We start from the raw sequence: 57,671 nt of genomic DNA, 5'->3' as shown, positions 1-57,671 counted from the left end.
GAAACCGGTAATGGCCAGGCCGTTATGGATGGTGATTTAGATCCGTTTATCAATGCTTATTTACAGTATCAGTTAGAGCAAGCGAACCCTGATTGATGACAAAAAATGTCTGACATATTCTTTAAAAGATGAGTTAGACTTTTTTTAATCATTCAAATTAGTTAATGCCATATATCGTATATTCAATACCGATTTTGGTCGCCCGAAACGGGATTAATTAGTTTATGCTATACTGCTTTTAGATAAAGATAATGAAAATGCAGGTGTTGATGATGACAATTGGCTTATTGATATTAAGTTTGGTAGCGCAGCCCGTTTGGTGGTTTGGATTCATTCGTGAATGGGTGACGGCAGATCGGCGAATTAGACAGGAACGGCTGACGTTTGGCAGTGCCGTTTATTCGGATAAATACGAAGTGCGCCATTTTGTACTGTTAAGTCTCTTATTTGGTTTAATTGGTTCCGTCATTTCTTTTGCCGTTGGTATGACGATTCCGCTGGGTTGGTGGCTCATTTATACCGCGTTGGCCGCATTAGCCATTATCCTTGGTTTAGGTGCACGGCTTCCAATCACCATTTTTGTGGGATCCGTGGTATTGTATGTTTGGTGCAATAGCATTGGCGTCACTCAGCAGTTAATAGCACCTATGCGCCAGTTTAGCTTTTCTGGTGAAACCGTTACTTTAGGCAATTTAATTATTCTTCTCGGTGTGGCACTGTTCACGTTTGGAATTTGGTTAAAAAAAATTGGCGGTCGGTTTGCCTCACCTAAAATTTTTGCTCAAAAACGTGGCAAGCTGATTGCGGGCTATCCGTTTAATGAATTGTTGGTGGTGCCAATGTTAGTCCTCGTTCCAGGGAACTTTTTGAGTGCTCATTTACCTTTTTGGCCGGTATTATCACTCGGTGGAACAACGGTTACACCGCTTTTCTTACCACTATTGATTGGTTTACATCTAACGATTTTTAAACAGAATCCCAAGACTGTCTTCAAAGGACTATCGAAGGCAGTTGTTATCCTGAGTTTATTCATTCTAGTTGGCGGGATTTTGTCACTATTCGTAACGAGCAGCACGTTAATCGTTTTGGGCTTGGCTTATCTTTGTTATCTGGGTTGTTTAATTAGCACACGGTGGCATGATCGTAAGCAGTCTTTTTGGTTTTCTAAAGTTGATCATGGCGTACGGGTACTGGGGATCAAACCGGAAACACCTGCAGCGAAGATGGATATTCAAGTCGGTGATATTATTACGACTTGTAACCAGCAACCCGTGAGTTCAGAAACGAACTTCTATGAAGCATTATTGTTAGACCCAACGTATTGTCACCTTAAAATTCAAACGCCTGAGGGCGACTTAAAAGTTACTGAAACAGCTATTTTTGACGGTGCACCGCACGAAATCGGTATTGTGATGTTTAAAGATTAGGAGGACCAAATGCAAAAAGTCTTAGTTGTTGATGATGAACCAGCAATTGTAACGCTGTTGACCTATAATCTGGAAAAAGCAAATTATGAAGTGGAATCGGCCATAAATGGGCCGGATGCAGTTCAGTTAGCGACTAGTAAACACTTTGATGCGATACTACTTGATTTGATGCTACCTGGACTGGATGGCGTGGAAGTTACAAAGAGACTACGGCAAGAAAAAATTGAGACACCCATCATTATGATTACAGCAAAGACTGATGAATTTGATAAAGTATTTGGACTTGAACTTGGCGCGGATGATTACATTACCAAGCCGTTTAGCCCAAGAGAAGTATTGGCACGTTTAAAGGCTGTTTTACGGCGCAGTCAGGGCAGTAGTGATAAAGAAGCAAGTTTTGATGACAATCAGCAGTTGCGGGTTGGCAACATTTTGATTGACCAATCGACGGTAACGGTTAAGGTTGATGGTCGGGTTGTAAAATTAACGCCCAAAGAATTTGAACTATTGGTTTACCTCGTTAAACGGCCTAATCAAGTCCTCAAGCGGGATCAAATGCTTGAAGGTGTTTGGGGTTTTGATTACGCCGGTCAGACCCGGATGGTGGATATTCATATTTCACATTTACGGGATAAAATCGAGGCGGATCCTAAACACCCTGTGTATTTAAAGACTGTTCGAGGTTTTGGTTATCGATTTGAGGCACCGCAGCATGATTAAACGAGTAAGCTTAGAATATTTGGTAACCGTCATAATTAATATGGTGGTGTTTGTGCTAGTGGGTCGAATGCTGGTCAGTCAGACCTTGGTATCACAAATGGTACTAAACCTGTTAGTGCTTAATCTAATTATTTCTGCAGGTGAGGTTGGCCTCTTTAACTGGACTTTTAGGCAGCGACAGCAGCCTATAACGGCGATGACGCACAAAGTTGAGGGAATGCTTAAAGATGAGGAACCCGCTCATATTCTGTTGCGTAAGAACAATGATTATTACCAGCTGGCGATGGCAATCAATCGCCTGCAGACGCACCAGCAGAAGGTGTTGCGCGATAAAACCCAGCAAGGTGAAGAACTAAGGTTATTACTGTCTTACCTGCCAATTGGTGTGATGGTTATCGACCGGTACCGTAAAGTTGAAATGGCTAATTCAGCCATGGCGGAATTTTTACAGACTGATATTCGTGAGCGACGCCATCCTTATACGCAGGATATTCATCAGTTTGAACTGGTTTCTCTAGTTGGTCAGGTTTTCAGCACTAAACAGTCAAAGCGGCAGGTCATTACACTTCCAGGAATGCCAACTGAAAAGCGCGTTGAAGCTTCAGTCATCTACACCTCGACGTCAGAAGATTTTTTTCAGATTTTGGTATTGCTGTACGATGTAACTGAAATTTATGCCGTTGAAAAAATGCAGATGGATTTCTTATCTAACGCTTCTCATGAGTTGAAAACGCCAGTGACTGCTATTTCGGGCTTTGCTGAAACGCTACAGGCGGGTGCCAAAGATGATCCTGAGACGTTGAATCAATTTTTAGATATCATCCAAAAAGAAAGTAAGCGGCTGACTGAGCTGATTCAGGATGTTTTATCCATTTCGCGGATTGAATCACAATCAGTGACAAAACAGCAGATGACGGAATTGGATATTGCTGAAGTGGTTGACGAGCAACTTAGAACGTTGCAGCAAATGGCTTCGGTAAAGCACATTGCACTGATCAATCAAATTCCGGCTGGTCAAATTCAGCGGACCGACGAAAAAAAGTTAGTTGAGATCATTAAAAATTTGGTGTCCAACGGTATCAAATATAATCGGCCAGAGGGTACGGTGATCGTTGATTATGAAGCAACACCCCATGAATGGACAATGAAGATAAAAGATACCGGTATCGGTATTGCTCAGAATGAACAGGCGAGAATCTTTGAACGTTTTTATCGAGTTGATAGCTCCCGTACCAAACAAGTTGTGAATGGTACAGGACTTGGCTTGGCCATTGTCATGGAATTGGTACAGTCACTTCAAGGCCAGATTTCCGTTGAAAGTCAGCGCGGTGTTGGCAGTACGTTCACAGTTACGTTTCCAATTAAACAGGTAGAATAAGACGATTTTTGCTAGATTCCAGATATTCGGACCACTGAATATTTTGGGATCTTTTTTGTTCCAATCTAATATTGGTATATTTAGTAAAACCAGATATTTACATAATCTTTACAAAGAAGTGTACATTACATTTACATTGTTTCGATACACTAGCCTAGAAAGACAAAATCGGAGGTTTGAACATGCAAAAGAAGCGGTGGATTGAATGCCTGCTGTTAGTTGGCCTAATCATATTAGGGGGCTGGGCATACCAGACCAGACAGATTAATAAAGCAAATATGACCATTACAGCAGTGGGTTCAACAGCCCTTCAGCCACTTGTGGAAGCTGCTGGTGAAGATTACGCCACCCATCACCTAGGGACATTTATTAACGTTCAAGGTGGTGGATCAGGTACTGGTCTTAGTCAAGTTCAGGAAGGCGCGGTGGATATTGGCAATGCGGATGTCTTTGCTGAAGAACAAAAGGGGATTAAAGTTGGTCGGCTTCAAGACCATCGGGTGGCCGTTGTTGGAATTACCCCAATCGTAAACCGTTCAACCGGTGTCAATCACCTGACGACTAATCAGCTCATCAAAATCTTTACCGGGCAGGTGCATAACTGGGCACAAGTCGGTGGTCGAGATCAAAAAATCGTTATCTTAAACCGTGCACAGGGAAGCGGGACGCGAACGACATTTGAACGATTTGGGCTTAAAAATCACCGCAGTATTGCTGCACAGGAACAGGATTCTTCTGGAATGGTACGCCAAATTGTTGCAACTACTCCAGGATCCATCAGTTACGTTGGCTTTTCGTACGTTGATAAAACCGTTCAAGCGATTCGTTTAAATGGTGTTGAGCCGACGAATCAAAACGTTGCTGACAATTCGTGGCCAATTTGGTCCTATGAGCATATGTATACAGGGCTTAAGCCGCAACCACTTGCCCAGAAATTCATCAAGTATGTTCAGTCAAAAGAAATTCAAAATTCATTGGTTCGGCGTTTAGGGTATATCAGCATGGCAGACATGAAGGTGACCCGAGACGGACAGGGAAGGGTGCAGGAGGTTGAGGCCAGTCATGAATAATAAATTACAAAAGCAACTCCTCAAACGATCCAAAGCAGCTAAGCTTGAACGATTGGGGAAAACGGTTAGTTTTTTGGCCTTAATGCTGATTACGGTGACCGTTTTTGCCATTATCATTTTTGTTGCTTCTAAGGGGCTCTCTACCTTCTTCTCAAATCACGTGAACGTGATTGATTTCCTGACGGGTAAGGATTGGAATCCGAACGTGACTAATTCCAAGGGACAGCCAGAGGTTGGCGTTTTACCAATGATCAGCGGGTCGTTTGTTGTGACTGTTTTATCGGCGATATTGGCCACGCCTTTTGCCATTGGGACTGCGATTTTCATGACTGAAATTTCACCGCATCGCGGCGCCAAAATTTTACAGCCAGTGATTGAGTTGCTGGTTGGGATACCGTCAGTTGTCTATGGCTTTATTGGTTTGACGGTTGTTGTACCAGCCGTCAGAAGTATTTTTGGCGGTAGCGGGTTTGGTATTCTTGCCGGGACGTTTGTCTTATTTGTCATGATCCTGCCCACGGTTACTTCAATGAGTGTCGATGCGTTGAGATCAGTTCCCCGGTATTACCGGGAGGCTGCTTTGGCGTTAGGGGCGACTCAGTGGCAAACTATCTATAAAGTGGTTTTAAGGGCTGCAACACCAGGGATGCTGACGGCTATTGTGTTTGGAATGGCTCGGGCGTTCGGCGAGGCATTAGCGGTTCAAATGGTTATTGGGAATGCCGCATTACTGCCACACAGCTTGGTATCGCCTGCATCAACACTGACTTCAGTATTAACGACTGGCATCGGCAACACGGTGATGGGTTCTCTGCAAAACAACGCACTGTGGTCGTTGGCACTGGTTCTATTAGTAATGTCGTTAATCTTTAATCTAGTTATTCGGCTGATTGGCCGGAAGGGGGCAATGTCGAAATGAGTCCAAAAACGAGTAATCAAATTGCAATTTCAATGTTATACGTGATTGCTAGTACCATTGTCGTCATTTTGGCAGCGTTACTAGGCTACATCATCATTAGCGGTCTTCCAGCCATCAGTTGGCATTTTCTAACGTCACCTGCTAGAGCATTTACAAGTGGAGGTGGCGTTGGTATTCAGCTGTTTAACTCGTTTTACCTATTAATATTAACAATGTTGATTTCCTTCCCGATTGCTTTAGGTGCCGGTATTTATTTAAATGAATACGCAAAACAGAATTGGGTTACAGCATTAGTTAGAAGTGCAATTGAAATCTTAAGTTCATTACCATCAGTAGTCGTTGGCCTGTTTGGCTTTTTGATATTCGTAGTACAATTTGGTTTTGGCTTTTCAATCTTATCCGGTGCTTTTGCGCTGACGTTCTTTAATTTGCCGTTACTGACACGCAGTATTGAAGAAGCTTTGGCTGCAGTTCCGGACGCACAGCGTGAAGGCGGCTTAGCATTAGGTCTCTCTAAATGGGAAACGGTCCTTCACATTATCGTACCAGCAGCATTACCAGCCATTTTAACGGGGGTCATTCTTAGTGCAGGCCGAATTTTCGGTGAGGCAGCCGCCCTGATTTTTACAGCTGGTCAAAGTGCACCAGCGCTGAATTTTACCGACTGGAATCCATTTAATATGGCCAGTCCGTTAAATCCGATGCGTCCAGCGGAAACCTTAGCTGTGCACATTTGGAAGATTAATTCTGAAGGAATCATGCCGGATGCTAAAGCCATTTCGTCTGGTGCTTCAGCTGTGCTGGTCATCTCAGTTTTAGGATTTAACTTATTAGCACGGTTTGTCGGTCATCGTTTGTTCAAACGGCTGACAGCGGGATAACGCGTTTCTGAAAAGTCATTATCAGGAGGAAAATAAAATGCTGATCAATCCTTCAAGCCCACATTCAGATGATGGGTGGCTGGAGCGCCACATTGTGGATCCCAGCTTAAAAAGTCAACAGCCAATTGTGCTGGAAACAAAGCAGCTTCGCGTCTTTTACGGCGATAATGAAGCGATTCATGAGGGCGATTTAAAATTTCCCGAGCATCAAATTTCGGCACTTATTGGGCCTTCTGGGTCAGGCAAGTCAACTTATTTGAGGTCATTAAACCGAATGAACGATGGGGTTGCACGCGTGACCGGCGAAATCCTTTATCGTGGCGTAGATGTGAACCGTCCAGAAATTGATGTTTACGAAATGCGCCGGCGTATTGGCATGGTCTTTCAGCGGCCCAATCCGTTTTCTAAATCAATTTACGATAATATTACCTTTGCGTTGAAGCGACGTGGGATCACAGATAAGAAAGTTCTTGATGAAACCGTCGAAACGAGTTTACGGCAAGCAGCAATCTGGGATGAAGTGAAAGATAAACTCAATAAGAGTGCGTTAGCGTTATCCGGCGGTCAGCAGCAACGATTATGCATTGCTCGGGCAATTGCCGTTAAGCCAGACATCTTGCTTCTGGATGAACCGGCTAGTGCGCTGGACCCTGTTTCAACTGGGAAACTAGAAGAAACCCTGCTGAAGCTTAAAAAAGATTACACGATTATTATTGTGACGCATAATATGCAGCAAGCTGCTAGAATTAGCGACTTTACGGCGTTCTTTAATATGGGGCGGGCACTGGAATTTGATGAAACGTCACAAATTTTTACAAGCCCCAAAGTTCAGCTGACTAATAATTACGTTGCTGGGGACTTTGGTTAGGAGGGTACAATGACTAAAATATTAGAAACTCATGACTTGCACGTCTATTATGGCCAGCATGAAGCCCTCAAAGGAATTGACCTTTCATTTGAAGAAGGCGGTATTACAGCGCTGATTGGTCCCTCAGGGTCGAGTAAGTCAACTTATTTGAGAACTCTTAACCGGATGAACGACTTGATTCCAAACGTGACAGTTACAGGGACCATCAAGTTTCGGGATCAGAATATTTACGCGCCACAGACGGATTTGGTCACTTTAAGAAAAGAAATTGGCATGGTGTTTCAACAACCCAATCCGTTTCCCTTTTCGATTTATGATAACGTGGCTTTTGGCCTCAAACTGGCTGGGGAGAAAAATCACGAACGCCTGGATCAAGTTGTTGAGACTAGCTTGAAACAAGCAGCGGTCTGGGATGAGGTTAAGGATCATTTACACGAAAGTGCCTTGTCATTGTCAGGCGGTCAGCAGCAGCGAGTTTGCATTGCGCGGGTTTTAGCCGTTTCACCGCAGATCATTTTGTTAGATGAGCCTACTAGCGCTCTGGACCCAATTTCCAGTAGCCAAATTGAAACGACTTTGTTAAAATTAAGAACCGATTACACGATCATTACCGTGACACACAACTTGCAGCAGGCATCGCGAATTTCTGATCGAACCGCTTTTTTCATGAATGGTGAAGTGATCGAAATGGATGATACCAAAAAGATTTTTATGAATCCAGCTCGTAAAGAAACTGAAGATTACATTAGTGGCCGTTTTGGCTAAAACCTGAGGAGGGTACGAATGAGACGCTTATTTGATGAAGAATTAGATGAACTTGACAATGGTTTTACCGAAATGGGCATCTTGGTGAGTAACGTTGTTCAGCAGTCGGTAGACGCATTTATTGATCATGACCGGCAAGCGGCCCAAGCCATTATCGACCATGACCACGATATTAACGAACGTGAGATCCAACTCGAATCTAAATCCTTTGAAATTATTGCTCTGTATCAACCAGTGACTTCCGATTTACGAGAAGTTGTGACGATTTTAAAGGCGGTTTCTGATTTGGAACGGGCCGGTGATCACGCGCGGAATATTGCGCATGCAACAATCGATGTCAAAGGTAATACTCGAGTTAGCGAAATTGAGACGCAGTTAGCTGAGATGGGTCATTTAACGACTGACATGGTCAAACAGGCGATTCAAGCTTACGTTGATAAAGATGAAGAAGCAGCAAAAGCGTTAGTGACTATTAACGACCAATTGATTGAATATCGCGATCAGATTATGCGTGAAAGTTACAACAAAATTGCAACGGATGCAGATGTGCTAGTTGCGGCCATGAATTATAACAATGTGGCGAGCGATTTGGTACGAATCGCGGATTATTTGACCAACGTCGGTGAGTGGATCGTCTACTTAAAGACCGGTCAAATCGTTGAACTGAAGTTAATGAAATGAAAAAAGTAAGAGGTTGTGCCATAAGTCTATGTCGACAAGCATTTAATCTAATTTCTCGACTTATACACAGCCTAGAATTTACTTTAGTTCCATTAATTGAATATAAGCCTTAACCTGTTCCACAACTCAGATTCCGTCCATATAACCGCAAATAACGCCATCCCGATAAAACCCATCGGAATGACGTTATTTGCGGTTATATTCTGGAATCTACCGAGTTGTGTCGCAGCCTCTTTTGTGGAATTCTTCTGAAAGGCACGATTAAATTGTCTATCTTCAGCTGAGTGGGTATAATGATTCTAGTAGCATAAAATGAGTTGCTTTTTAGGGCAAAAACTGAAAGGGCAACGTTTTCAGTCGTTAATGCTTTTTCATTTGCCCCATTTACGATAAGCTGTACAGCAAGTGATCCTGTTAAAAGGGGTCGTGCAGGTGACGTATTTGTAATTGGTAACCAGAAATGAGGTGATTCTTTGATGAATAGCAAACACCGACTAACACGCTCGTCTAGGCGAATATTTACCGGAGTACTTGGAGGAATTGCTGAGTATTTTGGCATCAGTGTCGCGTTGGTTCGTATTATTTTTGTTATCCTGACGATTTATCCAGGTCACATTTTATTTGGATTACTCGTTTACTTATTACTTACTGTGCTGATACCGGAAGATTCTGGTACAACGCACCACTCCACGTTCTGGGGGCCAGGACAGCAATCACGTTCTCGAAAAGAGCTTCATGACGTTACAGAAGAAGATGCTGATAAAAAGTGAGTTGCTGGATATGAAATTTTGGGTTCGAATTCTAATTAATGCAGTGCTATTTATGGCACTTGCGGGTTTTTTAAAGGAAAATTTTTACGTGGCTAGTCCTTGGGTCGCATTTTTAGCCAGCGTGGTTTTGTCACTTTTAAACGCTTTGGTAAAACCAATCCTGTTTATTTTATCCTTACCAATTACAGTGGTGACGTTAGGATTGTTTAGCATTGTCATCAATGGTGTTATGCTTCAGCTAACATCGACATTGGTTGGCAGTGACTTTCACTTCAGTTCATTTGGGATGGCGATGCTAGTTGCACTATTAATGTCAATTTGCAATACAATCATTTCAAACTACGTTGGTTCCAATCATAGTAGCGATTAAACGTTAAATATTACCCCCGCAGTTCTTGTTAAAACCAGCTTTGGAAAGAAGGGCAAACCACTACTGGCTGGTGTTAGCTAAACAGGTTTTAGGCAAGAATGAGTTTTAAGCGGCGGATGAATCATTTCCGATGGCTAACCGGGAAGCTAAAGCGACAGTCTTTAGTATTTGTGGATATGGTGTACCAGTAGTGGTCAATAATTTGGCAGAGAGTGTAACGGTTGCTGATTTAGTTAAAAATATTCGGCTTGATGTGATCTATGGTGATGATTTACTGGCTGATCGGAAGATTTCTACCAGTGATATTTCACGGCCAGGACTTGAATTAACGGGTTATTTTAACTATTATCCAGCTAAACGAATTCAATTATTGGGGATTACAGAAACTTCCTTTGCGAAGGGGATGAGTCACGATGATTTGCTGACAGTGATGCGGCAAATGTGTCAGCCAGAAACGCCCGCCTTCGTGATATCAACTCAACTTGAACCGCCGGAAGAGTTACTTCAAGCTGCTAAGGAAGCCGGAATTCCGATTCTGGGCACTAAAATGACGACTTCCAGAGTTTTGAGTAATATGACCAACTATCTTGAAGGTAAATTAGCCGAACGCCAGTCATTGCACGGTGTTTTAGTTGATATCTACGGTGTCGGCGTACTGATCACTGGTGATTCCGGAGTTGGTAAGAGTGAAACTGCCCTTGAGCTGGTTAAGCGTGGTCATCGGTTGATTGCGGATGATCGAGTGGAGGTCTACCAGCAGGATGAACAGACCCTGGTGGGAGAAGCACCAGCGATCTTATCCCATCTGCTAGAAATTCGGGGAATCGGCATTATCGATGTCATGAATTTATTTGGGGCAGGTGCCGTTAGAAGTGACACCGATATCGAACTGATCGTTCACCTTGAACTCTGGACGCCTGATAAGAAATTTGACCGGCTCGGCGGTGAGGCTGAAACGCAGAAAATCTTTGACGTTGAAATTCCGAAGATTTCAATTCCAGTTAAAACTGGACGTAACCTAGCCATCATCATTGAAGCGGCAGCGATGAACTTCCGGGCACGCTCAATGGGATATGATGCAACAAAGGTATTCGATGACAATTTAAACCGACTGATTAAGAAAAATTCGAAACATGAATAAATTTTTGTGAAAGTTAAGAGGTGGCACCCTTGCGGGGAATTCTTGCAGCACTAAATCCCATTGCCTTTCATTTGGGAGCAATTCAGGTACATTGGTACGGCATCATAATTGCCAGTGCCGTGATCATTGCGGTGACACTGGCAGTTCGTGAAGGCAGTCGCCGAAACGTTGACGCTGATGATATTTACGATATGATTTTGTGGGCACTACCCGCTGCAATCATTGCAGCGCGAATTTATTACGTGGCTTTTGAATGGCCATACTATGCACAGCATCCAGCCGAAATTATCCGGATTTGGGATGGCGGTATTGCTATTTACGGGTCGTTGATTGGTGCGGGTATCGTGGTATTACTGTTTTGCCGTTCCCGGTTTATTCCGGTTTGGTTAATGCTCGACATTGCAGCACCAACGGTTATCATGGCTCAGGGAATTGGCCGGTGGGGTAATTTTATGAACCAGGAAGCTTTTGGTCAAGTGACCAGTTTGAGCTTTCTTCAAGGGTTACATTTGCCCCACTTCATTATTTCTCAAATGCTGATAAATGGGGCCTATCGACAGCCGACATTTCTGTATGAATCCACTTGGGATATTTTAGGATTCATCGTTTTGATGAGCTTGCGGCACCGACCTGGCCTGTTTAAGCAAGGTGAAGTGTTTCTAAGCTACGTGATTTGGTACTCGTTTGGTCGATTCTTTGTTGAAGGGATGCGAACAGATAGTTTAATGCTGTTGAACACGATACGGGTTTCACAGCTGCTATCTGTGGTATTGTTCGTTGGCGCAATTGGACTCATTATTTATCGTCGACGGCTTGGCAGTCAGGTTGCTTTGTACTTGGACGGTAATCCATTTTCAAAAAAAGCCCAGCAGGCTAAAAATTAAGGAGAAATCACTATGTCTGAAAAAATTGCAGTATTAGGTGCAGGTTCTTGGGGAAGCATATTGGCAAATCTATTGGATGAAAACGGCAATCAGGTATCGCTTTGGTCGTATAATCCAGATCAGGTCAAAGAGCTAAATGAAAAGCATACTAATACGCATTATATAAAGGATTTTACGTATTCTGAAACCCTTATAGCCTATTCAGATTTAAAGCAGGCACTAACTGGTGCGACAACGGTCCTTTTTGTTGTTCCGACTAAAGCTGTCCGCTCTGTGGCAAGTGACGCTAAGGCGGTGTTAGCCGATCTGGGGACTAAGCCTCAGCTGATTCATGCTAGCAAAGGGATCGAACAGGGCACTTACAAACGGGTTTCTGAGATTTTGGCTGAAGAGATTCCGGCTGATTTACGGCAATCAATCACGGTGCTGTCAGGACCAAGTCATGCTGAAGATGTCGCTAAACGGGATATTACCTTAGTAACAGCTGCCAGTGCGGATGCGGAAGCGGCCAAACATACTCAAAAGTTGTTTATGAACCGTTATTTCCGTGTCTATACCAACAGTGACGTCATTGGCGTCGAAATCGCGGCGGCTCTGAAAAATATCATTGCGTTAGGGACGGGTGCGTTAAATGGTCTTGGTTATGGTGATAATGCAAAAGCAGCTTTGATGACCCGGGGCCTGGCTGAGATTTCACGGCTAGGGGCTTCCTTCGGCGCTAATCCACAAACGTTTACTGGACTAGCAGGTGTCGGCGACATTATCGTGACTGGGACGAGTCAAAATTCTCGTAACTACCGTGCCGGTGATGAGCTGGGTAAAGGCCAGACGTTGGACAAAGTTGTCGATACCATGGGGATGGTCATTGAAGGCGTTGCAACAACAAAAGCTGCTTATGAATTATCAAAGCAACGGGGTGTGGAGATGCCAATCACCGAAGCGATTTACCAAGTGCTATATGAAGGTAAGGATATTCGAAAAGCTATTTCTGACTTAATGATGCGTGAGGGCCGTTCAGAATTTTAAAAAGCTGCTTGTGTGCAATTTAAATTCTCGACAAACTTACAAAAAGATAGTAGACTGGGCTTCGTCTATAATTAATAAAATGAATCAAATTAATCAGTGTCGCACTTTTTGCGCTTGAAAGGGGAAGTAGTATGGCTAAACAATATGATGTGATCGTAATTGGGGCGGGGCCTGGCGGAATGACCGCTGCACTCTATGCCTCCCGTGCCAACTTATCCGTACTCATGTTAGACCGCGGCATTTATGGCGGTCAGATGAACAACACTGCGGCAATTGAAAATTATCCGGGCTTTTCTTCAGTCTTAGGGCCAGATTTAGCTGAAAACATGTATAAGGGTGCCACTCAGTTTGGCGCTGAATACGCTTATGGCAGTGTGGAATCCGTTGAAGATCATGGTGCAACCAAAGTTGTCACGACGGATACGGATACGTTTGAAGCCAAGGCCGTAGTCATTGCCACCGGATCGGAATATCGTAAATTAGGGGTTCCTGGTGAAGAAACCTATGGTGGCCGTGGTGTATCATATTGCGCGGTATGTGATGGTGCCTTCTTTAAGGGCCGTGAAGTGATTGTTGTTGGCGGTGGCGACTCAGCTGTAGAAGAGGGGCTTTACCTCACCCAGTTAGCTTCTAAAGTGACGGTTATTCACCGTCGAGATCAGTTGCGCGCCCAGAAGATCATTCAAGACCGAGCTTTTGCTAACGACAAAATGAACTTTGTTTGGAACAGCAACGTCGAAGAAATTCTTGGCGATGATCAAAAAGTGACTGGTGTTAAAGTTCGTAATAATCAAACTGGCGAAGAAACCACAATTGATGCCAGTGGTGTTTTCATCTACGTCGGTATCTTGCCGAAGACTGAGCAATTCGCTGGCTTGGGTATCACTGATGAGATGGGCTGGATTGAAACAAACGGCCAAATGGAAACTAAGGTTCCAGGAATCTTTGCCATTGGCGATGTTCGGGTCAAAGATCTGCGCCAGATTACAACCGCTGTTGGTGATGGTGGTATTGCCGGCCAACAAGTGTTTAAATACATTGAATCTCTGGCAGATAATGGTGCAGCCGTTAAATAAAGCATTTAAAAAATAGAATGGTCGTTGGCCATTCTATTTTTTTGTCATGAGATTATTTCATTAAATTAACGCTGAGTTACTATATAATAAAGTAGTAGTGTAAAACGAAAAGGGGAAACAGGTATGCAGACATTAGCCCAACAATTAACGCGTCAACTCCATTATGATGTTCGGGAGCTGACTCATGACGATGAGGATCAGATTTATGACTTACAGAAGCAGTACCAGGCTTATTTTGATTTATTTTTAGATCATAAACTAACTAAACGTGAAGCCGTTTCGGATTTAGATGAGGTTGCCAGCGAGGCAGCAGCGGCCCAGAAACATTATTTAGGATTATTTAAAGGCGATAAGCTGGTTGCCACCATTGATCTCACTATCGACTATCCGCTGCCTCAACTGGTTTGGCTAGGTCAATTTTTTGTTGATAAAACCGTTATTTCAACTGCTGAGCAGTCTCAGATCCTTAACCAAGTTTTGACTGTTCTCAAAGAACTGACAGCTGTTCAGGTACAGTTGCTCGTGCTAAAAGCCGATCAAGCTGGCTTAGATTTTTACGATCAGGCTCAATTTGAACGGCTGAGTGAAACCAGAACGCAAGTTGGCAAGACGTTTATGGATGCCATCATTTATCAAAAAACACTTTAGAAACTAGACGGGAGAATAGTTGTTGTAACAGCTTTTATTGTGTATATTGATTAGCCAATTCTTTCGTTGGCGAAAATACGTTCGCTATGTTAGAATAGACGAACGCATGTAGGAAGGCGATTGCTTTCCTATTTTTAACGTGGATTGAGTTTAAGGGGGTAAGCCATTTATGATTGAACGGCAGGAAAATCGTCAGTTTGACCTCGTTTCAAAGTATCAGCCTACAGGTGATCAGCCTGAAGCAATCAAGGAATTGACTCAGGGGATTGAAGCGGGCAAGAAGGCCCAAGTCCTGTTGGGTGCGACTGGAACTGGGAAAACGTTTACCATTTCCAATGTGATTAAAAACGTGAACAAACCGACGTTGATTTTATCTCATAATAAAACGCTGGCCGGGCAGCTTTATGGCGAGTTTAAGGAATTTTTTCCCAATAATGCCGTTGAGTACTTCGTCAGCTACTATGATTATTATCAACCTGAAGCTTACGTCCCCTCTAGTGACACTTATATTGAAAAAGATTCATCGATTAATGATGAGATCGATAAATTACGGCATTCCGCTACTAGTTCGTTGCTTGAACGTAACGATGTGATTGTCGTGGCTTCGGTGTCTTCTATTTTTGGTTTAGGGGATCCAACCGAGTATAAAAACCACACCGTGTCACTTCGGGTGGGGCAGCAAGTTGAACGAAATGACTTAATGCGCAAATTAGTGGATATTCAATTTGAACGCAACGATATTGATTTTCAACGTGGCCGCTTTCGGGTTCATGGCGATGTGGTAGAAATTTTCCCAGCATCACGTGATGAACGGGCACTACGAGTCGAATTCTTTGGCGATGAAATTGACCGAATCCGTGAAGTGGATGCGCTAACGGGTGAGATTATTGGTGATCGTGATCACGTTGCAATCTTCCCGGCAACCCACTTTATGACTAACGATGATATTATGGAGCACGCGATTACGGGGATTGAAGCTGAGTTGAAGGACCGGTTGGCCTATTTTGAAAAGGAAGGCAAGCTGCTCGAAGCACAGAGGCTTCAGCAGCGGACCACATACGATATTGAAATGTTGCGGGAAATGGGCTACACCAACGGAATTGAAAACTATTCTCGCTTTATGGATGGCCGTAAACCGGGTGAACCACCGTATACCTTACTAGATTTCTTCCCCAAAGATTTTTTGCTAGTCGTAGATGAATCCCACGTCACGATGCCACAAGTTCGGGGTATGTATAATGGTGACCGTTCACGGAAACAACAGCTGATCGATTACGGCTTTCGACTGCCCAGTGCGCTTGACAACCGGCCACTCAAACTAGATGAATTTGAAAAGCACGTTAATCAGGTCGTTTATATGTCTGCAACACCTGGTGATTATGAAATGGATCAGACGGATACGGTTGTTCAGCAGATTATTCGGCCAACTGGGCTGCTTGATCCAACCGTCGAAGTCCGACCAATCATGGGACAGATGGACGATTTAGTGGGTGAAATCAATAAACGAATCGACGCAAATGAACGGGTCTTTGTCACGACTTTAACCAAGAAAATGGCGGAGGATTTAAGTGAATATCTGAAGGACTTAGGCATCAAAGTTGCATATCTGCACAGTGATATTAAGACCTTGGAACGAACGCAAATTATTCGTGATTTACGTCTTGGCAAATATGACGTGCTGGTTGGGATTAACCTGTTACGTGAAGGAATCGATGTTCCAGAAGTTTCTTTAGTTGCTATTTTGGACGCAGATAAGGAAGGTTTCCTACGTAACGAACGGTCATTGATTCAAACGATGGGCCGAGCTGCCCGTAATGAACACGGTGCCGTTATTATGTACGCTGATACGGTGACTGATTCCATGAAAAAAGCGATGGATGAAACGGCGCGTCGGCGTCAGATCCAAATTGCTTATAACAAAGAACACGGCATTACGCCAAAGACAATCAAGAAAGATATTCGTGATTTGATTAGCGTAACGAAGCCGGATGAAAATGCTGGTAAGAAAGATGACTTTGTCGAAACTGACTTTGAATCAATGACGCTTGAGGAACAACATGATATGATCAAGCGTCTAGAAGATGAAATGCGCAGTGCGGCCAAGAAACTCGATTTCGAACACGCTGCAACGTTGCGTGATACGATTCTGGAATTGAAGACAGAGTTAGATGAGTAATAAGGGGGACATTGCTTTTGGCAAGCGATTATATTGATATTCATGGGGCAAGAGCCCATAACTTAAAGAACATAAACGTTAAGATTCCGAAAAATAAACTGGTTGTTGTGACTGGTTTATCGGGATCTGGCAAGAGTTCCCTGGCTTTTGATACATTGTATGCTGAAGGGCAGCGACGTTACGTCCAAAGCCTATCAGCTTATGCCCGTCAATTTTTAGGCCAAATGGATAAGCCGGATGTGGATTCAATTGATGGCCTTTCACCAGCAATTTCAATTGACCAAAAAACGACGTCGAAGAACCCCCGTTCAACGGTTGGAACTGTGACTGAGATTAACGACTATTTGCGGTTACTTTGGGCGCGAGTAGGGACACCCATTTGCCCAAACGATGGCACTGAAATCACCAGCCAATCCGTTGAGCAAATGGTAGATAAGGTACTTTCTTTGCCTGAACGGACAAAGTTACAAATTTTGTCACCAATTGTCCGTGAGAAAAAAGGGCAACATAAAAAAGTATTCGATAAAATCAAACGTGAGGGCTTTGTGCGGGTTCGTATCGACGGTGAGGTTCATGATGTTGATGAAGAACTCGATTTAAATAAAAATCAGATGCACTCAATTGATATTGTAGTTGACCGAATTGTGGTTAAAGATGGCATCCGCTCACGGCTTTTTGATTCATTTGAAGCAGCCTTGCGTTTGAGTGGTGGCTACGCTGTTGCCGATTTGATCGATGGCGAACCCATCATGTTTTCTGAACATTATGCCTGTCCAGTTTGTGGGTTTACAGTTGGAGAATTAGAACCGCGGCTGTTTTCTTTTAACGCCCCATTTGGTGCTTGTCCTGACTGTGACGGATTAGGTATGAAACTTGAAGTGGATCCGGATTTAATCGTGCCGGATGATACTAAAACATTACGTGAAGGTGCGCTGGCACCGTGGAATTCAAGTTCCAAATACTATCCAGAAATGTTACGTCAAGCCTGCGAACAAGCTGGTGTTGATATGGACACGCCATGGCAAAAATTGTCTGAAAAAGATCAGCAGTTTGTGCTCTATGGTTCCAAAGGCAAGTCATACCACTTTGTCTTAGACAGTGATTTCGGTGGTGTTCGTGAAACTGACGCGCCTTTTGAAGGGGTAATCAATAACGTTGAACGACGTTACCACAATGGTTCTGATTTTACTCAGGGGCAAATGCAGCAGTACTTTCGTGAATTGACCTGCCAGACTTGCCATGGCTACCGGTTAAATCGAAAAGCGCTAGCCGTAAAAATTGGTGGTCATCATATCGGGGAAATTTCTGATTTAGCAATTAGTAAGGAAATCCCGTTTTTTGAAAAATTACATTTCAGTGAACAAAATGAAACGATTGCTAAGCCAATCTTGAAGGAAATCAACGACCGGCTGACGTTCTTAGAGAACGTTGGCTTGGATTACTTGACGTTGAGTCGTTCTGCTCGGACCCTATCCGGCGGGGAAGCACAGCGAATCCGGTTAGCAACACAAATTGGCTCGAATTTATCCGGCGTGCTTTACATTTTAGATGAGCCGTCCATTGGGCTGCATCAGCGGGATAATGATCGTTTAATTGCATCCTTAAAAAAGATGCGTGATTTGGGTAACACCTTGATTGTCGTTGAACACGATGAAGATACCATGCTGGCTGCTGACTACTTAATTGATATTGGCCCGGGTGCTGGTGAGCATGGCGGCCATGTCATGGCTGCGGGAACGCCAAAACAGGTGACGAAGGTCAAAAAGTCGTTAACTGGTCAATACTTGTCAGGTAAGAAATTCGTGCCCGTACCAACTGAACGCAGCAAAGGTAATGGTAAAAAAATTCGGATTACCGGTGCCGCTGAGAATAACCTAAAAGATATTACTGTTGATTTTCCCCTGGGAGAATTTGTAGTGGTGACTGGGGTTTCGGGTTCAGGTAAATCAACGCTGGTAAACACGATTTTGAAGCGGGTTCTAGCGCAAAAAATCAATCATAATTCTGAAAAGCCTGGGAAGTACAAGTCCGTTAGTGGTATTAAGAATATTGAGAAGATCATCAACATTGACCAAAGCCCGATCGGCCGAACACCACGTAGTAACCCGGCAACTTATACGGGCGTTTTCGATGATATTCGTGGACTGTTTGCTCAAACGACTGAAGCTAAGTTGCGAGGCTATCAAAAAGGTCGGTTTAGCTTCAATATTAAGGGTGGCCGTTGCGAAGCTTGCCACGGTGACGGTATTTTAAAGATTGAAATGAACTTTTTACCGGACGTTTACGTGCCCTGTGAAGTTTGTCATGGCAGTCGCTATAACTCTGAAACGCTTGAAGTGGAGTATAAGGGAAAGAACATTGCGGATGTTTTGAACATGACGGTGGATCAAGCACTGGACTTCTTCAGTGCTATTCCAAAGATCACCCGTAAGCTCCAAACGATTCACGATGTGGGCCTTGGCTACGTGACGATGGGGCAATCTGCAACCACTTTATCCGGTGGGGAAGCACAACGAATGAAGTTAGCTGCCGAACTGCAAAAGAAAGCAGATGGCAAAAACTTCTACATTCTTGATGAACCAACGACCGGTCTGCATACGGATGACATCAAGCGATTATTAGACGTTTTGCATCGACTGGTTGATAAGGGTAATACTGTTTTAATTATTGAACATAATCTAGATGTTATTAAAACGGCTGATTACTTGATCGATTTAGGCCCAGAAGGCGGTGACGGTGGTGGCCAAGTGGTCGCTACCGGGACACCAGAGCAAATTGCTCAGGTCAAAGAAAGTTATACTGGACAATACCTGGGTCCAATTTTGGAACGGGATAAAAAACGAATGGCAGAAGCACAACGTTCTAAGGCTAAATAATCCTGATTGATATTGAGAGTAATAAAGCACCCCAGAATTGAAATTCTGGAGTGCTTTTAATTTGGGCTAAAGTAGAATAGTAATTAAGATTAACGCACTAGCAACTTGAATAATCAGTAAACCGCCGCCGTATAGCGCCAGTTTCTTACCGGCTTTAACGAAGGCCGCAAAGTTTAATCGCAAACCAATTGCGGCTAACGCAGTGACTTCGCACCAACCTGATAGGCCATGAGCCAGACCAGAGATAGCAGGATTGAAATGTAACCACGAGTTCAATGTGCAAAGGACCACGAACCCAATAACGTACCAAGGAAGTGCTCTTTTCCAACTATTTGAGACTGTTGATTCAACACCCTTTGCTGATTGGTTATGTTGGTGGATGCGACTGAAAATCACAACCACGGCTACTAGCATGATGATCCGCAAAATTTTAAACAGCGTTGCGTAGGTGGTTGTTGGCTGATTAACCATGGTGGCACTGGCAATCACTTGGCCCACTGATTGAACAGTTCCGCCAATTAGTGCGCCCCGCAGGAAGTTATTGTGGTGGAAGGCTAATAAACTAATGACTGGCAGTGTCAGCATCAGAATCGTTCCCATGAGATTGACCAGCGTAACGGCTAACCTTTTTTCTTCATCCTTAGCTTCAATGGCAGGGGTGATTGCGGCGATGGCTGATGAACCACACACTGCGTTGCCACCGGCCATGAGCAAGGTCATTCCCTCTGAAAAGTGGAGTAGTTTTCCTAGTAATAACGCACCGCAAATCGTGATGGTCATTTGCAATAAAATGAAGCCAACACCGGTGAAATGCAGTTCACGAATCGTTTGGAAGGTGATAGTGGCACCCAGTAGTAGGACTGAATATTCTAATAGCCGTTTTTCCGACCACGCGGTTCCGGCTTGCCACATAGGTTGGCGAATAATGGTGTTACCAAGGGCAATACCAATTAACAGCGCAACGGTTGGCGCACCGATTCCCTTGATGAGAGTTGAATTGATCAACTGACTGATAATGGCAATAATAAAACTCAAAATGAGTCCCGGTAAGACTGCCCGTTCTGGTTTCATAATGATACTTCCTCTCTTATTAATACTTGTTGAAGTATACAGAAGTTGGTATCATTAATAAAATATCAATTGGTAATAGTTTTAATTAAAAATACTAATAACAGGGGAGTGTGCGCATGGATAAACTATTGATGACTTTTATGGCGGTCTATGAAACCCGGAATTTTTCCTTGGCGGCCAAGCAGTTGTTTATTTCCCAACCCAGCGTTTCTGTTCAGATCAATCAGCTAGAAAAACAGCTGGGTGTCAGTCTGTTTGACCGCAGTCGACACCGACAGGTTCAACCAACGCCGGCTGCTGCTAAACTTTACCAGACCGCAGAGCAGTTGCAGCGCACGTGGAATCAGGGCTTCGAGCAATTGAAGCAGTCTGTTGAACGGCCACAGATTAAGGCGATACTGGGCTTCTCGCAGACCACATCGGTAGAATTATTGCCAAGGGTGATTGAGACACTTTTAGCGGATGCCCGCTTTCAGTTTGAAATTCGAACCATGAATTCTGAAAGTATTCTTCAAGCTGTTGTTGATCGGCAAGTCGCATATGGCATCATTGAAAAGCCAATCGTAGCGGATTACATTTTGCAAACAGAATTACCAGGAGATCGGCTGGTCCTAGCAGGTAAAAACGATGCAACTCTTTGGTTGCTGCGTGAACCGGGTTCCGGCGTGCGACATTATACTGAAGCCTATTTACATGAACAGGGTATCGTGCCGCAAAAAACATTGGTGGTAGACAGTAATCAAAGCATTATTGGGCTGTTGACTAACGGTATCGGCAGAACACTGATGTCTGAAGGAATCCTGCCAGATCAAGTTAATCGGCAGCCATTAGGCGAACAGTATCACCGACATTTTTATTTGATTGGGTTAGATCAGCAGCCTAATATTTCGCTGGCAGATCTAAGGGCGGTGCTGGTTGATGCAATGTTGCAACACTAACTGGCTGATGATTTATTGGTTGCCCTAGGCTAGCATAATCGCTATGATTGATGTAGATAAAACAGTTTAAAGAGTGGGAGTGAGCCTATGTTTAGTATGCGACCTCAATGGGGGTTTGATTGGCACGAATTAATTACGGGGGTTCTTAGTTTAGTTGCAGCTTATGTGGTAGTTGGTATGCCACGGGTCAGTTTAACCGCTATGGTAGTCATTTTGGGCTTTCTAGCGATACTGAGTGGCCTGACCACGTTATCAGGTGTTAGTAAGTTACGTGATTTTGTTGGAAACTGGGCTAATGCAGCACTGATTTTCGCCGTGGTTGATTTACTGATTGGCCTGTTCTTCATCATTAAACCAAGCAGCGGGATAGTCGTACTGGGTTACGTTGTTGCGTTTTGGTTTATTATCGATTCAGTGGAAAGGCTGGCAGTCGTTAGTCATCTACGTGATTTCGGCAACGGCTATTTTATTGCTTCTATTATTCTGGATGTCTTGTCGTTATTGCTGGGCATCATGTTATTAATTGAACCAATGATTGCCATGCTATCCATTACTTGGCTGATTGGGTTCTACCTGGTCGTATTTGGAATAAACGCAATTGTGTTGGCATTTGCAAGACGTTAACGGTTATTTTTTAAAATGAGTGGATAACTGCTGGTGACGCTGAGCCATCGGCAGTTATTTTTAATAAAACACCCGGTTGAAATTAGTAATGACACGCCTGGTGTGTTAGAATGTTTAAATGATTGATTTGATGGGAGATAGAGCTATGGAAAATGATGTGCAACTGGTCATTATTTCTGGTATGAGCGGTGCTGGTAAAACAGTCGCCATGCAGGCCTTTGAAGACCTGGGATATTTTTGTATCGACAATATGCCGCCTTCGTTAATGAATAAGTTCTGGGAACTGGTTCGCGAAACCGGTAAAATCAAAAAAGTTGCTGTTGTGATCGATTTACGGGCAAAGGCATTTTATGATGAAATTGTGCATATGACCGATGATATTTCAACTTTAAATCAATCGGACGCAGCCCAAATTGTCTTTTTGGACGCCGATGATGAAACCTTGGTTTCACGTTATAAGGAAACTCGGCGGTCCCATCCCTTGGCCCGTAACGGCAGGGTGGTAGACGGCATTAAGGCAGAACGGAAGTTATTAGCGCCACTTAAGCAAGCTGCCCAGTTAGTGATTAATACGACGCAATTATCACCACGCAAACTACGTGAAGAAATTTTTCACACGTTTGAGGCTGGCGATATCGAAAAATTCCATGTGGAAGTCATGTCGTTTGGCTTTAAATACGGGTTACCCATTGATGCTGATATTGTGATGGACGTCCGGTTCTTGCCTAATCCGTACTATCGGCCTGAACTTAAAAATCTGACAGGTCTGGATCAGCCGGTCTACGATTATGTCATGAAGCAGCCTGAGACCGAAGCCTTCTATAAGCAATTCTTAGGTTTACTAGAATCGATTATGCCAGGCTATAAGCGGGAAGGTAAAAATAATTTAACCATAGCGATCGGTTGTACTGGTGGTCAACACCGGTCAGTCGCGCTGGCGGAGCGGCTTGGAAATGCGCTGGGTGAAAAGTACCCAGTACATATTTCTCACCGCGATATTTCTAAGCGAAAGGAATCAAACTAATTATGATGATGGAAGAACGACGGCGACCCAAAATCGTTGTGATGGGCGGAGGCACTGGCCTACCAGTCATCCTGCGTAATTTAAAGGGGCGCGACGTGGACATCACTGCTGTGGTTACCGTAGCAGATGATGGCGGCTCATCTGGCATTATTCGCAATTATGTGAACGTTGTGCCACCTGGAGATATTCGAAACGTAGTCGTTTCCTTGTCTCAGCTCTCACCACTCGTGTTACAGCTATTCCAGTACCGGTTTGATAGTACAGATCAGTTCTTTGCTGGACATGCGTTAGGTAATTTAGTCATTGCGGCACTATCAGAAATGAAAAATGGGATTTTTGATGCCGTTCAAGAGTTATGCGATATTATGCAAGTTGACGGTCATATTTACCCAGCTGCGAACGAACCGTTAGAACTGAATGCTGAATTCTCTGACGGAACCACCATGACCGGTGAGTCAGAAATTACAGCAGCTCATAAACTCATTAAGCACGTTTGGGTCACTTCAAGCAATCACAAGGACGTTGCGCCGCAAGCGGTGGATAAAGTAATCGATGCAATTATGAATGCTGATCAAATCGTTTTGGGGCCAGGGAGTCTGTTTACCAGTATTTTACCGAACTTAATGATTAGTAATGTCGGCGATGCGCTTCGAAAGACGCAGGCGGAAGTCGTTTATATTTGCAATATTATGACGCAAAAAGGTGAAACTGAAAAGTTTACCGATGCGGATCACGTTCGCGTTTTAAATCAGCATTTAAAGCAAAATGTCATCAATACAGTTTTAGTTAATACGCAAAAAGTGCCGGATGAATACATCGATTATCAACGTTGGAACGAAATGTCTAGGCAAGTTGAACATGATTTTCATGGTCTACGAGAACAGGGCTGTCGCGTGATTTCTGCCGATTTCTTGGAGCTACGGGATAACGGTGCCTTTCATAACGGCGAACTGGTAGTTAACGAACTGATGAACCTGTTAGGGCAGGTCACTTCGAGGTTTGCTGAGGGGAGGTAGTGCCAATGTCATTTGCCAGTGAAGTTAAAAAAGAGCTGACAACGCTAGAAGTTCACCGGGATAATGCTAAGGCTGAACTCATTGCGTTGATTCGGATGAATGGTTCTATTGCCATTTCCAATCACCATTTTGTGCTTAATATTCAAACGGAGAATCCCGCCATTTCGCGTCGTATTTATCAGCTGCTGAAGCAGTTTTACGATGTGGAAAGTGAATTAATGGTTCGCCGTAAAATGAAATTAAAGAAAAATAATCTTTATATTGTTCGGGTTAATGAAGGGACAGAAAAAGTCCTTGCTGACTTGGGCATCTTTAAAGATGGGCAGTTAACTGAAAAGGTATCCCCAGAACTGCTTAAAAATGATGGTCAAGTGCGTTCCTATTTACGGGGAGCTTTCCTGGCTGGGGGATCAGTGAACAATCCTGAGACGTCCCGCTATCACTTGGAGATTTATTCTGTCTACGAAGATCATAATCAGATGATTGCAGACATGATCAATCAATTTGAGCTAAATGCCCGGACGACAGCCCGACGTGGTGGCTTTATTACTTACCTCAAAGAGGGGGAGCGAATCGCCGATTTCCTTTCCCTGATTGGAGCTACCAGTGCCATGCTTAAGTTTGAAGATGTTCGAATCATGCGTGATATGCGTAATTCGGTCAACCGGTTGGTTAACTGTGAGAACGCAAATATGGATAAGGTTGCTAATGCTTCCAGTAAACAAATTGAAAACATTGTTTTTATTCAATCCACGGTTGGTCTTGATCAGCTGCCACCAAAGTTACGTGAGGTGGCTGAGATTCGTTTAGCTAATCGTGAAGTGAGCTTAAAAGAGTTGGGTGCAATGCTGCCTAGCGGTTCCATTTCGAAATCGGGGATCAACCACCGGTTACGGAAGATCAGTGACTTTGCTGATAGTCTTCGGACGGCCAAAGTCGTTTAGAAACGGTTGTCATACTATGTAAAAACAGCGCTTCGTGAAATCCAAACGGGATTTTCCGAAGCGCTGTTTTGTATCGATTTGTGGTGCTGACTTCAAATTAAAGTGATTTTTCCTTAACACAGGCACGGTGTTTTGCCCAAGCCTTTTTACCATAATAGACGGCATAACATAGAGCTAAAAAAGGAACCATGTAGAATAGCGCTGGGCGTTGAGTTGGATCAAATACGATCAGGACACACGATAGCAGGCTCATAATAAAAGCAATCCAAGGGACTACTGGATACCAGGGGGTTTTGAATTTTAATTCGGCGGTCGTGTGGCCATCTTTGAGCCATTGCTTTCTAAAATTAATTTCGGATAACGCAATCGCCATCCACACGATAACTACGGCTAATCCAGAAATTGAAACCAGGACAAGATAAACGGTTGAAGCCGCAACAACACTAGATATTAATGCTAGGATACCACCGATCATACTCAGACAAAGTGCTAGCATGGGAACGCCACGTTGGTTTGTTTGAGCGACCCTAACGGAAATTGTCCCTTCGTTAGCTAACGACCACAGCATTCTGGTTGAAGCATACAAGCCTGAATTAGCAGCTGATAAAATCGCGGTCAAAACAACAAAGTTCATCAAATCACCTGCGAATGGTAAACCAATACTGTTGAAGACCAAGACGAACGGGCTTTGATTGACGCCGGCCTTTTGCCATGGAATGAGTGCCGACATAACTGTGATACTGCCAATAAAGAAGATGATGAGCCGAAATAGGGTTGTGTGAATCGCCTTAGGCAGAGTGATATCAGGGTCCTTAGTTTCGCCGGCAGTAACGCCAATCAATTCCGTCCCAGAGAAGGCAAAATTAACGGTCAGCATGGTGGTAAAGACCGCTTTAAAACCGTTTGGGAACAGACCATCTTTGAAGAGGTTAGCAAAGTAGGGTGCGTGCTGATAGCCTTTAATGTGAAGGAGGCCAAAGATTGCGAGGCCACCTAAAATGATAAACAGAATAATGGCAACGACTTTGATGCTGGAAAACCAAAATTCAGTGTTAGCAAAGAATTTAACGGATAAGACATTGGATGAGAAAATAACGATCATGAAGAGGGCGCTCCAGATCCACGTGGGCGAGTGCGGAAACCACTTACTCATGATGAGGCCAGCTGCGGTGAATTCTGAGCCTAACGCTACAGTCCACGTCAGCCAGTATAAAATGGCAACGGTAAATCCGGTGCCATGGCCAATAAACCGGTCAGCATAGACGTGAAAGGACCCCGTTTGTGGCATAGCAACTGATAATTCTCCTAAACACAGCATGACAAGATACACCACAATGGCACCAATCCCGTATGCTAAAATTGTCCCAACTGGACCCGCTTCGTGAATGGTATAACCGGAACTTAGAAACAGGCCGGTACCAATAACGCCGCCCAATGAGATCATAAACAAATGGCGTGACGTCATTTTGCGTTCTAAGGTTGTATGTGTTTTTTTCTCCAAATAATGACACCTCCATAATTGCAAATCAACGAGAATTAGAATACCATTAAAAATTATGAGAATGCAAGTTGAAATGTGAGAGGAATATGATAAATGGAAAGAATAGATTTTGATCAGCCACTCGTGGTTGATGGTGCGATGGCAACTGAGCTTGAAAAACTTGGCGTTAAAACGGATACCGAATTGTGGTCAGCTATGGCGTTAATTCACGATCCTCAAGCAGTGGTGGCAGTACATAAACGTTATTTTGAGGTCGGCGCAAACGTGGCTATCACTGATAGTTATCAAGCTAACGTACCAGCGTTTGAAGCTGCTGGCCTCACGCCTGCTGAAGGCCGTCGGTTAATTACGGAATCGGTAAAATTAGCACAGCAGGCTCGGGACACATACCTAGCGGCCACAAAAACGAAAAGGCCGCTATGGATTGCGGGTAGTGTTGGGCCTTACGGTGCCTACTTGGCTGACGGCAGTGAGTACACTGGAAACTATCAGTTAAGCCGACAACAGTACCAGAATTTTCACCGGGAACGGATGCAGTTATTAGCAGCTGCTGGTGTGGACCTGTTTGCGTTTGAAACGCAGCCCAACTTTGAAGAGGCAAAAGCACTAGTCGCCCTATTAGAGAATGAATTTTCAACATTGCCTGCGTGGGTTTCCTTTAGTGTGGATCAACAGGGACGACTTTGTGATGGAACCTCTTTGAGTAAAGCGGTGGCTTACTTTGAAGATCACCCGCAAGTGGTTGCAATTGGTGTTAACTGTACGGCGATGACTAACATTGAAAAACGAGTTAAAACGGTTGCAACTGTGACCACAAAACCCATCGTTGTCTACCCTAATAATGGTGATACTTATGACCCGGCTTCCAAGACGTGGCAGGTGAATCCAGCTGCACCAACGTTTAGTGAATTAGTTCCCAAGTGGCTTGCAGCAGGCGCTAGTTTAATTGGTGGCTGTTGTCGAACCACACCTGAAGATATTCAGCAAGTTGCCAAAGTGATGTTAAAACACTAAAAAAAGACGAACCCGTTAGGTTCGTCTTTTTATGATGCTGTGTAAATATTATTTACGGTCCTTTGAACTGGTCATGATTGAATCAATCAAACCATAATCAACAGCTTCTTGAGCGGTTAAGTAGTGGTCACGTTCAGTATCAGTGTTAACCCGTTCAATTGGTTGACCCGAGTTTTCTGATAAGATTTCGTTGATCATCTTACGAGCTTTTAGAATTTCTTCAGCCGCAATTTCAATTTCAGTTTGTTGACCTTGAGCACCACCAGATGGTTGGTGAATCAAAACTTGTGAGTGTGGTAATGCGAAACGCTTACCTTTAGTACCAGAAGAAGCCAAGACACTGGCCATTGATGCAGCCATCCCAGTAACAATGGTTTGGACATCAGACTGGATAAAGTTCATGGTATCGTAGATTGCCATACCAGAAGTGATTACACCACCGGGAGAGTTGATGTAAAGGTAAATATCTTTTGTTGAATCTTGTGCATCCAGGAACAACAGTTGAGCGATAATTGCGTTTGCCATATCGTCTTCAATCGGACCGGAAAGCATGATAATTCTATCCTTTAATAGGCGAGAGTAAATATCATAAGCACGTTCGCCGCGGGAAGATTGTTCAATAACCGTTGGGACTAAGTTCATAGCTTTGCAGCCTCCTTATGATCTATAGTGGATTAGTCTGTTTGACTAACTGATGTGTAGTTTAACCTAAAGGTCAAAAAAGGTCAAACAAAATCACTTCGTTGGTAAAACACATCATATTAGCTTTAACACCAAAGATTAGAATAACATATTTTGGCAGGAGATACTGTTTGAATGCCCGTTAAATTATACCTTTACTAGTATGTTGCTAGCATTGACTCTTACTAAAGAAATTATCATACTAGATGTAAATCTGGTGTTTCACAGGGGGATACTTATGACGTGGCTATTAATTATTTTTCCGGCCTTACTTGCTGGCTTGATACAAGGATTGACAGGTTTCGGTGCCGTCATTATTATGATGATCTTTTTTCCGTCGATTTTACCGATGGCGCAGGCTGCCGGAATTGGCGGCATCATCATGTTTTCAAGCGAAATTGCGTTATCGATGCATTACCGTCATGACTTTAAATTAAAACGGGTTTTGCCAGCAATGATTATCTACGCTGCAGTCGCAACTTGGTCCGTTCAGTTGGGTAAAGTATTGGATACTCACGTACTGCGGTTAATGTTAGGCACGTTACTGATCGTGCTGTGCATCTATTTCCTAAGCTCAAAAAAAGCTGGCAGTCGCCGGTATCCGTGGTATGTTGCACTACTGTTCATGGTGGTTTCTGGTTTTTTCAGTGGGTTATTCGGGATCGGGGGTCCGCTGATGGCACTTTATTTTTTGTCACTGGCGAAGTCAATGCCTGAATACCTTGCTAATCTCCAAGGCTTTTTCCTGCTGGACTCGATTTATATTACCAGCGTACGGGCAGTTAGCGGTATTTTAGGGACCCAGGAGATACCATACATATTAGTGGGAATGTTAGCTGCCTCAGTTGGAACGATGATTGCTGCTCGACTGTCCAGTAAGTGGGATTTGGCCACCATCAAGCCATGGATTTACCGGTTTATCGGTGTAGCTGGATTTTATTACTTGTTATTTTAATTTGTTGGTAAAAAAACAGGACACCCAATAAGGGAATCCTGTTTTTTGTACCATTAGATTATGCGCCCGGAGGGAATCGAACCCCCATTTCAAGAACCGGAATCTTACGTGCGATCCATTACACTACGGGCGCATATTTCCTTTTCAACACTAGAATACTATACTCGAATTTGCATATAAATACAAGAGGAAATCTCAGAATTGAGGTGAAGGATGATCTGAAATAATTTTTTTAAGTCAGTTTGCATTTAACGGACTGCCCTGCTATAATCTCAAATGTGGGTAACGATAAGTACCCATTAATTTTTGGCCCGCATGGGTCGCATTACGTCACCGTGGGACATAACATGTCCCAATGATGATAGAGAGTTGGTTAAGACTATGGACTTTGAGTGGAGATGGGTGAACGCGGTTGTTCCGAAAATGACCCACAAGCTGCTCAGACGCTATTCGATGCTGCTGACGATCAGACAGATGCAACCGGTCGGTCGACGGTCGTTAGCTGAAAAGATGGATCTGACTGAGCGAACAGTTAGAACTGATCTTGATAGTTTACTTGATACCGGTCTGGTTTCTATGCAGACGAACGGTGTCTGGCTAACGGATGAAGGTCAAGAAGCAGTGCTTAACTTACAGCCGGTGGTAGCGGATCTGACAGGCCTTCAGAAGAAGGAAACGCAGCTGAAAGCTCGTCTTGGCTTAACAAACTGTTTAATTGTTCCGGGTGATTCGGATGTTAAACAGGATGTTAAACGGGCGATGGGTAAGGCTGCCAATGATTTACTTCAGCAGCATTTACCCGTTGGTGACAGTATTGTTGCTGTCATGGGTGGCACCACAATGGCAGCGGTCGCGGAAACCCTGTCGTCAACGTTAGCCGAAGACCGGCAATTGACATTTGTACCGGCTCGGGGCGGTATGGGTGAATCTCCCGATATTCAGGCCAATACAATTTGCGCACGGATGGCTGAGGCAACAAAGGGCCACTTTCAAGCGTTGTATTTACCAGAATTAAGCTCCGAGTCAACCTCAACTTCTTTACGTCACGAGCCTGCAATTGCAAAAACCCTCGAATTGATTGACCATGCTAATGTGGCAATTCACTGTGTGGGTGATGCGATGGCAATGGCAAGGCGACGCCAAATGTCCGACGAAGTAATGGCAACTCTAGTGAAGCGGCATGCAGTAGGGGAAGCCTTTGGTGATTTCTTTGACCAGGATGGTCAGATTGTCTATCGGGTTCCCAAACTAGGCTTGTCGATTTCAGATCTTGATCGAATGGACCTGGTTGTTGCAGTTGCTGGTGGCCGTAGTAAGGCTGCTGCAGTCGAGGCATATTTCAAAATTCCTCCGGCCAAGACATTTTTAATCACGGACGAAGGTTTAGCTGACATGATTTTAAAGTAGTGATACTATGTACTAGTGTCGCTGTTTAAAATAATTATTTTTTCACTTCCTAAAGGAGGAAAACACAGTTATGACTGTAAAAATTGGTATTAACGGTTTTGGCCGTATTGGCCGTTTAGCATTCAAGCGGATTCACGAACTTCATTCTAACGAAATCGAAGTGGCAGCAATCAATGATTTGACTACCCCTTCAATGTTGGCTTACTTATTAAAGTATGATTCAACACATGGTCGTTTCCCTGGCGAAGTTTCAGCAACTGATAAAGGTATCGTTGTTGATGGTAAGGAAATCCCTGTATATGCAGAACCAAAGGCTCAAAACATTCCTTGGGTTAAGAACGACGGTGTTGACTTTGTTCTCGAATGTACTGGTTTTTACACTTCAGAAGAAAAGTCACAAGCTCACTTGGACGCTGGCGTAAAGCGTGTCCTTGTTTCAGCTCCTGCCGGTGCCGTTCGTACAGTTGTTCCAGGTGTTAACTTGGATACTTTACAAGCTGACGACAAGATCGTTTCAGCTGGTTCATGCACGACTAACTGCTTGGCACCATTAGCTTACTTCTTGAACGAAGAATTCGGTATCAAGGCTGGTACTATGACTACTGTCCACGCCTTCACCGCAACTCAACAAATTCTTGATGGCCCTCGCGGTAAGAAGATGCGTAACAACCGTACTGCAAGCATTAACACCATTCCTCATTCAACTGGTGCTGCTAAGGCTATCGGTCTTGTTGTTCCTGAATTGAACGGCAAGCTCCAAGGCCATGCACAACGTGTTGCTGTTGTTGATGGTTCATTGACTGAATTAGTTGCTGTCCTTGACAAGAAGGTTACTGCTGACGAAGTTAACGAAGCTATCAAGAAGCACACTGTTAACAACGATGCATTTGGTTACAACGATGATGAAATCGTTTCTACTGATGTTATCGATGACCCTCATGGTTCAGTATTTGACCCAACTCAAACTGAAGTTACTACTGCTGGTGACACTCAATTAGTTAAGACTGTTGCTTGGTACGATAACGAATGGGGCTTCACTTGCAACATGGTTCGTACATTGTTGCACTTTGCTTCACTTTAATCATTAATGAGTAAAAACTAGAAGGCGGAGGAGGGAGACTTTCTCCGCCTTTTACAACAATTGACTTGTACCATAGGTCACAATGATCAACTTGATATAAATCAGGAGGACTTAAAATTGGCTAAATTAACCGTTTCAGATTTAGATTTAAAGAGTAAAAAAGTCTTGATGCGTGTGGACTTTAATGTTCCCATCAAAGACGGTGTGATTGGCAATGATAACCGTATCGTTGCTGCCTTACCAACGATTCAATACGTGATCGACCATGGTGGTAAAGCAATCTTGCTTTCTCACTTAGGCCGGATCAAGTCTGAAGACGACAAGCCTGGCTTATCAATGCGTCCAGTTGCAGAACGTCTTTCAAACTTGTTGAACAAGCCCGTAACCTTTGTTCCTGCAACTGAAGGTTCACAGCTTGAAGATGCCATTAACAAGATGAACGATGGCGACGTATTAGTAATGGAAAACACCCGTTATGAAGACGTTAAGAACGGCGAACAAGTTAAGCGCGAATCAAAAAATGATCCAGCCTTAGGCAAATACTGGGCATCACTTGGTGATCTCTTCATCAACGATGCTTTCGGTACTGCTCACCGTCAACATGCTTCTAACGTTGGGATTGCTTCCAACATGCCACAAACCGCTGCTGGTTTCTTAATGGAAAAGGAAATCAAGTTTATCGGTGGTGCCGTTTCTCACCCAGCTCACCCATTTGTTGCTATCTTGGGTGGTGCCAAGGTTTCTGATAAGATCGGTGTTATTGACAACTTATTAGACAAAGCCGATAAGGTTATTATCGGTGGTGGGATGACTTATACCTTCTACGCTGCAAAGGGTATGAAGATCGGTAACTCATTAGTTGAAAAAGACAAGATCGATTTAGCTAAAGAGATCATGGACAAGGCTGGCGACAAGTTAGTATTGCCTATCGATTCAGTTGTTGCCGAAAAGTTTGACAACGATGCTGCACACAAGACCGTTGATGGTGACATTCCTGACGGTTACATGGCATTGGATATCGGCCCTAAGTCAGTTGCTTTATTTGAAGATGTTTTAAAAGATGCTAAGTTAGTTGTTTGGAACGGCCCAATGGGTGTGTTTGAAATGAGTAACTACGCTGAAGGAACACTTGAAATCGGTAAATTCTTGGGTACTTTAAGCGATGCAACGACCATTGTTGGTGGTGGTGACTCAACTGCTGCCGTTCAACAACTTGGTGTTGGCGACAAATTGACCCACATTTCTACCGGTGGCGGTGCCTCATTGGAATACCTTGAAGGTAAGACTTTACCTGGTATTGCTGCTATCAGCGAGAAGTAAATTGTTAAAAGAAGCTGGGATGATCTCCTGGCTTCTTTGCACATCTTGGTGAATATTGGCACTTCTAAAATTGATGGTGGGCTTCACTAGCTAAAACGTTTTCATTTCGATAGAATAGTATTGTGACTTTAAATGACTGAACAAAAGGAGCGTTTACTGTGCGAATACCACTTATTGCGGGTAATTGGAAGATGAATAAGTCTGTCAATGATGCTCGCTCGTTTATGCAAATTGTTTCAGATCAGTTGCCTGAACCGGATCAAGTTGAAACGGCGATTGCAGCACCTGCTATTTTATTGGAAACGATGATTGAAGCTAACGGTGCTGACCGATTAAGAATTGGTGCTGAGAACTGTTACTATGAGGATGCTGGGGCCTTTACCGGTGAGACATCGCCACAAGCCTTGGCGGAGATGGGCATTCCATACGTCATCGTTGGCCACTCTGAGCGGCGAAGTTATTTTAACGAAACGGATGATGTCATCAACCGAAAAGTTCATGCGGTTTATCGCAACCATATGACACCGATTTTGTGCTGTGATGAAACGATGGGCCGACTGGAAGCCGGTGAAAAGATTCACTGGGTCGTTAGTCAGGTCACAGGTGCCTTAAAGGGTGTTAGTGATACTTTGGCGCGTCAGTTGGTCATTGCTTATGAACCAAGTTGGGCAATTGGCAGTGGTAAGTCGGCCTCAGCGGATCAAGCTGAAGAGGGCTGCTATCTGATTCGTCAGACCATCGCTGATTTGTACGGTGATGACGTTGCCAACGAAATGCGTGTCCTATATGGCGGTAGTGTCAACCCAGACAACATTTCTCAGATTATGGCTAAGCAAAATATTGACGGTGTTTTAGCCGGTGGCGCGAGCCTTGATCCGGAAACTTTTCTACAATTGGTACACTACCAAAAATAAACTACAAATAGTAATTGCAAGTTCAAAGGTAAACTAATAAAATAGACTGCGGGGAAACTGTTTCCCGCTAGGTTAAACATTCATAAGGAGAGAATACAATGTCAATTATTTCTGATATTTACGCACGCGAAGTCTTAGACTCACGTGGTAACCCAACTGTTGAAGTTGAAGTCTACACAGAAGCCGGTGCAGTTGGCCGTGGAATCGTACCTTCAGGTGCATCTACTGGTGAACATGAAGCCGTTGAATTACGTGATGGTGACAAGAGCCGTTTCGGTGGCAAGGGTGTTACTAAAGCTGTCGACAACGTTAACAACATCATTGCTAAAGAAATCGTTGGTTACGATGTAACTGACCAAATTTCAATCGACAAAGCTATGATCAAGTTAGATGGTACTCCTAACAAGGGTAAGCTTGGCGCAAACGCCATTTTAGGTGTTTCATTAGCTGCTGCCCGTGCTGCTGCTGATGAACTTGAAGTTCCGCTATACAACTACTTAGGCGGCTTCAACGCTCATGTACTTCCTACTCCAATGATGAACGTTATCAACGGTGGGAAGCATGCTAACAACAAGGTTGATTTCCAAGAATTCATGATCATGCCTGTTGGTGCACCAACTGTTAAAGAAGCTATCCGGATGGGTGCTGAAACTTTCCACGCCTTGAAGTCAATCTTAAACGACCGTGGATACTCTACTGCCGTTGGTGATGAAGGTGGTTTTGCACCTGACTTGAAGAACAACGAAGAACCATTCGAAATCTTAGTTGAAGCTATCAAGAAGGCTGGCTACAAGCCTGGCAAGGACGTCGCAATCGCCTTTGACTGTGCCTCATCAGAATTCTACAACACTGAAACTAAGACTTACGACCTTAAGGGTGACGGTAAGTCATACACTGCTGAAGAATTTGTTAGCTTGCTTGAAAGCATCGTTGACAAGTACCCAGTTGTTTCAATCGAAGACCCATTGGACGAAAACGAATGGGAAGACTGGCAAATGGCTACTTCTCGCTTAGGCAAGAAGGTCCAAATCGTTGGTGATGACTTATTCGTTACTAACACTGACTACCTTGCAAAGGGTATCAAGATGGGCGTTGCTAACTCAATCTTAATCAAGCTTAACCAAATCGGTACTTTAACTGAAACTGTTGAAGCCGTTGAAATGGCTAAAGAAGCAGGTTACACTGCTATCATTTCACACCGTTCAGGTGAAACTGAAGACACAACAATTGCTGACTTAGTTGTTGCATTGAACGCTGGTCAAATCAAGACTGGTTCAATGAGTCGTGGCGAACGGATCGCTAAGTACAACCAATTGATGCGTATCGAAGATCAACTTGGCGAAGTTTCAGAATACAAGGGTGTTCACTCATTCTACAACTTGAGCGAACAAGCTCGCGAAGCTATCCAAAACAAGTAAGCGTGACTGAGGACTATTAGTCCTACGTTATGACGAAGGCCTCTAATGATGATTGTCATCATTAGAGGCCTTTTTTATTTTCCCAGCATTAATTGACTGGCTTTGCGTAGTTAATGGCATTACGAGAGAGGAGTCTGATTTAATCATGAAGTTTAGTCGATTATTACTGGGAATTTCAATGGTCATTGGGATGGGGGTCACTAGCGTGCAGGCAGCGGCTAGTACGCCAGATCCTGAATTTTCATCCTATGTATTAACGTATGATGTGACCAGGAAGGTAAGGGACGCTGGTTCGGACTGGAGAAATTTGCCAACAGAGTCAAAAACAGTTTCAGTTACAAAATCTGTAAAAGGTGTGACAGGGTTTAGTGATAGTAAATTGAGAACGTATGATATCTCATCTTTTTATCCAGATTACACCAATACCACTATGGCTGGTATACGGATTGCCCCCATTATCATTCCTAAGGGGGTGGACACGTTTAAGGCTGGTTTAATGATACGTGCGGATACCGAAAGGCCTAAATTAAGGTACGTTTTGGAAAACCCTGATGCAACAAGAAGTTCAAAGCAATTTACCGAATATGTTTACTCAACGGGAACTGTGGATGGCTTATGCCAACCGGTTTTAAGTGACGTGCTCAAAACCGATTATAGTTTAGGGGAGAATAAAGCGGTTGTCATCAAGCGAAACATGGCACCAATTCAAACCATGATTCATCGAAATCAGATTAACTATCAAATTTCGTATGAAACTGAAGAAGGTCAAACGCTAAGTAATCAGGGCTTGGATACAAATCTGACTGTTTCGTATGATCAGGCAACTAATGAACTTGCGCAGCTTTCTGATCGGGTCACTGAAACGGGGTATCAGATCCGATCACGTCAAGTTACTTACGATGAAAACGGGCAAGGGACCGTCCATTTTAAAGTTGAGAAAAAGACAGTGGATAAACCCAACCCGGAGCCTAAACCAGAGCCGCAACCGGAACCACAACCACAACCAGAACCAGAAGTTAAACCGGAACCTAAGCCCGAACCACAACCCGAACCACAACCAGAACCGGAAGCTAAGCCAGAACCTCAACCAGAGCCAGAAGTTAAGCCACAACCGCAACCTTATCCCCAACCAGCACCTCAGCCAAATCCAGGAGTGGGTAGCAATCCAATTCATATTGAGGATACTCAGTCACAGGAGCTAGAAAATTTAGTGAGAAAACTGAAAGATCTGATGAATCGGTATGCTAAATTATTGGAACAACAATCTTTACAGGTCAAAAAGGAATCAAATAAGCATCATAAGGCGAAGCAAAAACACAGTAAACCAAAGAAGCATCATAAACAAGCTAAAAAAAACAGCAAAACTAAAAAGCATCATAAACAAACCAAGAAAAATAGCAAAGTCAAGCAGCGTCATTATCGACATCAGCATCAAATTACAAAACACCATCTTCATCACAAAGCCAGACGTTAATGGTTTAACACCGCTGCGAAAGATTTGAACATTTAAGAGTAAAAGCCTGATTTTGCGTCAGGCTTTTACGTACATATGATAAAATAATAGCCGAACGAAAATGTGAGGGGCTTATGATGAACGATAAACAACGAAAAAAAATCGATTTTTCTCGAATTAATGCGGTGGCACAAGGAATTTTCATTGGGTTGATCGCCGGGGTAATTGTGAGCATCTTTCGCCTGCTGATTAGCCATGGCCTATTATTGGTCCAGTGGTTCTTCCGACAGGCCAATCATAATCTCTGGCTACTAGGTGTTTGGCTCATCATTAGTGTCGTGTTAACCTTTATCATTGGCCGGTGGTTAGGCACAACACCAGAAATTAAGGGTTCGGGTATCCCACAAGTTGAGGGCCAGTTAATGGGTGAAGTTGAATATAAGTGGTGGCCAGTACTGTGGAAGAAATTTGCTGGCGGTGTACTGGCAATTGGCAGTGGTCTGTTTCTAGGTCGTGAAGGGCCCTCGATTCAATTAGGTGCAACTGTTGGGCAGGGATTTGCTGCTAGTCGAAAGATTTCTGGCAATAAACGGCGAATTTTGATAGCAAGCGGTGCGTCTGCTGGTCTGTCTGCAGCCTTCAATGCGCCAATTGCGAGTTCGCTCTTTGTTTTGGAGGAAGTTTACCATAATTTTTCAACGATGGTTTGGATCACCGCGTTGGCTAGCGCCATTGCAGCTGATTTTGTTTCAACTTTCTTTTTTGGCTTAACGCCTGTTTTACATATAAATTATGTGCATGTTTTGCCACTCGGTCAGTATGGCTGGCTTATTTTACTAGGTGTGTTATTGGGCCTATTTGGCCGGTTATATCAAATTGTCGTTTTGCGGGTTGATTCCTGGTATCATAAATTCAAATGGCTACCTGATCAATACAACAGTCTGATTGCCTTCGTATTGCTGATTCCAGTTGGGTTATTTTTACCCCAAATTCTAGGTGGCGGTAACCAGTTGATTATCTCGATTGGCGGTCAAGCACCGGGAATTTGGCTGTTATTGATTGTTTTTGTGGTGCGGTTTGTTTATTCCATGATGGCTTATGGGACGGGATTGCCCGGCGGTATTTTCTTGCCGATTCTCACCCTGGGAGCCGTTTTGGGCGCACTGTTTGGCCAGATATTAGTGACGGTTCATCTGGCAAGCCCAGCTTTAGTCCCTATCTTTACGATCACTGCAATGGCTGGTTATTTTGCTGGAATCAGTAAAGCTCCCTTTACGGCGATCCTGTTGATTACTGAAATGGTGGGGACCCTTCATCATCTCATGCCGCTGGCAGTGGTTTCTCTGTTGGCTTATTTAACGGTAGATGTATTAGGTGGCACTCCAGTCTATGCGGCAATGCTTGAAAAATCGCTTCAGAAGGAGCATCAAGGTCAATCACAACCAGTGACCCAATTAGAATTTCCGGTGTTTGAGAATGCCATTATGGATGGTAAACAGATTCGTGAAGTAGACTGGCCAGACGGGGCCCTGCTGGTAGAAATAAAACGCGGCGAACGAGTGATTGTGCCACATGGCGATACGGTCATCCGGTTGGGAGATACGTTACTCTTAAACGTGCCACAAAAAAAGCTTTCAAACATCAGACAAAAAATGAAACAATTAACGGGTGAGTAAAGGTGTACGGTGTCCGTCAGTACCACAATTTGTGCCTTAGGCTAGTAATCTATCTGTTTTTATGATAAATTGTATAGAGGTATTGTCGGAGACAAAGTAGTAACTAGGAGGCAATTTCTTGTATAATTTACTGTTAACATTACTGATGATCGACAGTGTTCTTATTATAATCGCTGTGTTAATGCAACCTGCAAAACAAGATGACGCCATGTCTGCCTTAAGTGGTGGCGGTACAGATTTATTTTCCCATCAGAAGGCACGTGGCTTTGAAGCATTTATGCAAAAAGCAACTGTAGTTTTGGGAGTTATCTTCTTTGCGCTGGCGTTAGCATTAGCCTATCTATCCTCACACTAGCACTAGATCCTCCTGTGATGAACACAGGGGGATTTTTGACTTTTCTGCCACTGACCGGAGGTGAATAAATGATGATTCAGTTACCGAAGCCTTTCTTTTTCGAAGGCGGTCCGCAAGCAATCGTCCTATTGCATGCCTATGCCAGTAACTCTAACGATGTTCGGATGCTTGGCCGTTACCTTCAAAGGCAGGGTTACACGATACTTGGACCCATGTTTACTGGTCATGGGACTGGTGAACCAACCGATATTTTGACTAAGGGTTCTCCCGATGCATGGTGGCAGGACACACAGCAGGCAATCCAATTTTTAAGAGACGAACAATACAAACAGATTTGCGTGTTTGGCCTCTCGTTAGGCGGAATTTTTGCCATGCGCGCTTTGGAAGATGATGCCAGTTTGCTTGGCGGAGGTTCCTTCAGTTCACCAATCTTTACGTCACAGAAAAATAATTTGAATCCAGAATTCGTTAAGCTGGCGAAGGCAACCTATCACTATATGAAAGTTGATAGCACCACGGAGCAGCAACGATTGGATTGGCTGATGACTCATTTACCGGCGCAGCTTGATCAAATTAACCAGTTTGCTGGGCAGGTTGCTAGCAAACTTGGTAAGATTGAGCAGCCAACTTTTGTTGCTCAAGGCGGTCAAGATGAACTGATCGACGCCCAAAAAGTGTTCGCACTTCGGGATGCTCTGATCAATAGTCCGGTTAGCTTTCATTACTACGAGGACGCGGGTCATGTGCTTACCGTGAATAGTGCCCATCATCAACTTGAACAGGATTTAACAGCATACTTAAAACGGATTTTTAACTAATCACAATAAATCAAGAATTAATGAGGAATAAATTTTGGAAGAAAACAATTTAAAGCAACAAATTACGGATCTGCTCCGAGCAAATCCAACTAAGAAGTTCCGGGTAGAAGATGTTTCTGACGCCCTTGGCTATCACGGCTCAGCTGCATTTAAGCTGATCGTGCAGGAATTCGCACGTTTGGAACGTGAAGAAATTGCCGCGGTTACCAGCGAAGGTGAATTTCAATTAAACGAAAAAGCGAGAACACTTAACGGTGTCTTCCATGCTAATGATAAGGGCTTTGGCTTCGTGGCCTACGATGATGAATTGCCAGATGCCTACATTGCACCTGACAACACCATGCTTGCATTAAACGGCGACGAAGTGGATATGGAAATTGTCCGGGCAGCTGATCCGCACTCTGACCGGGGTCCTGAAGGCAAGGTCACAGGGATCGACGTCCACCATTACACACACGTGGTGGGTGCCTTTACGCAAACGGATGATGATATGGGCTATTATGGCCAGGTTCGCTTGACTGATAAAAAGTTGTCGCGGTACAAGTTTTACGTGGTCGATACTGGACTCAAGCCAACTCCAGGTGAAGTCGTGACGGCCGAAATTACCGAGTATCCCAACGCTGATCATCCATTAGCAATGGTTGGGATTGCTAAGAAGGTTATCGGTAGTGTTGACGATCCCGGGATCGATATCTTACAAATCGTGTACGCTCATGATATTCCATCAGAATTTCCTGAGGATGTTTTACAGGAAGCTGATGCTATTCCAGATCACGTGACGGAAGCAGAACTGGCTGGCCGTGAAGATATTACTGATCAGGACCTGGTTACGATCGATGGCGAGTCGTCAAAAGACTTGGATGATGCCGTTACTGTTTGGAAGATGGATAATGGTAACTATCACCTTGGTGTGCACATTGCTGATGTGTCTCATTATGTCAAGGAAGGGTCATTGCTGGATCAGGAAGCCTACAAGCGCGGAACCAGTGTCTATCTGACCGACCGTGTGATTCCAATGCTGCCCCGTCGTTTATCAAACGGCATTTGTTCCTTAAATGAGGGCGTTTTACGGTTATGTATGAGCTGTGAAATGGAAATTGATCCGGAAGGTCATGTTGTTAGCCACCGTATTCATCCAAGTGTGATGAAGTCAACGGCACGGATGACCTATACGGATGTTAACAAGATTCTTGAAGCTCATGACGACGCTACTCGCGAACGTTACGCACGGTTAGTGCCAATGTTTGAGACGATGGGCGAACTGCATAAAATTTTATATAAACAACGTAAGCGTCGCGGTGCCATTGATTTTGATGATCACGAAGCAGAAATCATTGTGGATGAAACGGGTCACGCAATCGACATTAAGCTTCGGGTTCGTGGCTTAGCCGAAAAGATGATTGAATCATTCATGCTGGCTGCCAACGAAACGGTTGCTGAACACTATAACAAAGCTAAAGCACCATTCATTTACCGGGTTCATGAAACGCCAGATGGCGAACGGGTCAAGAGCTTCTTCGAATTCTTAACGGCCTTTGGTATCAACGTTAAGGGTGATCCAGATCACTTGCAGCCAAAGATGCTTCAGAATGTTTTGAAATCAGTTGCCGGTAAGCCTGAAGAAGCGGTTGTTTCCGTTATGATGCTGAGAAGCCTGAAACAGGCGAAGTACACGGACCAGTCGCTTGGTCACTTTGGGTTAGCAGCCAAGTACTATACCCACTTTACTTCACCAATTCGACGTTACCCGGATACCATGGTTCACCGGTTAATTCATTTTTATGAAGAAAACGGCATTAATGCAAAGAGTAAGGAGCGCTATGCTGATTTACTCGAAGAAATTGGTGTGCATTCTTCAGAAATGGAGCGTCGTTCAATCGATGCAGAGCGGGATACTGATTCAATGAAGAAGGCCGAATACATGGCCGATCACATTGGTGAAGAATTTGACGCAACGGTTAGCTCCGTTATGAAGTTTGGGATGTTCATTGAATTACCAAACACGGTTGAGGGTCTCATCCATATTAGCCGTTTAACGGATGATTACTATGAATACGTTGAAAAATATTTGGCATTGGTCGGTCGAAAAACGCACCGGACATACCGCATTGGTCAACCCGTGAAGGTTAAGGTCGTCAACGTGGATAAGGAACAAAGTCAGATTGATTTTGCGTTAGTTGATCCTTCAGCCGCCCCCGTATCCGACTTGTTGCCTAAACGGGAACATCGTTCATATGCGGGTAACCGTAATCAACGCAATGGTCGTCCAAACGATCATCGTCGGCCTCAAAATGGCGGTAACCGTAATAATCAGAATAACGGCCGCAACAAGAATGTCCATCATACGCGGAATCAGACACAGTCTGGTAACCGTCAAAACCACAAACCAAGTCATTAATATTTAAAAGTGAGGTGAGGACTGTTGGCAAAGAAAAAAACACCAACTGACAAAAATGTCATGGCGCAAAATAAAAAAGCTCGGCATGATTATAGCATCCTCAATACCTATGAAGCTGGTCTTGTCTTAACTGGAACTGAAATCAAATCAATTCGAGCTAAGCGGGTTAATTTGACGGATGGTTTTGCTCAGGTTCGTAATGGTGAAGCATGGTTAATGAACATTCACATTAGTGAGTATACTCAAGGAAATCGATTTAACCACGATCCGTTGCGTAATCGAAAGCTGCTTTTGCATAAGAAAGAGATTGCCAAACTGCAAGGCGAAACTCAAGATAAAGGGATTACGATCGTTCCACTGCGAATTTACATTAAAAACGGTGTGGCGAAGGTTTTACTTGGCGTTGCAAAAGGGAAACACGAGTACGATAAGCGTGAGACGCTCAAACGACGTGAACAAGACCGTCAGATTGCTCGAGTGATGAAACATTATTAATAAGCACAATTAAAAAGGTCGCTAATCAGTATCTGCTGATTAGCGGCCTTTTTGAAATCTTCAAAATAATTAGTGCAGTACCCGGTGCCAGGCTTGATTATTAGCATAGTGCCAAGCGCGGCTCCCACGTAAGCCAAGCTGACGTTTCAGGGAAGCGTGCCAAGCCTGTGCAGGATTCTTGAGTTGACTGTGGCCACTAGCCCAATGGTCTAGGGTGGCCGCTATGCAAACGCAGATCGGTTCTAGACTTTGAGAAATAATTTGCATTTCGCGAAGGTCACCATCGCTGCGTGAAGTCATGATCGTTGTGGTACCATGATAAATTTTATAATTGCCACTGACAAAGTTACCAACAATAATCCAGTGGAGGTTATTGATATAAATCATTTCGTTAAAGAAGCCAAGGTGTTTAGAAATGGCGCCGACCTTATTGCCCTGGTAGTAGATATCAAAATGGGGAAGTAAACCCAACGAAGTTTGACGAAGTTCAGCCAGTAGGTCGCCACTAATCTGATACAGTGAAAGTGCGTCTTGGTGACGGCCCCATTTACCGATTAACAAGTAAATGGACCGTTTATCCGCGTCTCGGACAACACTGGCCCCCTTTGCAGACAAACTGTCTTGTCGAATATACAGTGCGCGCATGGAGACCCTCCTTCATTTTTACCGTAAATTTACAACGATATTACTTACCTTTTATTCTAACATGGATAGTCGTTAAGTTGAGCGTTAGCAACCGGCTATTTTAAAGTTTTAGCGAATCAAAAGCAGGTTTTGTTTGAAAGGTGAATTAAATTTATTATTGGTGACTGGCGCCGCATACAAATGAACGACTTTTCGTGGTTATCACTAATAATTCGTGAAAATCTATGATAGAATGAACGTTGAGGTGTTGGGAATGAAACCGTTTATTCATAATGATTGGTGGCCGGTTTTAGAACCGGAGTTTAAGAAGGCCTACTACCAAAATTTGCACGCTTTTCTCGTTCATGAGTATCAGACACAAAACATCCATCCCGATATGTTTCATATTTTTGAGGCATTCGAATGGACGCCATTTTCAAAGGTCAAAGTCGTTATCTTGGGACAGGATCCCTATCATGAGCCTAATCAAGCCCATGGGCTAAGCTTTTCAGTTTTGCCAGGGGTTCAGATTCCGCCGAGCCTTCGAAATATTTATAAGGAATTGCAGTCTGATTTAGGCATTAAACCCGTTAATCATGGCTATCTTGAAAAGTGGGCAAAACAGGGTGTGCTCTTATTGAATTCAGTTTTGACCGTCCGCAATGGCCAAGCCTTTTCCCATAAGGGTAAGGGCTGGGAACAATTAACGGATGCCGCTATTCATAAGCTATCAGAAAGGCCAACGCCCGTAGTTTTCATCCTATGGGGCAGAGCAGCGCAAAGCAAGATCAGTTTGATTGATACGAAGTCAAATATCGTGATTCAATCGGCTCATCCGAGTCCTTTGTCAGCTAACCGGGGCTTCTTTGGTTCCAAACCATTTTCAAAAACCAACATCGCATTAGAGTCATTAGGAGAAACACCAATTGACTGGCAGTTGCCTGAGCACGTTACTGCTGAGGAATCAACACCACAGCAAGAGGCGTCAAGAGAGAATTGACTAGTCGGAATTTCAAAATCTGGAGGTCTGTATTGTGGAACTTTTCGAAAGTTTAAAGCAAAAGATTAGTGGCTTAAATAAGACAGTTGTCTTACCTGAAGGCGAGGACATTAGAATCATTGGTGCAGCCAGCCGACTAGCTTCAGAGAAATTGCTGCAGCCGGTTTTGCTTGGCGACATTGATAAAATCAAAGCAACTGCCAGCGGAAAAGGATTTGATCTGACCGGTGTTAAACTGGCAGATCCAGCAAAGGCATCTGCTGATGAAAAGAAGAAGATGCTAGATGCCTTGGTTGAACGTCGTAAGAGCAAGAATACACCAGAACAAGCAGCCAAGATGCTTGAAGATCCTAACTACTGGGGCACGATGATGGTTTACCTTGGTGAAGCAGATGCCATGGTTTCCGGTGCCATTCACCCAACTGGTGATACCATTCGTCCAGCCTTGCAAATCATTAAGACCAAGCCGGGTGTTAAGCGGATCAGCGGTTACTTCATCCTGCTGAAGGGTGAACAACGGTTATTGTTCGCTGACTGTGCCATTAACATTGATTTGGATGCTGCTGGGATGGCTGAAGTTGCGGTTGAAAGTGCTCAAACAGCTAAGAAGTATGACATTGATCCTAAAGTCGCTATGCTTAGCTTCTCTTCGAAGGGTTCGGCTAAAGCTGACCAAGTGACTAAAGTTCAAGAAGCAACTAAGTTGGCTCAAGAGCAAGCCCCAGATGTTCCAATCGATGGTGAACTTCAATTTGATGCCGCAATTGTCCCAGAAGTTGCAGCCAGCAAAGCACCAGGTTCAAATGTGGCTGGTCATGCCAACGTCTTTATCTTCCCAGAACTTGAAGCCGGCAATATCGGTTACAAGATTGCGCAACGGTTAGGTGGTTATGAAGCCATTGGACCGCTGCTGCAAGGGATGAACGCACCCGTATCTGATTTATCACGCGGATGCAACGAGGAAGACGTCTACAAAGTTTCCATCATTACTGCAGCTCAGGCTGTTTAAACTAAAATTGATTACAAAATCTTTGGAGCTGTCGGCAGCATCGTTGCCCCAGCTTCTTTTGAGTTAAGGGGTTATTATGACAGTTACAATGAATGTTTCAACACCAGAAGAAACGATGGCGATTGGTCAAAAAATGGCGCCATTGCTAGCACCGAAAGATATTATTTTACTGGATGGCGATCTCGGTGCCGGCAAGACCACTTTCACTAAAGGGTTGGCAGCTGGATTAGGTATTAAACGTAATGTGAAGAGCCCAACCTTTACCATTATTCGGGAGTATCAGGATGGCCGGATTCCGCTGTATCATATGGATGTTTATCGTCTGGAGGATGGCAGTGGTGACGAACTGGGATTAGACGAATACTTCAATGGAGATGGTGTCAGTGTCGTAGAGTGGTCGCAGTTTGTGGCTGATGAACTGCCAGCCGACTATCTCAGGATTGCTTTTAAGCGGTTGGATGAAAAGGGTGAAAATCAGCGTGAGTTGATTTTTGATCCTCATGGTCAGCGATTCGAAACCATCGTTGAGAAATTACAGGAGTAGCATGATGGCAAATGAAGCTGAGTTGACGATTCGGAAAGCTGTTTCAACGGATGCCCATGCGCTATTAACCTTGTTGACAAAGCTCAAAGCGGAATCAACGACGTTTGAAGACACGAGTGATGAAGTTGACTCTGCTACTGAGAGTCGGCAGATCAAACAGATCAGCGATTCAAATTTCCAGTTGTTACTGGTTGTGCAACGAGGCAATGAGCTAGTTGGTCTCTCGACCGTCTTACCCACTGATGATGAGCAAGTCGGAGAGATTGGCGTTGCCGTACTCAAAAACCATTGGGCACAGGGAATCGGCAGGGAACTTATGCTGAGCGGGCTTGACTGGGCTGCGCTAAACAGCCGTTATCGGATCATTACCCTCACGGTTCAGAAGCGTAATCAGCGGGCCGTCAAGCTCTATCAAAATATTGGCTTTCAAGTTACTGAAGTGTCGCAGGTAACGGACTCAGTTGGTCAACTTGTTGAAGCGTATGAAATGCAAGTGGCCGTTAAATAGCAAAAAACATGAGTGTGTGGCAAAACTCGGTAGATTCCAGAATTTAACGTAAAATAGGCCTATCCCGGCGAATTTTGTCGGGGTAGGCCTATTTTGCGTTAAATGGCCGGAATCTGAGTTTTGACGCACGATTAGGCTATATTGAAGTATCGAACTAAAAGATAATCCTAACGATTTTTAATTAAAAAATTGATTGAAATATTTGTCGATATAGACTTATGGCACAGCCTCTTTTTTTTAATTTCAAAATCATTAAGCCATTTTGATAAACGGTTTGATGGCCTCTTGACCAAAAGTATTCGCTTCGGCCAGTAAAATATTGGCACAGGCTAAGCTATCATCCAGTGCGTTATGATGGTGTTCTAGAGATATTCCTAGCGCGTCAGCGACCGTGTTTAGCTTATGGTCGCCTAGCATTGGTAGAAATTGCCGACTGGTCTTTACCGTATCAAGCGTGAGATAGGCGGGTGAAGTCATGCCGTAGTGGTTCAATGTTTGTCGCAGGACACCATTATCAAATTGGGCATTGTGGGCAATCACGAGTTGTTCTGGCGTAAACAGCGATTGAATATGTGGCCAAATGGCCGGAAAATCTGGCGCATCAGAAACATCAGATTCGTGGATACCGTGAATTTGGGTATTCCGCCAGAAAAAATCGGTGTCAGGTTTGATCAACGTGTAAAATTCATCTGCTACTTGATTGTTACGAACGATTGTCAGTGCCAAAGAACAAGCAGAATATCGCTTGCTGTTGGCAGTTTCGAAGTCCATTGCTACAAAGTTCAAGTCGGCCCCTCCTTTCAAGTCATACAAATTATACGTGAAGGCCGGTGGTTGTCAAGACAATTGGGCAGTGGTCAGAACCGAAAATTTTATCCTTGATATCGGCTGATGCTAGTTTTGGTTGTAAGGCGTTGCTGGTAACGAAATAGTCGATGCGCCAACCCGCATTACGATCACGGGCGCTGAACCGATAGCTCCACCAAGAGTAGCGTTCAGTGGCGTCCGGATAGAAGTACCGGAATGTGTCGGTGTAGCCACGGGCAAGGAAGTGCGTGAAGGCTTCCCGTTCCTGGTCAGTAAAACCGGCATTTTTATGATTCGTTTTAGGGTTTTTAATATCAATTTCTTCATGTGCAACGTTTAAATCACCGCACAAGATGACGGGTTTCTTTTCGTTGAGCTGGTCAATATAAGCTTGAAACGCTTTTTCCCAACCCATTCGAAAATCAAGTCGTTTCAGACCCGTTCCGGAATTGGGTGTGTAGCAGGTGACTAAAAAGAAGTCTGTATATTCCAGCGTAATGACGCGCCCCTCATGGTCAAACTCATCGGTGCCAATATCATAAGTAACGTTTAAGGGCTGATGCTTGGTAAAAATTGCAGTGCCAGAGTAACCTTTTCGCTCAGCAGAGTTAAAGTATTGATGGTAACCTGGCAATTCCAGCGTCAGCTGATCGGGTTGCATTTTAGTCTCCTGAACGCAGAAAAAATCGGCATCTAATTCATTAAAAGTGGTCATAAAATCGTGTTTAACAGCGGCACGAAGACCGTTAACATTCCAGCTAATAAATTTCAAGACAGAAACATCCTTTCTTGATGAAATGATTCACCCTTAGTTTATCATTTTTAAGTGGGCCAAGGCATCAAATTCTAAGAATGCGCCTCTTCGGTTAACCTTTTGCTTGGGTCTGCAGTCATGGTATTATATGAGTATGCAATCTTACGAAATATTTGATTAGTGAAAGGAACTTAATCATGACGGTAGACATCATTGCAACTTTTCCAAAGGTGAAGTTGATGCAAAACGAACCACTTTCAAAGTATACGAATACTAAAACAGGCGGAAAGGCAGATTTTTTGGCTTTTCCACAAAGCCTTGGTGAGGTTCAGAGTTTAGTACGCTACGCTAACGAACAAAACTTACCCGTCACCGTCATCGGTAATGCTAGTAATTTGATTGTTAAAGATGGCGGCATTCGTGGCTTAGTCATGATTTTAACCGATATGGCTCACGTTGAAGTCAAGGATCATACAATCACTGCTGAGGCAGGCGCCTCTTTGATTGAAGTCACAAAAGTTGCACAGCGGGCCAGTTTAAGTGGTCTAGAGTTTGCAGCTGGCATTCCTGGCAGCGTCGGTGGGGCCATCTTTATGAATGCGGGTGCCTATGGCGGTGAAATCAGTATGGTCGCCAATGAGGTAACAGTGTTAACACCTGATGCGGAACTGAAGACGATTCACCGCGATAATCTGGACTTTGGGTACCGCCACAGCCGGGTTCAAGACGAAGGCGATATTGTGATTACAGCGACCTTCAACTTACAACCGGGAGATCCTGTGAAGATTCAGGCTAAGATGGACGATCTAAACGCCCGAAGAGCTGCAAAACAGCCGTTAGAGCTGCCATCATGTGGCAGTGTCTTCAAACGGCCTACAGGTTATTTTGCTGGGAAACTGATCCACGATGCTGGGCTTCAAGGTTATCAATTTGGTGGCGCGCAGGTTTCAACTAAGCATGCTGGCTTTATTGTGAACGTTGACCATGCCACGGCGTCGGATTATTTGGCGGTGATTCACCACGTTCAGGAGACGGTTTTAGCTAAAGCGGGTGTTCATTTAGAAACCGAAGTTCGGATCATTGGTGAAGAGCCCGCTTCTGATTAACGAAGGGAGTTATCTAGTTGCTGATAGTTGAAGCAGTTATATTATTAGTGGTCTTAGTTTTAATTTCAAACGTCATCAGCCACTACCTAACTTTTATTCCGGTTAGTTTAATTCAGATCGCATTGGGGCTAGTGATCGCGTTATTTTGGGAAATGAAAATCCCACTGGACACCGATTGGTTTTTACTGCTGTTTATTGCGCCGTTATTGTTCAATGATGGTCGGCGGTTTCCTAAGCGGGAACTTTGGCAGTTACGTGGGCCAATCTTTGCAAATTCCATTTTGCTGGTATTTTTAACCACGATTGTTGGCGGGTATCTGATTTACTTGATGATTCCCAGGTTATCATTGACGGTGAGTTTTGCGTTAGCCGCTATTTTATCACCAACGGATCCGGTCGCTGTACAGTCGATTTCTAAACGAGTGAAATTACCAGATCGGATTTTGCACTTGGTCAGTGGCGAAAGTTTAATCAATGATGCGTCCGGTTTGATTGCCTTCAAATACGCTGTGGCAGCAACTGTTACGGGTGTTTTTTCGTTTACCCATGCTGTTGGCGACTTTCTCTATATTAGTGTTGTTGGCTTACTAGCCGGATTTGTCCTCATGTGGCTGATCGAGTTTATTCGTGATTTTTTGAGGCGGCAGGGCATTAACGATGTTGTGTTTAACACGGTTTTGCAGATTATGACCCCATTTGTGATTTACGTCATTGCTGAAGAAGCGTTCCATGCTTCCGGGGTGATTGCAGTGGTTACCGCGGGTGCAGTTTCTCATGCTCAGGAGAGCCGTTTAGTTGAAGATTTACCGGAATTAAAACTCGTCAGTGAAAAAACGTGGGACATTATTGTTTACCTACTCAATGGGATCGTGTTCCTTATTTTGGGCGATGAGTTACCGATTGCAACGTCCAAAATTATTCACGATGTTCACTTCAATACCTTTCAGGCAGTTGCCTATTCCTTTGGCGCCTGGGTGATTTTGTTACTGATTAGGATCGTCTGGATCTATCTTTATCAAGGAATCAGCAAACCAAGAAGACCCAGTTTTCGGGTTGCCTTGTTAGCGGGTTTATCTGGTGTTCGGGGAGCAGTCACCATGGCGGGTGTCCTTTCGCTGCCATTATTGACGGCGTCCGGGCAGGCCTTTCCGCAGCGGTCATTGGTTTTGTTTGTTGCTGCAGGAGTCATTATCATCAGTTTAGTGGCGGCAGTCGTCACTTTACCGTTGGTTGCGCCCGATAATCCCGTCCCTTTGCTTACCCGTGCTAGTTTTAGTGATGAAACGGATGAGGCGCTGGATGACGATACTGATGATGAACAGCAAGATCAGCGTCATTTAATGAGCGAGGCTGAGGCTCGAATCTACATTATGCGTTTGGCAATCAATGCTATCGAAGAACACCGGCGAATTGAAAATCAGCGGGCAGCTTATGATTTGATCCTTGATTATCAATTTATTATCCGACGGCTAGAACTGACGACGCGAGATGACGCCGAACGTCAGCAGGTGATGAATGATGAAATCGTTTTGCGGCACATTGGTTTAAAGGGTGAGCAATCTGCTTTAGACCGATTGTATGCTCATCAACAGATTTCGTCGCAGGCCTATCAATCTGCGAGCCGAGCGGTTAGTCGCACTTTGCAGCGGGTCAATCACCCTAATAACCATTTGAATTTTGTACTTGTCCGAAGCTGGTCCGCTACATTTCATCGGACGATTCACTGGATTAAAACGGCCATTCATCGCTCACAGGATAAGTTTTCTGATAATGAATGGGAACTCATTGACCGTGAAAGTGCTAAGTCAGCAATCAAAGCATTATCTAAATATCTGGCGAATGACGAGGTGGATCCTCAGTCGTTGGATAAACAAGCGATTTATCACTTAGTTGTCTTCTATCGTAATCGAATCGAGCGCGCGCGAAAAGACCAACGCGTTTCACGAGCTGTTTACGCTAAGCAGCTCAATCAACTTCGAGTGATTGCAATTGGTGCTGAACGAACGGGGGTTCAGTCATTACTGGAGTCTGGTAACATCACTTGGCAAATGTCTGGGCGGTTACGGCAATACATTAACTATTCGGAAAATGTATTAATGATGGCTGCCAGCGATGAAGTTGATTAAGTTTAATTGATGACTTTATTTAAAAAAGATGCTGCTAACAGTCGATTAACTGTTAGCAGCATCTTTTTACGAATTAAAGTTAGTTTTGCTGATCATGATGATCGGAGTCGTCTTTGACTGGTTGAATAGAGTTATTGACCTGTTCATTTGCCATTTGGCTATGGTAAGCCAAGTAGACTAACCAGTAGGCAATCAGCTGAATCAAGGTCATTAGACCAACAAACATCAGCATCGTAGGCGTCCACATATGTAACAGGCGCTCTGAGATCAGTTCTGGAGAAATGAAGAGGTAAACCGTATGAATCCGCATAAAGCGGCCGACATAAATGCCCACGGATGATAGAAAAGTGAGCAATAAGACAAGAACGGTCTGTAACCAGGAGTTACCCTTCAAATAGCGCTGGGTGATGATGCCAGCAACGTAATTCAAGCTCCAGAAGCCAAGAATAACGCAGAATAAAACGCTGATCAGTAAGTAGGTAAAGTAGATCCAGACGTGCAGGTTCAATATCAACAGCCCATTAGCACCATACGGATCAAGCAGTGAAAGATGGAACAGGTCCGTCAGCAGGTAGGGTGCATTAGGATAAAAGACTAGCCATAAAAGAACGATTAGCCAAAACACGAGCCCACTTTTGGGGCGTTCCTTGTTCAGATGAAAACTAATTTCGATGGGTAGATAACCCAAAAAAGTATTTAAAATTAAAAATGTAAAAGGCTCATGCGCGAACTGCCACAAAAATAACAGCCACAGCACTACGAAAATCCGGATTTGCCAGCGTGCGTGACCCGCCAAGAGATCATCTCCCTGTTCAAAATATCACTACTCAAATAATAACAGATTACTTGAGTAGTCGCATGATTTTTCAAAGGGTTTACCAAAATTTTGCTTTTCTATTTGAATACCCCCTATAAATGTGACGGGGAAGCCAAAAAATCGGGAGTGGCGTGCTATAATGTTATCTGAATAGATTTTTGGAGGGAAATAATCAAATGAATCTTGATTGGAGTAGCTTTTTGACGTGGCATAACATCGTAAACCTCCTCGATATTCTCGTCGTCTGGTTTGTTTTTTACGAACTGATTATGCTGCTGCGAGGAACCAAAGCCGTTCAACTTTTACGTGGTATCATCGTGATTGTTTTAGTCAAGATCATCGCGGTATACGTTGGCTTTGAGACGGTTTCATGGTTAATGGACCAAGTGATCAACTGGGGTGTCATTGCCATGATTATTATTTTCCAACCAGAGATTCGACGCGGGTTGGAACACCTCGGTCGAGGATCGGTGTTTGTCCGTAATCGGCAGGTGAATGAAGCAGAGAAACAGATGATTGCTGCTCTGGATAAAGCCATTCAGTACATGTCTAAACGCCGAATTGGTGCGTTGATGACGATTCAAATGGATACGGGACTGGAAGACTATATCGAAACAGGAATTGAACTAGATGCAAAGGTGACGGGTGAATTACTGATCAACATCTTTATTCCAAATACCCCATTGCATGATGGTGCTGTGATTATTCGGGATAATAAGGTGGCTGTGGCTGCGGCCTATTTGCCACTGTCAGATAGTAATTTAATTCCTAAAGAATTAGGTACCCGGCACCGTGCTGCGGTTGGTATTTCCGAAGTAACGGATGCGTTGACCATCGTTATTTCTGAGGAAACGGGTGAAGTTTCGATTACCCAGAACAACGAACTGCTTCGTAACATGGATCAAAACGATTATTTGAAGTTCTTAAACAACGAATTAATCAAGGATCAAGAACCTGAACAACCGAAAAATCCGCTGAACTGGTTAATTGATGCCATTATCCAGTTCTTTAGAGGAGGTAATCGGTAATGAAGAAAATATTTGATAGTCGTTGGACTTACCGGCTAATTTCTCTATTCTTAGCAGTGTGCTTGTTTTTGTATGTCAATAGTTCTAAAAGCCTGTCAACTCAGCAAACTGGGAGTACAACGGGTACGAATTCGACAACTTTGACCGCTACTGAACAAAAGACGGTTTCGGTTCAATTGCGATTGAACGTGGATTCTGATAAGTATTTTGTGACGGGTTACCCAGAAAAGGTGAAAGTTCACTTACGGGGACCGGCCGCTTTGGTCACTGCTACAGCCAACACGCAAAACTTTCGGGTGTTTGCTAATTTAACGGGGCTTAAAGCTGGCGAGCATACCGTTAAGTTAAAACAGGATGGGTTGAATCGAGATATTAATTATCAGATCAGTCCTGCAAGTATTAAAGTGAACATTCAACCTCGTCAAACGGTTTCCTTCCCGGTCAGCGTTCAGTATGATAAATCACGAATTGCAGCCAATTACATTGCGGGCAGTCCCACGAGCGATGTGACTAACGTTAAAGCCACTGGTGCAGAAGGCGAGATTGACCGGATCACTAAAGTGGTCGCGCAGCTCAACTTAGCTCAGGATACTAAAAAGTCCGTTAACACCGAGGCAGTCATCGAGGCACTTGATCGGAATGGGCAAACGGTAAACGTCATTTTGACGCCTGCTACCACGCAAGTTAATTTACCGATTACTGCTAAAGGCAACTCCAAAAAGGTACCGTTGAAATTTAAGGCTAAGAACGCTAATAGTAATCAGGAATATAGTTTTCAAAGCAGTACCAAGACCGTCCAGGTATTTGGTTCTGCGTCGGACTTAAAAGCGATTTCTGAGTTTAGTGCTGATGTCGATGTTAGCGATGTTAAAAATCAAAAAACAAAAACAATTAGTTTAGATGCAGAGGCAAATAAGGTGACGGGAACGGAACCTGGTAGTGTTAAAGTGACTATTACCACTGAATCTAAATGATATTCTGGAAATGAGGAAAATTAAACATGAAGTATTTTGGAACTGATGGTGTACGTGGTATTGCAAATCAGGAGTTGACCCCTGAACTGGCTTTTCGACTTGGTCGAGCAGGCGGTTATGTCTTAACTGAGCATGCAACTGAGCGTGAACAGCCACAAGTGCTGGTTGCCCGCGATACTCGAATTTCGGGTCAAATGTTGGAAGAAGCTATCGTAGCTGGACTGTTGTCAGTCGGCATTGAAGTTTTGCGTTTAGGGGTGATAACGACACCGGCTGTTGCCTACCTTGTTCGTACTCAAGGCGCGGATGCTGGTGTGATGCTGACCGCTTCACACAATCCCGTTGAAGATAATGGGATTAAGTTCTTTGGGGCAGACGGTTATAAACTCTCAGATAGTTTGGAAGATGAGATTGAAAAGTTACTTGAACAAAAAGATACCTTACCAAGACCTGCAGCTAAGGGATTAGGTACCGTCGAAGATTATCAAGAAGGCAGCCAAAAGTACATTCAATTTTTGGAGCAGACTATCGATGATGATTTAACTGGTATGCACATTGCTGTTGATTCAGCTAACGGTGCTACTAGCAACTTGATTTCTAGACTTTATGCGGATTTAGGCGCAGAGTTTGATACCATTGCGACTACCCCTAATGGCCTGAATATTAATGATCAGGTTGGGTCAACGCATCCTGAACAGCTGCAGAAGTTTGTGGTTGAAAAAGGGGTTTCCATTGGTCTGGCGTTTGATGGCGACGGTGATCGCTGCATCGCTGTTGATGAAGCGGGTAACATCGTTAATGGTGACAAGATCATGTATATTTGTGGGAAATACATGTCAGAACATGGCCGGCTTAAGAAAGACACGATTGTGACGACCGTGATGAGTAACCTTGGGATGTATAAAGCGATGGAAGCACACGGTATGACCAGTGTGAAAACTAAGGTCGGTGACCGTTACGTAGTCGAAGAAATGCTTGCAAATGGTTACAACCTTGGTGGCGAACAATCAGGTCACATTGTCTTCCTGGACTTTAATACCACTGGTGATGGTATGTTGACCAGTTTGCAATTACTTCACATTATGAAGGAAACCGGTAAGAAACTTTCTGAATTAGCGGCCGATGTTCAAGATTACCCACAACAATTGGTTAACGTAAAAGTGGCTGATAAGAAAGCAGCATTAAACAATCCAGCCATTAAAGGTATTATTGACACAGTTGAAAAAGAAATGTCTGGTGACGGCCGAGTATTAGTCCGTCCTAGTGGGACAGAACCACTATTACGTGTTATGGCAGAAGCCCCGACACAAGAAGCTGTGGATGGCTATGTTAATCGAATCGTCGAAGTTGTGAAAAGTGAAGTCGGTATTGAGTAGTTCTATGAAACAAAAAGACGGTTTTCAAACAATTGTGTTTGAAAACCGTTTTCTTTGCAATTCGCTTAAATAACGCGCATTTTCAATCTATACCACTTTTTACGTTATTATTGACAATGAATTTAAAAGACTGTAAAGTATACATGTCTATAGATACATTGAATATTATTGAGTCTATACCAATTAAAATATCATGAAAATTAGAGGATGAAATCTTATGTGTGGAATTGTCGGTGTTACAGGCAGTGATAATGCAGTAAAAATCTTACTTGATGGTCTACAAAAGCTTGAATATCGTGGTTACGATTCAGCTGGTATTTATGTAAACGACCAAAATGGTCAAGATTATCTCGTGAAAGAAAAGGGCCGGATCGCTGACTTACGTCGTGAAGTGGGTCCTGATGTTCACGGTTCAACTGGTATTGGTCATACGCGCTGGGCTACTCATGGTGTTGTGAGCGTTGCTAACGCACATCCACAGGTTTCTCAAGACAATCGGTTCTACCTGGTTCATAACGGTGTCATTGATAACTTCCAAGAACTTAAGAGTGATTATTTGAGTGATGTGCCATTTACAAGTCAAACCGATACAGAAGTCATGGTTCAGCTGGTTGATAAATTAGCCGTCGATAAAGGCTTGAATGCACATGATGCCTTTGTTAAAGCACTGAGCTTACTGAAGGGCTCTTCATACGCGTTTCTGCTGATGGATCGTGAAGATCCAGAGACGTTGTACGTTGCTAAAAACAAGAGTCCATTGTTAATTGGTGTTGGTGATGGTTTTAACGTGGTTTGTTCTGACGCCTTAGCAATGTTACGTGAGACACACGACTTCTTGGAATTAATGGATGGTGAGGTTGTTACCATTAAGCCTAACGAAGTTAAAATTGAAAACCAAAACGGCGAACCAGTTGAACGAAAGACTTTCCATGTCGATATGGATGCAAATGAAACGGATAAGGGGACCTATCCCTTCTATATGCTGAAGGAAATTGACGAGCAGCCAAACGTTATGCGCCGGCTTGCTCAAGTCTACCTTTCCGAAACCGGCGAACCTGTCATCAGTGACAAGTTATTGAACTCTATGAAACAAGCCGATCGAATCTATATCGTAGGTGCTGGTACAAGTTATCACGCTGGGCTGGTCGGTAAGCGGCTATTTGAAAACATGACGCAGACACCAACAGAAGTGCATATTTCGTCAGAATTTGCCTATGAGCAGCCAATTTTGTCCAAGAAGCCGTTCTTTATCTTCCTCTCACAAAGTGGTGAAACGGCTGATTCACGCGAAGTGCTGGTCAACGTCAATGCGGGTGGTTATGAGAGCTTAACCATCACTAACGTACAGAACTCGACCTTGTCACGTGAAGCAACTTACACCTTGTTACTGCATGCCGGTCCCGAAATTGCCGTAGCCTCTACTAAGGCCTATACAGCACAAATCGCCATTGAAGCCATCTTAGCTAAGGCGTTGGGAGAAGCAGATAATCAAATCGTGGCACAGCGGTTTGATGTGCGTCATCAATTAGGGTTAGTTGCCACTGGCATTCAAGCCATTGTTGACGAAAAGAAGAAAATTGAAGACTTAGCAAAGTCATCATTCTTAAACACACCAAACGCCTTTTACATCGGCCGTGGGATTGACTGGAGCGTTTCACTCGAAGCCGCTTTGAAGCTGAAGGAAATTTCCTATGTACAGGCTGAAGGGTTTGCGTCTGGTGAACTGAAACACGGAACCATTGCACTGATTGAAAAGGGGACACCAGTTATTGGCTTGATTACTCAGGAAAAAACAGCTGGTTTGACCCGTTCAAACTTGCAGGAAACGATGGCCCGGGGTGCTCATATCCTGACAATCGTTTCTGAGAGTTTAGCTAAGCCTGGCGATGACATTATTTTGCCAGACGTTGATGAGCTCATGACACCGCTGTTAAGTGTTGTGCCAACTCAACTGATTGCTTATTATACTAGTCTTAATAAGGGCTTAGATGTTGATAAGCCTCGTAATTTAGCTAAGAGCGTTACGGTTGAATAATTGAATTAAATAACCCAAAAGGGCATCATCAGTAATCGCGGATGATGCCCTTTTTGGGTTCAAATTATGGCTCTTTGACAACTGTTGTTGGTAAATTTCTTAAATTAGTTCTAATCACTATTTTGTGATTAGGACTTTTTTAGTTTTGATGTGCAAGGTATAAAGTACTCTTACTCTAAATTTT

General features: G+C 43.8%; 54 protein-coding genes and 1 tRNA gene (1 of these 55 running past the window's edge). 47 read left to right on the top strand and 8 right to left on the bottom strand.

Annotated features, from left to right (window positions below):
* The 19 genes from prfB to uvrA form a co-directional block, all read left to right on the top strand.
* Positions 1 to 96 (top strand): peptide chain release factor 2 gene (gene prfB / locus IWT5_RS08790; protein WP_143443097.1) (it extends 1,021 nt beyond the left edge of the window). Within the gene, positions 1 to 96 belong to an annotated coding region that runs on past the window's edge; the region does not span the whole gene.
* Between the two features lie 155 nt (positions 97 to 251).
* Positions 252 to 1,427, top strand: a complete 1,176-nt coding sequence (locus IWT5_RS08785) for a PDZ domain-containing protein (RefSeq protein WP_143443096.1) — start codon at positions 252 to 254, stop codon at positions 1,425 to 1,427.
* Between the two features lie 9 nt (positions 1,428 to 1,436).
* A complete protein-coding gene (locus IWT5_RS08780) occupies positions 1,437 to 2,147 on the top strand; it encodes a response regulator transcription factor (protein ID WP_089109584.1) in 711 nt (236 codons plus the stop codon).
* Complete coding sequence (pnpS, locus tag IWT5_RS08775) at positions 2,140 to 3,525, top strand: two-component system histidine kinase PnpS (RefSeq protein WP_089109583.1); 1,386 nt, start codon at positions 2,140 to 2,142, stop codon at positions 3,523 to 3,525. The genes IWT5_RS08780 and pnpS overlap by 8 nt, the downstream gene beginning before the upstream one ends.
* A gap of 182 nt (positions 3,526 to 3,707) precedes the next feature.
* Positions 3,708 to 4,595, top strand: coding sequence for a phosphate ABC transporter substrate-binding protein PstS family protein (locus IWT5_RS08770; RefSeq protein ID WP_089109582.1), 888 nt, complete (start codon positions 3,708 to 3,710; stop codon positions 4,593 to 4,595).
* Positions 4,588 to 5,514 carry a phosphate ABC transporter permease subunit PstC gene (pstC, locus tag IWT5_RS08765; RefSeq protein WP_089109581.1) on the top strand — a complete coding sequence of 309 codons (927 nt, stop codon included), beginning with the start codon at positions 4,588 to 4,590 and terminating at the stop codon, positions 5,512 to 5,514. The genes IWT5_RS08770 and pstC overlap by 8 nt, the downstream gene beginning before the upstream one ends.
* On the top strand, positions 5,511 to 6,395 hold the full coding sequence (gene pstA, locus IWT5_RS08760) for a phosphate ABC transporter permease PstA (RefSeq protein ID WP_089109580.1): 885 nt from the start codon (positions 5,511 to 5,513) through the stop codon (positions 6,393 to 6,395). Before pstC ends, pstA begins: the two co-directional genes overlap by 4 nt.
* 79 nt (positions 6,396 to 6,474) lie before the next feature.
* Positions 6,475 to 7,263: a phosphate ABC transporter ATP-binding protein PstB gene (pstB, locus tag IWT5_RS08755; RefSeq protein WP_439959096.1), complete on the top strand. Its 789-nt coding sequence runs from the start codon at positions 6,475 to 6,477 to the stop codon at positions 7,261 to 7,263.
* 9 nt (positions 7,264 to 7,272) lie between these two features.
* Positions 7,273 to 8,028, top strand: coding sequence for a phosphate ABC transporter ATP-binding protein PstB (pstB, locus tag IWT5_RS08750; RefSeq protein WP_089109578.1), 756 nt, complete (start codon positions 7,273 to 7,275; stop codon positions 8,026 to 8,028).
* Positions 8,029 to 8,046: 18 nt separating this feature from the next.
* A complete protein-coding gene (phoU, locus tag IWT5_RS08745; RefSeq protein ID WP_089109577.1) occupies positions 8,047 to 8,709 on the top strand; it encodes a phosphate signaling complex protein PhoU in 663 nt (220 codons plus the stop codon).
* A 476-nt stretch (positions 8,710 to 9,185) separates the two neighbouring features.
* Positions 9,186 to 9,479 carry a PspC domain-containing protein gene (locus tag IWT5_RS08740; protein ID WP_089109576.1) on the top strand — a complete coding sequence of 98 codons (294 nt, stop codon included), beginning with the start codon at positions 9,186 to 9,188 and terminating at the stop codon, positions 9,477 to 9,479.
* Between the two features lie 10 nt (positions 9,480 to 9,489).
* Positions 9,490 to 9,849, top strand: coding sequence for a phage holin family protein (locus IWT5_RS08735; RefSeq protein WP_089109575.1), 360 nt, complete (start codon positions 9,490 to 9,492; stop codon positions 9,847 to 9,849).
* A gap of 202 nt (positions 9,850 to 10,051) precedes the next feature.
* The gene (gene hprK, locus IWT5_RS08730) at positions 10,052 to 10,990 is read left to right on the top strand and encodes an HPr(Ser) kinase/phosphatase (protein ID WP_089109656.1); all 939 of its coding nucleotides are present in this window, start codon (positions 10,052 to 10,054) and stop codon (positions 10,988 to 10,990) included.
* A 29-nt stretch (positions 10,991 to 11,019) separates the two neighbouring features.
* A complete protein-coding gene (lgt, locus tag IWT5_RS08725; RefSeq protein WP_089109574.1) occupies positions 11,020 to 11,874 on the top strand; it encodes a prolipoprotein diacylglyceryl transferase in 855 nt (284 codons plus the stop codon).
* Positions 11,875 to 11,886: 12 nt separating this feature from the next.
* Positions 11,887 to 12,900 (top strand): NAD(P)H-dependent glycerol-3-phosphate dehydrogenase, encoded by a 1,014-nt coding sequence (locus tag IWT5_RS08720; protein WP_089109573.1) that lies wholly within the window; start codon positions 11,887 to 11,889, stop codon positions 12,898 to 12,900.
* 131 nt (positions 12,901 to 13,031) lie between these two features.
* The gene (gene trxB / locus IWT5_RS08715; protein ID WP_089109572.1) at positions 13,032 to 13,976 is read left to right on the top strand and encodes a thioredoxin-disulfide reductase; all 945 of its coding nucleotides are present in this window, start codon (positions 13,032 to 13,034) and stop codon (positions 13,974 to 13,976) included.
* A gap of 123 nt (positions 13,977 to 14,099) precedes the next feature.
* Positions 14,100 to 14,624 carry a hypothetical protein gene (locus IWT5_RS08710; RefSeq protein WP_089109571.1) on the top strand — a complete coding sequence of 175 codons (525 nt, stop codon included), beginning with the start codon at positions 14,100 to 14,102 and terminating at the stop codon, positions 14,622 to 14,624.
* Between the two features lie 169 nt (positions 14,625 to 14,793).
* Positions 14,794 to 16,800, top strand: a complete 2,007-nt coding sequence (gene uvrB / locus IWT5_RS08705) for an excinuclease ABC subunit UvrB (RefSeq protein WP_089109570.1) — start codon at positions 14,794 to 14,796, stop codon at positions 16,798 to 16,800.
* A gap of 17 nt (positions 16,801 to 16,817) precedes the next feature.
* Positions 16,818 to 19,676 carry an excinuclease ABC subunit UvrA gene (gene uvrA / locus IWT5_RS08700; protein WP_089109569.1) on the top strand — a complete coding sequence of 953 codons (2,859 nt, stop codon included), beginning with the start codon at positions 16,818 to 16,820 and terminating at the stop codon, positions 19,674 to 19,676.
* Between the two features lie 66 nt (positions 19,677 to 19,742).
* On the opposite strand, the gene IWT5_RS08695 is transcribed toward uvrA, so the two are convergent.
* On the bottom strand, positions 19,743 to 20,747 hold the full coding sequence (locus tag IWT5_RS08695; protein ID WP_089109568.1) for a YeiH family protein: 1,005 nt from the start codon (positions 20,745 to 20,747) through the stop codon (positions 19,743 to 19,745).
* Positions 20,748 to 20,863: 116 nt separating this feature from the next.
* Here IWT5_RS08695 and IWT5_RS08690 point away from each other — a divergent pair, with 116 nt between their 5' ends.
* From IWT5_RS08690 to whiA, 5 genes are all read left to right on the top strand, one after another.
* On the top strand, positions 20,864 to 21,685 hold the full coding sequence (locus IWT5_RS08690) for a LysR family transcriptional regulator (protein WP_089109567.1): 822 nt from the start codon (positions 20,864 to 20,866) through the stop codon (positions 21,683 to 21,685).
* Between the two features lie 87 nt (positions 21,686 to 21,772).
* The gene (locus IWT5_RS08685) at positions 21,773 to 22,309 is read left to right on the top strand and encodes an HdeD family acid-resistance protein (RefSeq protein ID WP_089109566.1); all 537 of its coding nucleotides are present in this window, start codon (positions 21,773 to 21,775) and stop codon (positions 22,307 to 22,309) included.
* A gap of 145 nt (positions 22,310 to 22,454) precedes the next feature.
* A complete protein-coding gene (rapZ, locus tag IWT5_RS08680) occupies positions 22,455 to 23,333 on the top strand; it encodes an RNase adapter RapZ (protein WP_089109565.1) in 879 nt (292 codons plus the stop codon).
* A gap of 5 nt (positions 23,334 to 23,338) precedes the next feature.
* A complete protein-coding gene (mgfK, locus tag IWT5_RS08675; RefSeq protein ID WP_089109655.1) occupies positions 23,339 to 24,349 on the top strand; it encodes a gluconeogenesis morphogenetic factor MgfK in 1,011 nt (336 codons plus the stop codon).
* A gap of 5 nt (positions 24,350 to 24,354) precedes the next feature.
* Entirely contained in the window at positions 24,355 to 25,293 is a 939-nt protein-coding gene (gene whiA / locus IWT5_RS08670) for a DNA-binding protein WhiA (protein WP_089109564.1), read from the top strand.
* A gap of 97 nt (positions 25,294 to 25,390) precedes the next feature.
* On the opposite strand, the gene IWT5_RS08665 is transcribed toward whiA, so the two are convergent.
* Complete coding sequence (locus IWT5_RS08665; protein WP_089109654.1) at positions 25,391 to 26,758, bottom strand: amino acid permease; 1,368 nt, start codon at positions 26,756 to 26,758, stop codon at positions 25,391 to 25,393.
* A 129-nt stretch (positions 26,759 to 26,887) separates the two neighbouring features.
* On the opposite strand from IWT5_RS08665, the gene mmuM reads away from it, so the two are divergent.
* Entirely contained in the window at positions 26,888 to 27,808 is a 921-nt protein-coding gene (gene mmuM / locus IWT5_RS08660; RefSeq protein ID WP_089109563.1) for a homocysteine S-methyltransferase, read from the top strand.
* 48 nt (positions 27,809 to 27,856) lie between these two features.
* Here mmuM and IWT5_RS08655 read toward each other — a convergent pair whose 3' ends face one another.
* Positions 27,857 to 28,450: an ATP-dependent Clp protease proteolytic subunit gene (locus tag IWT5_RS08655; RefSeq protein WP_089109562.1), complete on the bottom strand. Its 594-nt coding sequence runs from the start codon at positions 28,448 to 28,450 to the stop codon at positions 27,857 to 27,859.
* A 277-nt stretch (positions 28,451 to 28,727) separates the two neighbouring features.
* Here IWT5_RS08655 and IWT5_RS08650 point away from each other — a divergent pair, with 277 nt between their 5' ends.
* Entirely contained in the window at positions 28,728 to 29,444 is a 717-nt protein-coding gene (locus IWT5_RS08650; protein ID WP_089109561.1) for a sulfite exporter TauE/SafE family protein, read from the top strand.
* Between the two features lie 61 nt (positions 29,445 to 29,505).
* Here IWT5_RS08650 and IWT5_RS08645 read toward each other — a convergent pair.
* Positions 29,506 to 29,577, bottom strand: a tRNA-Arg gene (locus tag IWT5_RS08645).
* Between the two features lie 248 nt (positions 29,578 to 29,825).
* On the opposite strand from IWT5_RS08645, the gene IWT5_RS08640 reads away from it, so the two are divergent.
* The 11 genes from IWT5_RS08640 to smpB all read left to right on the top strand — a co-directional run bounded on the left by IWT5_RS08640 (position 29,826) and on the right by smpB (position 42,779).
* Positions 29,826 to 30,851 carry a sugar-binding transcriptional regulator gene (locus IWT5_RS08640; RefSeq protein WP_089109653.1) on the top strand — a complete coding sequence of 342 codons (1,026 nt, stop codon included), beginning with the start codon at positions 29,826 to 29,828 and terminating at the stop codon, positions 30,849 to 30,851.
* 70 nt (positions 30,852 to 30,921) lie between these two features.
* The gene (gene gap, locus IWT5_RS08635; protein ID WP_089109560.1) at positions 30,922 to 31,932 is read left to right on the top strand and encodes a type I glyceraldehyde-3-phosphate dehydrogenase; all 1,011 of its coding nucleotides are present in this window, start codon (positions 30,922 to 30,924) and stop codon (positions 31,930 to 31,932) included.
* 117 nt (positions 31,933 to 32,049) lie between these two features.
* Positions 32,050 to 33,252, top strand: coding sequence for a phosphoglycerate kinase (locus tag IWT5_RS08630; RefSeq protein WP_089109559.1), 1,203 nt, complete (start codon positions 32,050 to 32,052; stop codon positions 33,250 to 33,252).
* A gap of 158 nt (positions 33,253 to 33,410) precedes the next feature.
* Positions 33,411 to 34,166, top strand: coding sequence for a triose-phosphate isomerase (gene tpiA, locus IWT5_RS08625; protein ID WP_089109558.1), 756 nt, complete (start codon positions 33,411 to 33,413; stop codon positions 34,164 to 34,166).
* Between the two features lie 98 nt (positions 34,167 to 34,264).
* Positions 34,265 to 35,584, top strand: a complete 1,320-nt coding sequence (gene eno, locus IWT5_RS08620) for a phosphopyruvate hydratase (protein WP_089109557.1) — start codon at positions 34,265 to 34,267, stop codon at positions 35,582 to 35,584.
* Positions 35,585 to 35,729: 145 nt separating this feature from the next.
* Positions 35,730 to 37,058: a hypothetical protein gene (locus IWT5_RS12315; protein ID WP_143443095.1), complete on the top strand. Its 1,329-nt coding sequence runs from the start codon at positions 35,730 to 35,732 to the stop codon at positions 37,056 to 37,058.
* A 116-nt stretch (positions 37,059 to 37,174) separates the two neighbouring features.
* Positions 37,175 to 38,713, top strand: coding sequence for a ClC family H(+)/Cl(-) exchange transporter (locus IWT5_RS08610; RefSeq protein WP_089109556.1), 1,539 nt, complete (start codon positions 37,175 to 37,177; stop codon positions 38,711 to 38,713).
* 118 nt (positions 38,714 to 38,831) lie between these two features.
* Positions 38,832 to 39,068, top strand: a complete 237-nt coding sequence (secG, locus tag IWT5_RS08605) for a preprotein translocase subunit SecG (protein ID WP_089088157.1) — start codon at positions 38,832 to 38,834, stop codon at positions 39,066 to 39,068.
* 68 nt (positions 39,069 to 39,136) lie between these two features.
* The gene (locus tag IWT5_RS08600; RefSeq protein WP_089109555.1) at positions 39,137 to 39,886 is read left to right on the top strand and encodes an alpha/beta hydrolase; all 750 of its coding nucleotides are present in this window, start codon (positions 39,137 to 39,139) and stop codon (positions 39,884 to 39,886) included.
* A gap of 34 nt (positions 39,887 to 39,920) precedes the next feature.
* A complete protein-coding gene (gene rnr, locus IWT5_RS08595; protein ID WP_089109554.1) occupies positions 39,921 to 42,284 on the top strand; it encodes a ribonuclease R in 2,364 nt (787 codons plus the stop codon).
* 24 nt (positions 42,285 to 42,308) lie between these two features.
* Positions 42,309 to 42,779 (top strand): SsrA-binding protein SmpB, encoded by a 471-nt coding sequence (gene smpB / locus IWT5_RS08590; RefSeq protein WP_089109553.1) that lies wholly within the window; start codon positions 42,309 to 42,311, stop codon positions 42,777 to 42,779.
* 69 nt (positions 42,780 to 42,848) lie between these two features.
* Here smpB and IWT5_RS08585 read toward each other — a convergent pair whose 3' ends face one another.
* The gene (locus IWT5_RS08585) at positions 42,849 to 43,424 is read right to left on the bottom strand and encodes an LURP-one-related/scramblase family protein (protein WP_089109552.1); all 576 of its coding nucleotides are present in this window, start codon (positions 43,422 to 43,424) and stop codon (positions 42,849 to 42,851) included.
* Between the two features lie 253 nt (positions 43,425 to 43,677).
* On the opposite strand from IWT5_RS08585, the gene IWT5_RS08580 reads away from it, so the two are divergent.
* The 4 genes from IWT5_RS08580 to IWT5_RS08565 all read left to right on the top strand — a co-directional run bounded on the left by IWT5_RS08580 (position 43,678) and on the right by IWT5_RS08565 (position 46,464).
* Complete coding sequence (locus tag IWT5_RS08580) at positions 43,678 to 44,403, top strand: uracil-DNA glycosylase (protein WP_089109551.1); 726 nt, start codon at positions 43,678 to 43,680, stop codon at positions 44,401 to 44,403.
* Between the two features lie 34 nt (positions 44,404 to 44,437).
* Positions 44,438 to 45,412, top strand: coding sequence for a phosphate acetyltransferase (pta, locus tag IWT5_RS08575; protein WP_089109550.1), 975 nt, complete (start codon positions 44,438 to 44,440; stop codon positions 45,410 to 45,412).
* Between the two features lie 76 nt (positions 45,413 to 45,488).
* Positions 45,489 to 45,956, top strand: coding sequence for a tRNA (adenosine(37)-N6)-threonylcarbamoyltransferase complex ATPase subunit type 1 TsaE (gene tsaE / locus IWT5_RS08570; protein WP_089109549.1), 468 nt, complete (start codon positions 45,489 to 45,491; stop codon positions 45,954 to 45,956).
* Positions 45,957 to 45,960: 4 nt separating this feature from the next.
* Entirely contained in the window at positions 45,961 to 46,464 is a 504-nt protein-coding gene (locus tag IWT5_RS08565; RefSeq protein ID WP_159459312.1) for a GNAT family N-acetyltransferase, read from the top strand.
* Positions 46,465 to 46,716: 252 nt separating this feature from the next.
* On the opposite strand, the gene IWT5_RS08560 is transcribed toward IWT5_RS08565, so the two are convergent.
* Positions 46,717 to 47,250, bottom strand: coding sequence for a 3'-5' exonuclease (locus tag IWT5_RS08560; protein ID WP_089109547.1), 534 nt, complete (start codon positions 47,248 to 47,250; stop codon positions 46,717 to 46,719).
* Positions 47,251 to 47,278: 28 nt separating this feature from the next.
* On the bottom strand, positions 47,279 to 48,043 hold the full coding sequence (locus IWT5_RS08555) for an exodeoxyribonuclease III (RefSeq protein WP_089109546.1): 765 nt from the start codon (positions 48,041 to 48,043) through the stop codon (positions 47,279 to 47,281).
* Positions 48,044 to 48,222: 179 nt separating this feature from the next.
* Between IWT5_RS08555 and murB the strand changes: the two genes are divergently transcribed.
* Together murB and IWT5_RS08545 are read left to right on the top strand one after the other, a co-directional pair.
* Positions 48,223 to 49,131, top strand: coding sequence for a UDP-N-acetylmuramate dehydrogenase (gene murB, locus IWT5_RS08550; protein WP_089109545.1), 909 nt, complete (start codon positions 48,223 to 48,225; stop codon positions 49,129 to 49,131).
* Positions 49,132 to 49,148: 17 nt separating this feature from the next.
* Positions 49,149 to 51,257 (top strand): cation:proton antiporter, encoded by a 2,109-nt coding sequence (locus IWT5_RS08545; RefSeq protein ID WP_089109544.1) that lies wholly within the window; start codon positions 49,149 to 49,151, stop codon positions 51,255 to 51,257.
* Positions 51,258 to 51,336: 79 nt separating this feature from the next.
* On the opposite strand, the gene IWT5_RS08540 is transcribed toward IWT5_RS08545, so the two are convergent.
* A complete protein-coding gene (locus IWT5_RS08540; RefSeq protein ID WP_089109543.1) occupies positions 51,337 to 52,053 on the bottom strand; it encodes a DUF1361 domain-containing protein in 717 nt (238 codons plus the stop codon).
* A gap of 197 nt (positions 52,054 to 52,250) precedes the next feature.
* On the opposite strand from IWT5_RS08540, the gene cdaA reads away from it, so the two are divergent.
* From cdaA to glmS, 4 genes are all read left to right on the top strand, one after another.
* Positions 52,251 to 53,102, top strand: a complete 852-nt coding sequence (gene cdaA, locus IWT5_RS08535; protein ID WP_089109542.1) for a diadenylate cyclase CdaA — start codon at positions 52,251 to 52,253, stop codon at positions 53,100 to 53,102.
* Positions 53,102 to 54,076: a CdaR family protein gene (locus tag IWT5_RS08530; RefSeq protein ID WP_089109541.1), complete on the top strand. Its 975-nt coding sequence runs from the start codon at positions 53,102 to 53,104 to the stop codon at positions 54,074 to 54,076. Before cdaA ends, IWT5_RS08530 begins: the two co-directional genes overlap by 1 nt.
* 26 nt (positions 54,077 to 54,102) lie before the next feature.
* Positions 54,103 to 55,452 (top strand): phosphoglucosamine mutase, encoded by a 1,350-nt coding sequence (gene glmM, locus IWT5_RS08525; RefSeq protein ID WP_089109540.1) that lies wholly within the window; start codon positions 54,103 to 54,105, stop codon positions 55,450 to 55,452.
* Between the two features lie 217 nt (positions 55,453 to 55,669).
* On the top strand, positions 55,670 to 57,487 hold the full coding sequence (gene glmS, locus IWT5_RS08520) for a glutamine--fructose-6-phosphate transaminase (isomerizing) (RefSeq protein WP_089109539.1): 1,818 nt from the start codon (positions 55,670 to 55,672) through the stop codon (positions 57,485 to 57,487).
* Positions 57,488 to 57,671 lie beyond the last annotated feature (184 nt).

The sequence above is a fragment of the Secundilactobacillus mixtipabuli genome (assembly GCF_002217925.1).
Classification (GTDB): Bacteria; Bacillota; Bacilli; order Lactobacillales; family Lactobacillaceae; genus Secundilactobacillus; species Secundilactobacillus mixtipabuli.
The sequence above is the reverse complement of the archived record's forward strand: the minus strand, read 5'-3'. Positions and strand labels throughout refer to the sequence as shown.

Bases quoted from the DNA above. Each gene is read 5' to 3' on its own strand.
- IWT5_RS08655 (WP_089109562.1), bottom strand. From the start codon at position 28,450: ATGAACTTAGTCCCAACGGTTATTGAACAATCTTCCCGCGGCGAACGT.
- IWT5_RS08565 (WP_159459312.1), top strand. From the start codon at position 45,961: ATGGCAAATGAAGCTGAGTTGACGATTCGGAAAGCTGTTTCAACGGAT.
- uvrB (WP_089109570.1), top strand. From the start codon at position 14,794: ATGATTGAACGGCAGGAAAATCGTCAGTTTGACCTCGTTTCAAAGTAT.
- IWT5_RS08580 (WP_089109551.1), top strand. From the start codon at position 43,678: ATGAAACCGTTTATTCATAATGATTGGTGGCCGGTTTTAGAACCGGAG.
- IWT5_RS08780 (WP_089109584.1), top strand. From the start codon at position 1,437: ATGCAAAAAGTCTTAGTTGTTGATGATGAACCAGCAATTGTAACGCTG.
- IWT5_RS08600 (WP_089109555.1), top strand. From the start codon at position 39,137: ATGATGATTCAGTTACCGAAGCCTTTCTTTTTCGAAGGCGGTCCGCAA.
- whiA (WP_089109564.1), top strand. From the start codon at position 24,355: ATGTCATTTGCCAGTGAAGTTAAAAAAGAGCTGACAACGCTAGAAGTT.
- pstA (WP_089109580.1), top strand. From the start codon at position 5,511: ATGAGTCCAAAAACGAGTAATCAAATTGCAATTTCAATGTTATACGTG.
- glmS (WP_089109539.1), top strand. From the start codon at position 55,670: ATGTGTGGAATTGTCGGTGTTACAGGCAGTGATAATGCAGTAAAAATC.
- tsaE (WP_089109549.1), top strand. From the start codon at position 45,489: ATGACAGTTACAATGAATGTTTCAACACCAGAAGAAACGATGGCGATT.
- phoU (WP_089109577.1), top strand. From the start codon at position 8,047: ATGAGACGCTTATTTGATGAAGAATTAGATGAACTTGACAATGGTTTT.
- cdaA (WP_089109542.1), top strand. From the start codon at position 52,251: ATGAATCTTGATTGGAGTAGCTTTTTGACGTGGCATAACATCGTAAAC.
- IWT5_RS08740 (WP_089109576.1), top strand. From the start codon at position 9,186: ATGAATAGCAAACACCGACTAACACGCTCGTCTAGGCGAATATTTACC.
- IWT5_RS12315 (WP_143443095.1), top strand. From the start codon at position 35,730: ATGAAGTTTAGTCGATTATTACTGGGAATTTCAATGGTCATTGGGATG.
- IWT5_RS08785 (WP_143443096.1), top strand. From the start codon at position 252: ATGAAAATGCAGGTGTTGATGATGACAATTGGCTTATTGATATTAAGT.
- IWT5_RS08735 (WP_089109575.1), top strand. From the start codon at position 9,490: ATGAAATTTTGGGTTCGAATTCTAATTAATGCAGTGCTATTTATGGCA.
- rapZ (WP_089109565.1), top strand. From the start codon at position 22,455: ATGGAAAATGATGTGCAACTGGTCATTATTTCTGGTATGAGCGGTGCT.
- IWT5_RS08585 (WP_089109552.1), bottom strand. From the start codon at position 43,424: ATGCGCGCACTGTATATTCGACAAGACAGTTTGTCTGCAAAGGGGGCC.
- IWT5_RS08665 (WP_089109654.1), bottom strand. From the start codon at position 26,758: ATGACGTCACGCCATTTGTTTATGATCTCATTGGGCGGCGTTATTGGT.
- IWT5_RS08530 (WP_089109541.1), top strand. From the start codon at position 53,102: ATGAAGAAAATATTTGATAGTCGTTGGACTTACCGGCTAATTTCTCTA.
- IWT5_RS08690 (WP_089109567.1), top strand. From the start codon at position 20,864: ATGGATAAACTATTGATGACTTTTATGGCGGTCTATGAAACCCGGAAT.
- pstB (WP_089109578.1), top strand. From the start codon at position 7,273: ATGACTAAAATATTAGAAACTCATGACTTGCACGTCTATTATGGCCAG.
- IWT5_RS08710 (WP_089109571.1), top strand. From the start codon at position 14,100: ATGCAGACATTAGCCCAACAATTAACGCGTCAACTCCATTATGATGTT.
- pnpS (WP_089109583.1), top strand. From the start codon at position 2,140: ATGATTAAACGAGTAAGCTTAGAATATTTGGTAACCGTCATAATTAAT.
- IWT5_RS08770 (WP_089109582.1), top strand. From the start codon at position 3,708: ATGCAAAAGAAGCGGTGGATTGAATGCCTGCTGTTAGTTGGCCTAATC.
- glmM (WP_089109540.1), top strand. From the start codon at position 54,103: ATGAAGTATTTTGGAACTGATGGTGTACGTGGTATTGCAAATCAGGAG.
- eno (WP_089109557.1), top strand. From the start codon at position 34,265: ATGTCAATTATTTCTGATATTTACGCACGCGAAGTCTTAGACTCACGT.
- mgfK (WP_089109655.1), top strand. From the start codon at position 23,339: ATGATGGAAGAACGACGGCGACCCAAAATCGTTGTGATGGGCGGAGGC.
- IWT5_RS08640 (WP_089109653.1), top strand. From the start codon at position 29,826: ATGGACTTTGAGTGGAGATGGGTGAACGCGGTTGTTCCGAAAATGACC.
- trxB (WP_089109572.1), top strand. From the start codon at position 13,032: ATGGCTAAACAATATGATGTGATCGTAATTGGGGCGGGGCCTGGCGGA.
- mmuM (WP_089109563.1), top strand. From the start codon at position 26,888: ATGGAAAGAATAGATTTTGATCAGCCACTCGTGGTTGATGGTGCGATG.
- murB (WP_089109545.1), top strand. From the start codon at position 48,223: ATGACGGTAGACATCATTGCAACTTTTCCAAAGGTGAAGTTGATGCAA.
- gap (WP_089109560.1), top strand. From the start codon at position 30,922: ATGACTGTAAAAATTGGTATTAACGGTTTTGGCCGTATTGGCCGTTTA.
- IWT5_RS08685 (WP_089109566.1), top strand. From the start codon at position 21,773: ATGTTTAGTATGCGACCTCAATGGGGGTTTGATTGGCACGAATTAATT.
- IWT5_RS08720 (WP_089109573.1), top strand. From the start codon at position 11,887: ATGTCTGAAAAAATTGCAGTATTAGGTGCAGGTTCTTGGGGAAGCATA.
- IWT5_RS08695 (WP_089109568.1), bottom strand. From the start codon at position 20,747: ATGAAACCAGAACGGGCAGTCTTACCGGGACTCATTTTGAGTTTTATT.
- IWT5_RS08610 (WP_089109556.1), top strand. From the start codon at position 37,175: ATGAACGATAAACAACGAAAAAAAATCGATTTTTCTCGAATTAATGCG.
- IWT5_RS08650 (WP_089109561.1), top strand. From the start codon at position 28,728: ATGACGTGGCTATTAATTATTTTTCCGGCCTTACTTGCTGGCTTGATA.
- pstC (WP_089109581.1), top strand. From the start codon at position 4,588: ATGAATAATAAATTACAAAAGCAACTCCTCAAACGATCCAAAGCAGCT.